The following is a 54697-nucleotide window of genomic DNA, read 5'->3' as shown; positions in this document are numbered from 1 at the left end:
TTGACACCGACCAGATGGCGCAGCGGCTGATGCGGCGTGCGGCGAAATACGACAAGTCCGGCGACGAGCATTACAACCTGATCTCGGCCCTGCACAAATCGGTGCGCGGCAGCGACCCGGACGCGGCGCTTTACTGGCTGTCGCGGATGCTCGAGGGCGGCGAGGACCCGCGCTATCTTGCCCGGCGCCTGACCCGCATGGCGATCGAGGATATCGGCCTGGCCGATCCGGCGGCGCAGCGCCATTGCCTGGACGCCTGGGCGCTTTACGAACGCCTGGGCAGCCCCGAGGGCGAACTGGCGCTGGCGCAGGCGACGATCTATCTGGCGCTGGCGCCGAAATCGAACGCGGGCTATGCCGCCTACAAGGCGGCGCGCGACCTGGCGCGGCGCTCGGGCAGCCAGATGCCGCCCAAGCATATCCTGAACGCGCCGACCGGGCTGATGTCGGAACAGGGTTACGGCGCCGGCTATGCCTATGACCACGATGCCGAGGACGCCTTCTCGGGCCAGAACTATTTCCCCGACGGCATGAAGCGCCCCGTGTTCTACCTGCCCGTCGAGCGCGGATTCGAGCGCGATCTGAAAAAGCGCGTTGAATGGTTCGCCGGGCTGCGCCAGAAGCGGCGGGCAGAGGACAAAGCATGAAACATACCTTCCTTCAGGTCGCGCTGGGTGGGGCCTTGGGTTCCGCGGCGCGCTATGGGGTCAATACCCTGGCCGGCCGGCTGACCCCCGGCTTCCCGCTGGGCACGCTGAGCGTGAACATCGCCGGCTGCCTGGCGATGGGGCTGCTGGCGGCCTTGCTCGCGCATCGGGGCGGCCAGCATCTGGCGCCCTTCCTGCTGACCGGGATGCTGGGCGGCTTCACCACCTTTTCCGCCTTCGCGCTGGACACCATGACCCTGTGGGAGCGCGGCGCCGCCGTTACCGCGCTCGGCTATGTGCTGGGCTCGGTGCTGCTGTCGCTGGCGGCGGTGACCGCCGGGCTGGCCCTTGGCCGGGGGATCTTCGCATGAGCGGCGTGCAGACCATTCGCGTCGGCGCGGACGAGGGCGCGCAGCGCATCGACCGCTGGCTCAAGAAGCGGTTTCCGCAGCTGACCCAGGGCGCGGTCGAGAAATGGTGCCGTACCGGCCAGTTGCGCGTCGATGGCGGCCGGGTCAAGGCCAATACCCGCATCGAGGCCGGGCAGGAGGTGCGCGTGCCGCCTTTGCCCGAGGGCGCCGCCCCCGCGCCGGCGGCGAAGCCGCGCGTCAAGCCGTCGGATGCCGAGATGATCCAGTCCTGCGTGTTGTGGCGGGACGAGCACGTCATCGCGCTGAACAAGCCGCCGGGCCTGCCCTCGCAGGGCGGCTCGGGGCAGGGCGACCGGCATGTGGACGGGCTGACCGAGGCGCTGATGTTCGGCTACAAGGACCGGCCGAAGCTGGTGCACCGGCTGGACAAGGACACGTCGGGGGTGCTGCTGCTGGCGCGCACCGACCGCATCGCCCGCGCGCTGTCCGAGGCGTTCCGGCACCGGCTGACCCGCAAGATCTACTGGGCCGCCGTGGCCGGCGTGCCGCATCCGCGCATGGGCTCGATCAAATACGGGCTGGTGAAGGCGCCGGGCCGCGGCCGGGGCGGCGAGGGCGAGAAGATGATGGCCGTGCATCCCTCGGATGTCGCGGCGACCGAGGGCGCCAAGCGCGCCCATACCGATTACGCGGTGCTGGACGCGCTGGGCGGCCGGGTCGCCTGGGTGGCCATGGTGCCCGTCACCGGCCGCACCCACCAGCTGCGTGCCCATATGGCCGAGATCGGCCATCCCATCGTCGGCGACGGCAAATATGGCGGCTCGGGGCAGGAGAACCTGGGCGACGGCTGGGGCGCCCAGCTGGGCGGAGAGATCAGCCGCAAGCTGCATCTGCACGCCCGCATGATCCGCTTCGAGCATCCGATCACCAAGAAGCTGATCACCGTCACCGCGCCCTTGCCCGAGCATATGGCGCGCACCTGGAAGACTTTGGGCTGGGCCGAGCAGGACGTGCCCGAAGACCCCTTCGCCGATCCCGCATAGGCCGCCATGAGACTGGTCATCTTCGACATCGACGGCACGCTGGTGGACAGCCAGCAGGAAATCACCCAGGCGATGAATCACGGCATGAGCGCCGCCGGCCTGCCCGAGATGGAGCCCGCGCGCATCCTGTCCATCGTCGGCCTGTCGCTGCCGGTCGCGGTCGAGCGGCTGCTGCCCGGCGCGGGCCCCGATCTGCACGAGCGCGTGGTGGCCGGCTATCGCGAATCCTTCATCGCCGCGCGCGCGGCCGGGGCGCTGCCGCCGCTTTATCCCGGCGCGCTGGACTGCCTTGATGCGCTGGCCTCGCTGGACCGTGTGGCGCTGGGGATCGCTACCGGCAAGCCGGCGCGGGGGCTGGCGGCGATTCTGGATGCGCATGGGCTGACCGCGCGCTTCGTCACCCGGCAATCGGCCGACGGCCATCCCTCGAAGCCGCATCCGGCGATGCTGAAAAGCGCGCTGTCGGAAACCGGCGTGGGCGCCGGGCGGGCGGTGATGGTCGGCGATTCCACCTTCGACATGGAAATGGCGCGGGCGGCCGGCATGGCCGGTTTCGGCGTCGGCTGGGGCTTCTGCCCGGCCGAGGCCCTGCAGGCGGCCGGGGCGCGGCTGGTCGCGCCGGATTATCCCGCGCTGACCCGGGCATTGCTGGAGTGGGCCGATGAGTGAATGGAAGGCGCGGCGCTTCTGGGCCTCGGTCGCGATCCACAAGGAAGAGGGCGCCTGGGCCGTGCTGCTGGACGAGCGCCCCTTGCGCACCCCGGGCAAGCAGCCGCTGCGCCTGCCGACCGAGGCGCTGGCGCTGGCTGTCGCCGGGGAATGGCAGGCGGTGCACGAGGTGATCGACCCCAACCGCATGCCGCTGACCCGCGCCGCCAATTCGGCCATCGAGAAGGTCGTGCCGCAGTTCCACGAGGTTGCGGCGATGCTGGGCGATTACGGCGGCACCGACCTTCTGTCCTATCGCGCCGAGGCGCCCGAGACGCTGGTGCGCGCCCAGGCCGCGGGCTGGGACCCGCTGATCGACTGGGCGGCGACCGAGCTCAGGGCGCCCCTGCGCATCACCCACGGCGTGATCCCGGTGCCGCAGGACCCGGCGGTGCTGCTGAAACTTCAGGCAGAAGTCGCGGCGCTGGACCCGTTCGGGCTGACGGCACTGCACGATCTCGTGACCCTGCCCGGCTCGCTGATCCTGGGGCTGGCGGTGATCCGCGGCCGGATCGATGCCGAGACGGCCCATGCCCTGTCCCGGATCGACGAGGAATTTCAGGCACAACGCTGGGGCCGCGACACCGAGGCCGACGAGGCCGCCGCCGCCCGCCTGGCCGCCATGCGCGATTCTGAGCGGTTCTGGCGTCTCAGCCGCGGCTGAAACGGTTCGTTTGGGTTCTTTCTTGACGCATCGCCCTCCATCGGCACAATGCCGCTTATGGGGGCATAAACGCTCCTTGCTCAAACGGGCTCGCCAACGGGCCTCGCATCGGCTCATTCCTGGGCGAGACCGGGAACAACAGTGGGGAAATCAATGAAGAAATCAGTATTCTTCGGCTCGGTAACGGCGGTCGCCCTGGCGGCCTCGGGTGCTCTGGCCGCAGAAGGCGACACGCTGATGGAGGTCAAGGCCCGCGACGTGCTGAACTGCGGCGTGAACACCGGCCTGATCGGCTTTGCCGCCCCGGACGCGAACGGCAACTGGTCCGGCTTCGACGTCGCCTTCTGCAAGGCCATGGCCGCCGCGGTGCTGGGCGACGCGACCAAGGTGAAATACGTGCCGACGACCGGGCAGACCCGCTTCACCGCGCTCTCCTCGGGCGAGGTGGACCTGCTGGCCCGCAACTCGACCTGGACCTTCCAGCGCGACACCGACCTCAAGCTCGACTTCATCGGCGTGAACTATTACGACGGCCAGGGCTTCATGGTCCGCAAGGACCTGGGCGTTTCCTCGGCCAAGGAGCTGAACGGCGCCACGATCTGCATCCAGACCGGCACCACGACCGAGCTGAACCTGGCCGACTATTTCAAGGCCAACAACATGGAATACCGGCCGGTCAACATTGACAGCAACGCCGAGGGCGAACAGCAATACATGGCCGGCGCCTGCGACGCCTATACCACCGACGCTTCGGGCCTGGCCGCGACCCGCGCCAGCTTCGCGGACCCGGAAAACCACATCATCCTGCCCGAGATCATCTCGAAGGAGCCGCTGGGCCCGGCGGTGCGCCACGGCGACAACAACTGGGGCGACATCGCGCGCTGGACGCTTTACGCGCTGATCGCGGCCGAGGAATACGGCGTCACCTCGGCCAATATCGACGAGCTGGCGAAATCCTCGCAGAATCCCGAGGTGCAGCGCCTGCTGGGCACCACCGACGAGCTGGGCAAGATGATCGGGCTGGACGCCGAATGGGCGAAGCGCGCCATCAAGGCCGGCGGAAACTATGGCGAGATCTTCGCCGCCACCATCGGCGAACAGACCCCCATCGGCCTGGCGCGCGGCCTGAACGCGCAATGGACCCAGGGCGGCCTGATGTATGCGATGCCGTTCCGGTAAGCGCATCCGACAAGGGCGGGCGGGGGCGCATCCCCCGCCCGCACATGACAAGCCGGCAAGCCAGAGGCCAAAGGCCCGAATTCAGCCGGATACAGGGGGTTAATACATGGTCACCTACACGGGGGCGGACACTCCGCCGTTCCGGTTGTCGATGCTGATCTATGATCGGCGCTATCGCTCGCTGACCCTGCAAGCCATCGTCTTCATCCTGGTGATGCTGGCGGCGAGCTGGCTGATCGACAACACGCTGCGCAACCTGTCCGCCATGGGCAAGACGCTCAGCTTCGATTTCCTTTTCCGCCGCGCGGGATATGACATTCCCCAGCAGCTGATCCCGTACAATTCCGACGATACCCATCTGCGCGCCACCGTGATCGGGCTGCTGAACACGCTGCTGGTCTCGATCCTGGGCTGCATCGCGGCGACGATCCTGGGCGTGATCGTGGGTGTGCTGCGCCTGTCCTCGAACTGGCTGATCGCGCGGCTGATGACGATCTATGTCGAGGTCTTCCGCAACATTCCCCTGCTTCTGTGGATCCTGGTCTGCCTTGCGATCTTTACCGAGGTCATGCCGCCGCCCAACGCCTATCGGGGCGAGAACCCGGCCGCGGACATGATCCTGTTCGACATGATCGCGCCGACCAACCGCTATACCGCCATTCCCTCGATCGGCATGACCAACCCGCCCGGCACCCTGTCGCTGGGGCGCGAGGGGATCAGCTGGGCCTTCATCGCCTTTGCTGTGGTCATCGCCGCCGCCTGGACCGGCTGGCGCGTGCTGCGGCGCTGGGCGCAGCGGGTGCAGGACCGGACCGGCAAGCGGCCGCGGACCTGGTGGATCAGCCTGGCGATGTTCGCCGTGCCGGTGCTGTTCCTGACCTGGTATTTCGGCCTGCACCTGATCCCGCCGGTGCTGCGCGGCTTCAACTTCGCCGACGGCATCAACCTCGACAACGCCTTCGTGGTGCTGTGGCTGGCGCTGACGCTCTATACCGGCGCCTTCATCGCCGAGATCGTGCGCGCCGGCATCCTGGCCGTCAGCCGCGGCCAGACCGAGGCGGCCTTTGCCCTGGGACTGCGGCCGCGCCGCACCATGTCGCTGGTGGTGCTGCCGCAGGCGCTGCGGGTGATCGTGCCGCCGCTGATCTCGCAATACCTGAACCTGACCAAGAACAGCTCGCTGGCCATCGCCGTCGGCTACATGGACCTGCGCGGCACGCTGGGCGGCACCACGCTGAACCAGACCGGGCGCGAGATGGAATGCATGGTGCTGATGATGGGCATCTATCTGGCGCTCAGCCTGATCATCTCGGCCGGGATGAACATCTTCAACGCCCGCGTCAAGCTGAAGGAGCGGTGAGATGAGCGACACGCATTCCGAAACCGTCGCCTATGTGCGCGAGACCATGCTGCCGCCCGAGCCGCCGCCGCTGGCCGAATCCGGCGCGATCAAATGGCTGCGCGAGAACCTGTTCTCGGGGCCGCTGAACATCGCGCTGACCTTTGTCGGGCTGGGCATCGTCTGGCTGGTGGTCGGCACCGTCGGCCCCTGGCTCTCGCATTCGGTCTGGAACGCCGGCAGCATGGCTGAATGCCGGCAGATCATCGCCGAGACCTGGGGGCAGGGCGCCTCGGGTGCCTGCTTCGCGCTGATCAAGCATCGCTGGAACCAGTTCCTGTTCGGCTTCTATCCGCAGGCGCTTTACTGGCGCCCGGTGCTGGCCTTCGGCCTGCTGTTCCTGGCGCTGGCGCCGGTGCTGTTTGCCGACAGCGCCCGGGCGCGGCGCGTGGTGCTGGGCCTGTCGGTGGTGCTGACCTTCGTCATCGCCGCGCTGCTGGGCGCCGGTACCGGGGCGCTGCTGGGAATGGCGGTGCTGATGCTGCTCTGGTCGGCGCTGATCGAGACCCGGCCGCAATGGTCGCTGCTGGCCAGCCTGGTCTATCCCTTCATCGCCGTCTGGCTGCTCTGGGGCGGATCGCTGTGGAGCGAGGCGATGGTGCTGGCCGGCTTCGGCATCGGCTTCGCGGTCTGGCGTCTGCTGGCCTCGCGCTTCGGCCTGCTGGCCTTTACGCTGGGGGTGGTGGCGGCCGCGGCCTGGTGGCTGCTGCTGGCCGGGCCGCTGGCTTCGGCGCTGGCGGGGATGCTGCCGCTGCGGCTGCGCCCGGTTTCCTCGGACCAGTTCGGCGGCTTCGTGCTGTCGATCACCATCGGCGTCGCCGGCATCGCGCTGTCCCTGCCGCTGGGGGTGATCCTGGCCTTGGCGCGGCGCTCGGACCTGCCGGTGATCAAGATGCTGGCGGTGATGTTCATCGAGTTCATCCGCGGCGTGCCGCTGATCACGCTCTTGTTCGTGGCCTCGCTGCTTCTGAACTATTTCCTGCCGCCGGGCACGAATTTCGACATCATCCTGCGGGTCATCATCATGGTGACGCTGTTCGCCGCCGCCTATATGGCCGAGGTGATCCGCGGCGGGCTGGCCGCCCTGCCCAAGGGCCAATACGAGGCCGCCGACGCGCTGGGGCTGGACTACTGGAAGGCGCAGCGGCTGATCATCCTGCCGCAGGCGCTGAAGATCTCGATCCCCGGCATCGTCTCGACCTTCATCGGCATGTTCAAGGACACGACGCTGGTCGTCTTCGTCGGGCTGTTCGACCCGCTGAAGGCCATGGCCGACACCATCCGCGCAAGCTTCGAATGGAAAGGCGCCTATTGGGAGCCCTACATCTTCGTCGGCGCGATCTTCTTCATCCTCTGCTTCGGCATGTCGCGCTATTCCATGTATCTGGAACGCCGGCTGAAGCGCGACCACCGCTGAGGAGACCTGCATGACCACCGGAACCGCCCCCGCCCTGAGCGACGAGACCGCGATCGAGATCGTCAAGCTCAACAAATGGTATGGCACCTTCCACGTGCTGCGCGACATCGACCTGGTGGTCAGCCGGGGCGAGCGCATCGTCATCGCCGGGCCCTCGGGCTCGGGCAAGTCCACGCTGATCCGCTGCATCAACCGGCTGGAGGAGCACCAGTCCGGCAAGATCATCGTGGACGGGACCGAGCTGACCAACGACCTGAAGAACATCGACAAGGTGCGCTCCGAGGTCGGCATGGTGTTCCAGCATTTCAACCTGTTCCCGCATCTGACCATCCTCGAGAACTGCACGCTGGCGCCGATCTGGGTGCGCAAGATCCCCAAGCGCGAGGCCGAGGAGACGGCCATGCATTTCCTGACCAAGGTCAAGATCCCCGAGCAGGCCCATAAATATCCCGGCCAGCTGTCGGGCGGCCAGCAGCAGCGCGTCGCCATCGCCCGGGCGCTGTGCATGCGGCCGCGGATCATGCTGTTCGACGAGCCGACCTCGGCGCTGGATCCCGAGATGATCAAGGAGGTGCTGGACACCATGATCGAGCTGGCCGAGGACGGCATGACCATGCTGTGCGTCACCCATGAGATGGGCTTCGCCCAGGCGGTGGCGCATCGGGTGATCTTCATGGACCAGGGCCAGATCGTCGAGCAGAACACCCCGAAGGAGTTCTTCAACAACCCCCGCTCCGAACGCACCAAGCTGTTCCTGTCCCAGATCCTGGGGCACTGAGCGGCGGCGCCGCAGGGGGACTTCGCGTCCCCCGTCCGCCGCGGGCGCGGCGGACTCCCCCTGCGGGATATTTGCCCAAGAAAGAACCCGGGCGTGTTCCGGCGGTTGCCGGGCGGGGCGGGGCCGGTCTATCTTGCCGGCAACCGCTTTGGAGACTTCGTGATGAACCAGACCATTTTCCTGATGCTGGGCTTGCTGGGCCTTGTCGGTATCGGCTCGCTGGTATCCGGCAATGACGACGACCATCCGCCGGAAGGGCCCGCCGACGATCCCCGGCTGCATGGCGATGCGCTGATCGAGGGCGACGAGGAGGACAATGTCCTGACCGGCACTGACGGCGATGACGGCATCCTGGGCTATGACGGCGACGACCTGATCGATGGCGGTTCGGGCAACGACCTGATCGGCGCGGGCTATGGCGACGATACGGTCCTGGCGGGCAGCGGCGACGACGAGATCTATCTGGGCAGCGGGGACGACCTTTACGGCGCGCTGGACCTGGGCGCCGACGAGGGCAGCGACACCATCGACGGCGGGCTGGGCAATGACACGATCATCACCAATCTGGGCCATCACTCGATCACCGGCGGCGAGGGCGACGACCGGATCGAGGATCACGGCGGTTCGGTCCATATCGACGGCGAGGAGGGCGACGACCTGATCCTGTCGCCCGATGCCTCGGACCCCGAGCGGCCGGATACGCTGCTGGGCGGCGAGGGCAACGACACGATCCATGCCGGGGCGGGCGACATCGTCGATGGCGGCGACGGCGCGGATCTGATCATGCTGCGCAGCGATGCGGGCGGCGCGGCGGATATCGCCTATGGCGGTGCGGACAACATCACCATCACCCTGGCCGAGGATTATGCCGGCGACGAGGAATACGAGCTGGTGCAGGACGGCGACGATGTGCGCGTGGTGCTGAACGGCGAAGACATCGCCATCCTGCGCGACACGCTGGCCCGCGACGTGCGCGCGATCAGCCTGGTGCGCGAGACCGCCGCGACCTGATCCTGGGGGGAGGGAACGCGAAGGGGCGCGCGGGCTGTCCCGCGCGCCCCTTGGGTTTCCGCTGGCCGCGGCTCAGACCGCCGTCTTCAGCGATTCCTCCAGATAAAGTTCGCGCAGGCGGGTCGCCACCGGGCCGGGCGTGCCCTGGCCCAGCTTCACGCCGTCGATCTCGACCACCGGCAGCACGAAGGCCGAGGCCGAGGTGAAGAAGGCCTCGTCCGCGGCCTGCGCCTCTTCGATGGTGAAGGGGCGTTCCTCGATCTGCATCTGCGCCTCGGCGGCATAGCGCAGCAGCGAGGCGCGGGTGATGCCGTGCAGGATGTCGTTCGACAGCTGGCGGGTGACGATCTTGCCGTCCTTGACGATATAGGTGTTGTTCGAGGTGCCCTCGGTCACGAAGCCGTCCTCGACCAGCCAGGCGTCGTCGGCGCCCCTGGCCTTGGCCTCCATCTTGGCCATCGAGGGATAGAGCAGCTGCACCGTCTTGATGTCGCGCCGGTGCCAGCGCAGGTCGGGGATCGAGATCACCCGGAGGCCGGTTCTCGCCTGCGGATTGGCGGCGAGGCCGGGCTTGGACTGGGTGAACATCACAACGGTCTGCGGCGTGTCCTCGGGCGGATAGGCGAAATCGCGGTCGCCGGGATTGCCGCGCGTCACCTGCAGATAGACCATGCCCTCGGTCACGTCGTTCAGCGTCACCAGCTGGCGATGCGCGTGAAGCCATTCCTCGTCCGTCAGCGGGTTGCCCATGCCCAGCTCGGCCAGCGAGCGGGTCAGGCGCTTCATGTGGCCGGCGAAATCCAGCAGCTTGCCGTCCAGCACGCTGGTCACCTCGTAGACGCCGTCGCCCATCACGAAGCCGCGGTCGAAGATCGATACCCTGGCCTCGGTTTCCGGCAGGTAGTCGCCATTCAGATAGACGGTGCGGGTCATGTCGTTTCTCCTGTCCCAGAGGCTTGCAACGCGGTCCTGCGCCGAAAGCGGCAGGGCGTCAAGATGCGGGCGTTTTCGCAGGTGCAAAATCAGCTTGATGCAGATGCAGCAACTATCTATCAGTTTTGCAGCGACGTTTGAAACATCCTTACCCGAAAGGCACGCCATGTCCTTCCGCACGCAACCCGCCCCGCCCGCCCGCCTGAACCGCTGCCAGCTTTTCGGACCCGGCTCGCGCGAGGCGCTGTTTGCCAAGATGGCCGGCTCGGCCGCCGATGTCATCAACCTGGATCTGGAGGATTCGGTGGCGCCGGACGACAAGGAGCAGGCGCGGCGCAACATCATCCAGGCCATCGGCGACATCGACTGGGGAACCAAGACGCTGTCGGTCCGCATCAACGGGCTGGACACGCCCTGGTGGTATCGCGACGTGGTGGACCTGCTGGAGCAGGCTGGCGAGCGGCTGGACCTGATCATGATTCCCAAGGTCGGCAATGCCGCCGACATCTATGCCGTGGACGCGCTGGTGACCGCCATCGAGGCCGCCAAGGGCCGGCAGAAGCGCATCGGGCTGGAGGTGATCATCGAATCCGCCGCCGGCATCGCCCATGTCGAGGAGATCGCCGCCGCGAGCCCGCGGCTGCAGGCGATGAGCCTGGGCGCGGCGGATTTCGCCGCCAGCATGGGCATGGCCACCACCGGCATCGGCGGCACCCAGGAAAACTACTACATGCTGCATGAGGGCGCGAAATACTGGTCGGACCCCTGGCATTGGGCGCAGACCGCCATCGTCGCCGCCTGCCGCACCCATGGCGTGCTGCCGGTCGACGGCCCCTTCGGCGATTTCAGCGACGACGAGGGTTTCCGGGCGCAGGCCCGCCGCTCGGCCACGCTGGGCATGGTGGGCAAATGGGCGATCCATCCCAAGCAGGTGGCGCTGGCGAACGAGGTGTTCTCGCCCAGCGAAAAGGCGGTGACAGAGGCGCGCGAGATCCTGGCGGCGATGGAAGAGGCCAAACGGACCGGCGCCGGCGCGACCGTATACAAAGGTAGACTGGTTGACATAGCGTCCATCCGTCAGGCACAAGTGATCGTGCGTCAGGCGGAATTGATCAACGCCTGATCAGAAGGATACCTGGGCGGCTACGCGGGGAGGCTGGCCGCCATGACAGGGGAGGAGCAACAGGCCCTGCGGCTGCGCGGGGCCTGTTGTCGTTACGGCCGGGCCTGCCGGACCGCTGCCATGAAGGTCATGGAAATTCAGCAAGTTGCAAGTCCTGCCGTCGGGCGTGGCTTTGGCTTTTCCCCGGATCGCGATTTTCGGCGCCGCAGGTGTCCGGGTGTGCGGGGCCTTCGGTCCGCGGATCGGGCGTGCGGTTGCGCGGCGCCCAGTCGGGAATCGGCGATTCGGGCATCGCCGGCAAGGGGCCGCCGCCCAAGCCGCCCGGGCCGGGTCTTGCCGCTGGCGGGCGGGATTTTCGGCCCATGGCCGGGCCCTGGCCGTGATCTGTGCGTGTCATCTTCGGGTCTGCGTTCAACAAGCCCGCAGCACCTATGGTTCGGGCGAGGGAAGTGCAACCCCGCTGACCTGTTCGTGAGCCTGCCATTCTGGCGGGATCCTCGGCGTCGCGGCCAGCAGGCTTTGGGTATAGGCGTGCTGCGGCGCCTGCATCACCGCGTGGGTCGGGCCGCTTTCGACGATGCGGCCTTTCTCCATGATCAGCACCCGGTCGGTGATCTGGCGCACCACCGCCAAGTCGTGGCTGATGAACAGGTAGGACAGGCCATGGCTGACCCGCAGCCGCGCCAGCAGGTCCAGCACCTGCGCCCGCACCCGCACGTCCAGGGCGCTGACCGCCTCGTCCAGCACGATCAGCCGCGGCTTGATGATCAGCGCCCGGGCGATGGCGATGCGCTGGCGCTGGCCGCCGGAAAATTCGTGGATGCGCCGGCGCAAGGCGTCGGCGCCGGTGATGCCGACCTCGAACAGCGCCTCGGCCACCTGCTCGCGCCAGTCGCGGGGCAGGCCGGTCAGGTGGAAGGGTTCGGCCACCAGCCGCTCGACCCGCCAGCGCGGATCGAAGCTGCCGAACGGGTCCTGGAACACCACCTGCATCCTGGCGCGCAGATCGGCCGGCATGGCACGGCCGGCGCGGATTTCCTGCCCGTCCAGCAGGATGCGGCCGCCCTGCAGCGGATCGAGGCCCAGGATCGCCCGGGTCAGCGTCGATTTCCCGCAGCCGGATTCGCCGACCAGCCCGACCGATTCCCCGGCCTCGATGCGAAAGCTGACCCCGTCCACCGCCCGCAGGCTGCCGCGCGGCGCGGTCAGGCCGCGGCGGGGCAGGGGGTATTCGCGCACCGCCTCCTCGACCTGCAGCAGCGGCCGGGGTTTCGTGGCGGGCAGCACCAGCCGCGGCTGATGGGTCGAGGCGGCGAACAGCGCCCGGGTATAGGGGTGGCTTTGCTGGCGGAACACCGTCTCGGTCGGCCCCTCCTCGACGATGCGGCCCTGCTGCATGACCGCCACGCGGTCGGCGATGCCCGAGACCACCGCAAGGTCGTGGGTGATGAGCAGCAGCGCCATCCCCTCGTCCCGCACCAGCCCGCGCAGCAGGTCGAGGATGCGGGCCTGCGTGGTCACGTCCAGCGCGGTTGTCGGCTCGTCGGCGATCAGCAGCTCGGGGCGCAGCGCGATGGCCAGCGCGATGGCGACGCGCTGGCGCTGGCCGCCCGAAAGCTGGTGCGGGTAAAGCGTCAGCGGAAAGCGCGGCGCGGTCAGGCCGACGCGGTCCAGCCGGTCGCGGGCGCGTTCCAGCGCCGCCTTGCGGTCCAGGCGCTGATGGATGCGCAGCACCTCGGCCACCTGGTCGCCGATGGTCATCAGCGGGTTCAACGCCGTCATCGGCTCCTGAAAGATCATGCCGATGCGTTTGCCGCGGATGCGGCACAGCTCCCGCTCGGGCAGTTCCAGCAGGTTCAGGCCGTCCAGATCCACCCGGCCCTCGGCCCGCATGCCCTCGGGCAGAAGGCCCATGATCGCCAGCGCCGCCATGGACTTGCCCGAGCCGCTTTCGCCGACCAGCCCGGTGATCCGGCCGGGCGGCAATTGCAGGCCGAGGTCGCGCAGGATCTCATGCGCGCCGATCTCGACCGAGAGATTGGCGAGTTCGATCATGGCGACCTGCGCAATCTGGGGTCCAGCGCGTCGCGCAAGCCGTCGCCCAGCAGGTTGAGGCCCAGCACGGTGACGACGATGGCCAGGCCGGGGATGATGGCGACATGCGGGGCCAGCGCCACCATGGTCTGCGCCTCGGCCAGCATCCGGCCCCAGCTGGGCGTGGGCGGCTGCGCGCCAAGGCCGACATAGGAAAGGCCCGCCTCGGCCAGGATGCCGAGGCTGAACTGGATGGTGCCCTGCACGATCAGCAGGTTGGCGATGTTCGGCAGGATGTGCTGGACGCTGATGCGTGACGCGCCCTTGCCGGCGACCTGCGCGGCGCGGATATAGTCCAAGGTCCAGATCGGCAGCGCCGCGCCCCGGGTGACGCGGGCAAAGACCGGGATGTTGAAGATGCCGATGGCGATGATCGCGTTGAGCGCCGAAGGCCCCAGCGCCGCGGTGATGAGGATGGCGATGACCAGGCTGGGGAAGGCGAAGACCAGGTCGTTGCCGCGCATCACGATCTCGTCGATCCAGCCGCCGCGCGCCGCGGCGAGCAGACCCAGCGGCACGCCGAAACCCATGCCGATGCCCACCGCGACCAGCGCCACCGCGATCGAGGTGCGCGCGCCGACCATGATCATCGACAGCATGTCGCGGCCGAAATGGTCGGTGCCCAGCCAATGCTGGCCCGAGGGTGGCAGCAGCTTCTGCGCGATGGCAAGCTGGGTGACGTCCGCCGGCGTCCACAGGAACGAGGCCAGCGCCGCGACCAGCGCCAGCCCGGAAAGCAGGGTGCCGAGGATCAGCGAGGCCCTCATCTGCGCAGCCTCGGGTCGACCAGCGCATAGGACAGGTCGACAAGGAAGGTGACCAGGATCACCGCCGCGACCAGCACCAGCACCGCGCTTTGCACCACGATCAGGTCGCGCTGGGTGATGGCCTGAAAGATCAGCCGGCCGAGGCCCGGCAGGTAGAAGACGTTCTCGATGATGATCGCCCCGGCCAGCAGGAAGGAAAACTGCATCCCCAGGATGGTCAGCACCGGGATCAGCGCATTGCGCAGCGCATGGCGCGACAATGCCTGCCCGGCGCTCAGCCCCTTGGCGCGGGCGGTGCGGATGTAGTCCTGTCCCAGCGTCTCGACCAGGGCCGAGCGCAGCACGCGCGCCAGGATCGCCGCCTGCGGCAGGGCCAGCGCGAAAGCCGGCAGGATCAGGGATTTCAGCGCCGCGCCGGGATGGTCCCAGCCCGGAAAGCCGCCGGCCGGCAGCAGCCGCAGGTTCACCGCGAAGACCAGCACCAGCAGCATGGCGAACCAGAAATTCGGCAGCGCGATGCCGATCTGCGTCGCCCCCATCACCACCGTGTCGCCCGCCCTGCCGCGGCGCGCGGCGGCGAACATGCCGATGGGCAGCGCGATCAGCGCCGCCAGCGCCAGCGCCATCAGCGCCAGCGGCAGCGAGACCTGCGTGCGGTCGAGGATCATCCCGGCCACCGGCGTCTTGTAGGTGAAGCTGTGGCCCAGATCGCCGGTCAGCACGCCGCCCAGCCAGTGCAGGTAGCGCAGCGGCAAGGGCAGGTCCAGGCCCATCTGCTGGCGCAGCGCCGCCACCGTCTCGGGCTGGGCGCCGGTGCCCAGCATGAAGGCGGCCGGGTCGCCCGGCACCAGCTCGACCACCGAAAAGATCAGCGCCGAGGCCACGAGCAGGCTCAGGCCAAGCGAGATCAGGCGGCGGATCACATAGCGCAGCATGGGGAAACGCTAGTGCGGCTTTCCGTGCCGGTAAAGCCTTTGCGGTCAGGGCACCTCGAGCTTGCCGACCAGCGGCACGTCGTCGTCCAGGCTGACGGTGTGGCGTTCGATCATGCGGTGGACGACCGGCGGCTCCTTGCCGCGGTGCAGCTTGTTGATGTCCTGATAGGTCTCGAAATCGGCCTTGGTGCGGCGCAGGTTGTGGCGGACATATTCGTCCCAGGTGGCGATGTGATAGCTTTCGGTCCAGCGTTCGGGATGTTCCAGATCGCGTAGCAGCGCCCAGTTGCGCGCCCCGTCGCGGCGGCGGATGTTGCGGCGCAAGGCCATCAGCCGCAGGAATTCCGGCACGTCCAGCTGGTCGATCTCGTAATCCACCATCACCATGATCGGGCCCGAGCGGCCGCGCAGGTCCAGCGCCAGCTCGGGCTCGCGGAAGCGGTTCACCGGGTCCAGGTCCAGCGTGCCGAATTCCGGGATGCGCAGCCAGTGCCCCAGCACCGCGCCTAGGAACAGCGGCACCGAGGCGGCGATCAGCGCCGTCTCCAGGTCGTAATTGTTGGCGACCGAGCCCCAGGCCCAGCTGCCCGCCGCCATGCCGCCGAAGACCGAGGTCTGGTAGAGCGCCAGCGCCCGCGCTACCACCCAGCGCGGCGTCGAAAGCTGCACGGTGACGTTGAACAGCGACAGCGCCAGCACCCAGCTTGCCCCCGCCGGGAGCATGGCCAGCGCGTGCAGCCAGGTGCTTTCGGTCAGCGCCAGCAGCAGGGCCGAGGCGCCGAAGGCGGCGAAGGCGACGCGGACCACGTTCTCGTTGTCCAGCCGCTCGCGCACATGCGGGTTGATCAGCGCGCCGCAGATCGCGCCCAGGCCGAAGCAGCCCAGGAGCAGGCCGAAGAGCAGCGAGCCGCCCGAGGGGTTCTGCTTGGCCACCAGCGGCAGCAGCGCCATGACGACGATGGCCGAAAAGCCGAACAGCGCCCCGCGCGTCAGCACCCGCATCAGGTTCGGCGACAGCGCCACATAGCGCAGCCCGGCGCCCACGGCGGCGACGAAGGGCTCGGGCGTGGTGACGCGCGGCGGCGTCACCGGATGCCAGCGCATCAGTGCGCCGAGCAGCGGGATGTAGCTGACCGCATTGACCGCGAAGGCCGCGGCCGCACCGAAGGCGGCGGTGATGATGCCGCCCACCGCCGGGCCGACCGAGCGCATCAGGTTGAAGCCGACCGAGTTCAGCGACACCGCCGCCGGCAGGTCGTCGCGCGGCACCAGGTCCTGCATGCTGGCCTGCCAGGGCGGGTTGTAGATCGCCTGCCCGACCCCGATCAGGAAGGTCAGCGACAAGAGCAGCAGGGGCGTCATCCAGCCCTGCCAGGTCAGCACCGCCAGCAGGACCGAGACCAGCGCCATGAACATCTGCGCCCCCAGCAGCAGGGTGCGGCGGTCGAGGATGTCGGCCAGCGCCCCGGACAGCAGCGCGAAAAGCATGATCGGCAAGGTGTTCGAGGCCTGCACCAGCGCGATCAGCGTCGCCGAATCGGTCAGCTGCGTCATCATCCAGGCCGCGCCGACCGCCTGCACCAGCCCGCCGAAATTCGAGATCAGCGTCGCCGACCAGAGCAGGCGGAAATCGCGATGGCGGAACGGGGCGAAGGGGCTCTTGCGGGCAGGGGCTGGCATGATCCGGGAAACCTGGGACATTGCGCCAAGCTTAGGCACAGCCCCGCCGGGCTGCAATCGGGCAGGCCGATTCTTGCCGCGCCTGCCTGATCTTTCGCGAATGGCAGAGATGATCGAAGAAAATTCGACATATTGTCGATATATTCGGATAAATTTGACGAGGAACCGCAATCCAGCGGCGGAATCGGGAATTCATTTCCGCAGGGGCTGCTATTCTTGCCCTCAACTTGGATTTGGGGGGTGCGCGACGATGAAGGTCATTATTCTTGGAGCGGGCGTGCTGGGTGTCACCTCGGCCTGGTATCTGGCCAAGGCCGGGCATGAGGTCACGGTGATCGACCGGCAGGACGGCCCGGCGCTGGAAACCAGCTTCGCCAATGCCGGCGAGATCTCGCCCGGCTATTCCTCGCCCTGGGCGGCGCCGGGCGTGCCGCTGAAGGCGCTGAAATGGATGTTCCAGCGCCATGCGCCGCTGGTGGTCCAGCCCCGGCTGGACTGGCAGCGCGTCTCCTGGATGGCGCGGATGCTGGCGAACTGCACCTCCTCGGCCTATGCCGTCAACAAGAGCCGCATGGTCCGTCTGGCCGAATACAGCCGCGACTGCCTGGGCGAGCTGCGCGCCGAAACCGGCATCCGCTATGACGAGCGCACGCAGGGCACCTTGCAGGTGTTCCGCAAGCAGCAGCAGCTGGACGCCGCCGGCAAGGACATCGAGGTGCTGCGGGCCGATGGCGTGCCCTTCGAGGTTCTGGACCGCGACGGCTGCGTCGCCGCCGAGCCGGGGCTGGCCGGTTCGGCCGAGCGGATCGTCGGCGGGCTGCGCCTGCCGGGCGACGAGACCGGCGATTGCTTCCTCTTTACCAACCGCCTGGCCGAGATGGCGGCGGCGGCCGGCGTGACCTTCCGCTGGGGCGTCAGCATCGAGGCGCTGGAGGCCGAGGGCGGCCGCATCAGCGCGGTGCGCACCGACAAGGGCCGGCTAACCGCCGACCGCTATGTGCTGGCCATGGGTTCCTATTCGCCGCGCATGGTGCGGCATCTGGGGCTGAAGCTGCCGGTCTATCCGCTCAAGGGCTATTCGCTGACCATCGACATCCAGGACGAAAGCCGCGCGCCGGTTTCGACGGTGATGGACGAGACCTACAAGGTCGCGATCACCCGCCTGGGCGACCGCATCCGCGTCGGCGGGCTGGCCGAGATCGCCGGCTACGACCTGAGCCTGAACCCGCGGCGCAAGGAAACGTTGGCGAAATCGGTGGGCGAGCTGTTCGGCGGGGCGGGCGATGCGGACAAGGCGCTGTTCTGGACCGGGCTGCGCCCGATGACCCCGGACGGCACGCCCATCGTCGGCGCGACGCCGATCCCGAACCTTTACCTGAACACCGGGCACGGCACGCTGGGCTGGACCATGTCGGCGGGCTCGGGGCGGCTGATCGCCGACCTGATCTCGGGCCGCAGGCCGGATATCGCCGCCGAGGACCTGGGCTATGGCCGTTACCTGCGCGGCGCGAAGACGGCCGGGCGCCCGGCGCTGCAGCCCGCCCGCGCCTGACCCGGCGGCCGGGCCATGCAAAAGGGGGCCGCTTGCGGCCCCCTTTTCGTTTCCGATCAGGCCTGCTTGATCAGGCGCAGCACCACCAGCAGGATCACCGCGCCGATGGTGGCGAAGATGATCGTGCCGAGGATCGGGGCCGATGCGCCCATGCCGAGCCCGAGCATGGGGAACAGCCAGCCGGCGATGACGGCGCCCAGGATGCCGACGACGATATTCATCAGCAGTCCCTGGCCGTGGCCTTTGACGATCAGCCCGGCCAGCCAGCCGGCGATCGCGCCGATGATAAGGGTGATGAGCAGGGCAGTCAGGGTCATGAAACGCTTCCTTTTCAAGCTTCCGGCCCGAATACCGGTCTGGCGGGGTAACGATTTCCGGCGCGGCCGGGTTCCCCGGCGCGGCCCCCGAGGGGGCGTCCGGATCCGGTTGCGGCCACGCGGACACGGAAAACCGCGCGATTCGGCAACAGTTTGGTAACGATTGCGCCGGTCTGCAGGGCGCGGCCTTGACGGCGGAGGCCCGGGAAGGCTGATAAAAGGGCAGAAACCGTGCCCGTCCTCTGCTCGGACGGTGCCTGTGATCTGACGCAATGTCACTGCTGCCACGGCCGCGTCTCCCTGGGCGCGGCACGTTACGAAGGGAAACACCGATGCGCCTTGCACCGCTCATGCTGGCGATGGGCCTTGGCCTTGCCGCCTGCGCGCCCACGCCCCAGACCCCGGCCCAGCCGCCCGCCGCCGATCAGGGCGTCTACGGCGCCCGGACCGATTCCGGTCCGAATGGCGAGCCGATCGAGATCCACGCCGTCCGCCCCGCCTATCTGACCGAGCGCAACCGCCGCCAGCGCGTCGCCTATAACGGTCCCGAGGCGCCGGGCACCATCGTGGTCGACCCCTATGCCCGCTTCCTCTACCATGTGCTGGGCAACGGCGAGGCGATGCGCTTCGGCGTGGCGGTCGGCCAGGCCGGCAAGAACTTCCAGGGCACCGCCACCATCGGCCGCAAGCATGCCTGGCCCAGCTGGACGCCGACGGCGAACATGGTCCGCACCCAGCCCGAGCTTTACGGCCCGCTGAAGGGCGGCCTGCGCGGCGGGGTGGACAACCCGCTGGGCTCGCGCGCGCTCTATCTCTACAAGGGCGGGCGCGACACCATGTATCGCATCCACGGCACCATGGACCCGTCCTCGATCGGCAAGGCGACCTCGGCCGGCTGCATCCGCCTGTTCAACCAGGACATCATGGACCTGTTCGACGAGATCCCCAGCGGCACCGCGGTCAAGGTCCGCACCCGCGCCGAAAGCCTGGCGCTGGAGGGGCCGCTGGTCGAGCTGCCGAACGGCTATCTTGCCCCGGCGCATGAGATGCAGACCGCCGAGGCCGGCCCGGCGCAGTAATTCGCGCCCGGATTTCCGCCGTCTTGCGCCCCGGTCCCGCAGGCCGGGGCGTTCTTTCTCTGGCCAGCGCCGCCGCGGCATGGCAGATTCCGCGCGCAATGCGCCCGAAAGGAGAAGCCTCCATGGCCAAGTCCGCCGATCAGACCCCCACCCCCTCGCGCGATCTGGACGCGCTTGCCGAGCAGACCCAGACCGCGGCGCTTCGCCTGCTGGATCTGGCGGCGCTGACGGCGCTGCAGCGCGACCTGCGCGCGATGAAGGAAAGCGAGCAGGACGAGGCGGTGCGCAAGACCCTGGCCCAGGCCATGCGCCGGGCCGCCGCCGAAAAGCGCCGCCGCAAGGAACAGGGCGAATCGCCGGAGCCGGCCGCTGCCGCACCCGCCGCGCCGCCGCCCGCACCGGCCCCCGCCGAGGCGGCGAAGCCCGCCCGTCCCGTCCTGCCCAAGCCCGACAAGGCCGAGAGGAAGCGCATCAAGGAGGCCGAGAAGGCCGAGAAGAAGCGCGTGAAGGAAGCCGAGAAGGCCGAGCGCAAGGCCGCGAAACAGGCGGCGAAGGCGGCCGAGAAAGAGGCCGCCAAGGCCGAGCGCCGGGCGGCCAGGGCGGCCGGCGGCCCCGCCGCCGGGACGGAAAAGCCGGCCGGCAAGGCCAAGCCCGGCAAGGGCAGGAAAGCCGATTGAACGCGGGCGCGGTTCCCAAGCCGCGCCCGGCCTGCTATCTGAAGCCTGCCCGATCCATCCGAGTCTTGCATGCGCCGTCTGGTCCTGGCCCTTGTCGCTGTTCTGGCTGCAACCGCCGCGCCCGCCTATGAGGCGGTGGACGCGCTGCTGGGCCTGCGCGCGCCGCGCCCCTCCGAGAAGCTGCGCTGCACCGAGGACGGGCTCCAGTGCATCTCGCTGGCGAGCTATGTGCCGGATGTCTGCACCGCCATCGAGCGGGCGGCGGGCAGGAACGGGCTCGACCCGCATTTCTTCGCCCGGCTCCTGTGGAAGGAAAGCCTGTTCGAGCCGGGCGCGATCAGCCCGGTCGGCGCCATGGGCATCGCGCAATTCATGCCCGGCACGGCCGAGATGGTCGGGCTGGACGATCCCTTCAACCCGGCCAAGGCCATCGAGGCCTCGGCGCGCTATCTGGCCACGCTGACCGCGAGCTTCGGCAATGTCGGCCTTGCCGCCGTCGCCTATAACGGCGGCGAGAACCGGGCCGCGCGCTTCGTCGCGCAGGGCGGCAGCCTGCCCTGGGAGACGCAGGATTATGTGCAGGCGATCACCGGCCAGACGGCCTGGATCTGGCGCGACACGCCTCCGGCGCGGCTGGACGTGCGGCTGGACAAGGAGCGGCCCTTCCGCGAGGCCTGCATCGAGCTGGCCGGCAAGCGCAAGCTGCGCGAGTTCCAGACCCCCGAACATCCTTGGCCCTGGGGCGTGATCGTTGCCACCCATCCCAGCCAGTCCGGGGTCAGCCAGCAGGTCTCGCGGCTGAACCGGCAATTGCGGCCGATCCTGGGCGGCAAGCGGGTCAGCTATGTGCACCGCAAGATCTCGGGCGGGCCGCGCAAGCTTTATACCGCGCAGATCGGCTATTCCTCGAAGACCGAGGCCCATGCCTTCTGCAACCGGCTGCGCAGCCTGGGCGGGCGCTGCCTGGTGCTGAGGAACTGAAGCGCCGCGCAGGCGGCGGCGTTTCCTGAGTATTTGGGAAACGGTGAAAGGGGGTGCCCCCTATTCCTTCCAATGCACCTTGGTCAGGTCGTTGGCCGGCATGGGGGTGTTTTCCCAGAGCCCCTCGATCTCCGCCTTGGCGACGCCGGTCTTCGCCATCTGGAACAGGAAGGCGTTGGCGTGGTCGTCGGCCAGGATCTCCTGCGCCCGTTTCAGCAGCGCCGAGCGTTCGGCCGGGTCGGTGGTGGCGTCGAGCTTCGCCATGACCTCGTCGAAGGCGGGGTTCCGGTAGTTGAAATAGTAATCCTCGCGGCCGTAGATATCGATGTCCATCGGCTCGACATGGCTGATGATGCTCAGGTCGTAATCGGCGCTCTTGAACACCTGCTCCAGCCACTGCGCCCATTCCATGTTGGTGATCTGCGTCTGGATACCCACGGCGCGCAGCTTGGCGGCGACGATCTCGCCGCCGCGGCGGGCATAGGGCGTCGGCGGCAGGGCGAGGCGCAGGGTCAGGTTCTCGGCCCCCGCCTCGGCCAGCAGCTTTTTCGACAGGTCCGGATCGTATTGCGATTTCGCGGTCAGATCGACGTAATCGGGATGATGCGGCGCGAAATGCGTGCCGATGGGCGTGCCGTAGCCGAACATCGCGCCGTCGATGATTTCCTGGCGGTCGATGGCATGGGCGATGGCCGCGCGCACCTTCACCCCGGCCAGCGCCGGGTGCTTGTGGTTCATGGCCAGGATCGTCTCGCCCTCGGTGGTGCCGACCAGCACCTTGAAGCGCGGATCGGCCTGCAGCTGGGCCAGGGTCTCCGGGGCGGGATAGATCGGGAAGGCGTCGATGTCGCCCGCCATCATCGCCGCGAAGGCGGCGCTGGGATCGCCGATGAAGCGGAAGGTGGCGGTTTTCAGCGCCGGCCTCTCGCCCCAGTAGCCGTCGAAGGCGTCGAGCCGGATATGGTCGCCCTGCCGCCATGCGCCGAACCTGAAGGGGCCGGTGCCGACGGGCCTGGTGGCGATATCGGCGATGCTGGCCTGGTCGACCATCACCGCATCGCCCCAGGCCATCTTGAAGGGGAAGCCGCCGTCCGGGGCCTTCAGCGTGACGCGGACGGTCAGCGGGTCCAGCGCCTCGACCGTCTCGATGCCCTCGAACAGCGCCTTCTGGGCGTTGGTGCTGTCGGGCGCCCGGGCCCGGTCGAGCGAGAAGACCACGTCCTGCGCGTCGAAGGCGCTGCCGTCGTGGAAGGTCACGCCGGGCCGCAGGTGGAAGACATAGGTCTTGCCGTCCGCGCTTTCCCAGCTTTCGGCCAGGCCGGGCTGCACGCTGCCGTCGGGCGCGACGCGGGTCAGCCCCTCGAAGACATTGGCATAGACCACCTCGTCGATGGCGGCGGCGGCGCCCCCGGTCGGGTCCAGGTTCGGCGGTTCGAGAACCATGGCCAGCGTGATCGAATCCGGCGCCGCCAGCGCCGGCGCTGCCAGCATGGCCGCCGCGGCGGCCGCCTGCATGAATTTCGCGAACATCCCTGTCCCCCTGGCTTATCCCAGGGGCACATTCCCGGCAAAACGCCCGGCGATCAACCCCGTCTCTCGGTCAGTTGCTGGGCGAGGCCCGCGAAGATCAGCCAGAGCGAGCTGAGCAGAAGTCCCCAGCGGGCAAAGCTTTCGGGATGGAAATCGACCAGCACCGCCCAGACCGAAAAGCCGACCCAGGCCACGGTCACCGGCAGCGAGACCGACCGCCAGCGTTCGGTCCGCATCGGGTGGATGAATTTCACATTGGTGAACATGGTGATCGCCAGCGTCACCACGATGGCGAGCGTCAGCCAGAAATCCGGCTTGATCGCGAACAGCACCAGCACCACCATGTTCCAGCAGGCGGGGAAGCCGGCAAAGGAATTGTCGCGGGTCTTCATGCGGGTGTCGGCGAAATAGATCACGCTGCCATAGGTGATGGCGATGATGGCGATCCAGCCGGTCCAGCCCGGCAGCAGCCCCGACATGAACAGCGCATAGGCGGGAATGAAGACATAGGTCAGGTAGTCGATGATCAGGTCCATCAACACGCCGTCATAGGTCGGCCAGTTGGTCTTGACGTGATAGCGCCGCGCCAGCGGCCCGTCGATGCCGTCCACGATCAGGGCGACGACCAGCCAGAAGAACATCTGCGACCATTCCGCCCGGGCGGCGGCCAGCAGGGCAAGCATGGACAGCACCGCTCCGGTCGCGGTCAGCAGATGCACGGCAAGGGCTTTGAGGCGCGGAGTCATCCCCTGCTTCTGTCACCGAACGGTCATGACCGCAAGTTCACGCCGGGTTGCACGCTGCGCTTTGCCGCGGGGTGATGCGGGGATGCCCGCATGGCTATTCTGCGAATTCCTCGGCCGCGTAGCCTTGCAGATAGAGCAGGGCGGTCAGGTCGCCGTGGTTGATTCGCAGGCTGACCTGCGCCGCGACCACGGGTTTCGCATGCAGCGCGACGCCCATGCCGGCCAGCTGCAGCATGCCCAGGTCGTTGGCGCCGTCGCCCACCGCCAGCACGTCGGCGGGCGAGAGGCCGCGCCTGGCGGCGATGTCGGTCAGCGCCTCGACCTTGGCCTCGCGGCCCAGGATCGGCAGGGCGACATGGCCGGTCAGCACGCCCTCCTCGGCCAGCAGCGTGTTGGCGCGGTGCTCGTCGAAGCCGAGCGCCGCGGCGACCGGGCCGGTGAAATCGGTGAAGCCGCCCGAGACCAGCGCCGCATAGGCGCCCTGCGCCCGCATCGTGGCGACCAGCTGCCGGCCGCCGGGGGCCAGCGTGATGCGGCTGTCCAGCACCTGTCCGATCGCGGTTTCGGGCAGGCCGGCCAGCAGGCCGACGCGGGCCAGCAGCGCCTCGTGGAAGTTCAGCTCTCCGTTCATGGCGCGGGCGGTGATGGCGGCGACGCGCTCGCCCACGCCGGCGACATCCGCGAGCTCGTCGATGCATTCCTGCTGGATCATGGTCGAATCCATGTCGGCGAGCAGCACCGCCTTGCGCCGGCCCGCGGTCGGCTGGATCGCGAGGTCGAACCCCTCGGCCTGCAGCCTGTCCCAGACCTGCCAGAAATCCTGCGGCTCGGCGGCGAGGGGAAATTCGGCGGCGATGCCCGGGGCCAGCCAGAGCGGTCGGCCACCGTTCCAGGCGCCGCGGAGTTCCTCGACCAGCGCGGCGGACAGGTCCGCGCGGCCGGGCGCGGCGAGGATGGTGACGGTGAACATGAAGGCCCCTTGGCGGTTGTTTGCGGCAGCACTAGCCAAAGCGGTGCCGCGGATCAATCGGTCGGATTCATGCCGCGAATCTGTCGCAAACGTCGCTTGCAAATTTTTCTTGCGGGAATCCCTCGCCGGCGCTAAGGCGGTCAGCGGGACACGCCGCCCCAACGCGGCGCTTATAGCTGGAAGGCTAACATCATGGGCAAGACTGCTCCGGCCGCGCGGCCGGCCAATCCGCGCTTTTCCTCGGGCCCCTGCGCCAAGATCCCCAATTTCTCGCTGGACATGCTTGCCGACGCGCCGCTGGGCCGTTCGCATCGCGCCGCCGTGGGCAAGGCCAAGCTGGCCGAGGCCATCGACCTGACCCGCGAGGTGCTGGGCGTGCCGGCGGATTACCGCATCGGCATCGTTCCCGCCTCGGATACCGGTGCCGTCGAGATGGCGCTGTGGTCGCTTCTGGGCGCGCGCAAGGTCGAGATGCTGGCCTGGGAGAGCTTCGGCGAGGGCTGGGTCACCGACGTGGTGAAGCAGCTGAAGCTGGACGCCACGGTCCGCAAGGCCGATTACGGCAAGATCGTGGATTTCGCCCAGGTCGATTTCGACAATGACGTGGTCTTCACCTGGAACGGCACCACCTCGGGCGTGCGGGTTCCGAACGGCGACGCCATTCCGGCCGACCGTGCCGGGCTGACCATCTGCGACGCCACCTCGGCCGCCTTCGCGATGGATCTGCCCTTCGACAAGCTGGATGTGGTGACGTTCAGCTGGCAGAAGGTGCTGGGCGGCGAGGGTGCGCATGGCGTGCTGATCCTGTCGCCGCGCGCCGTCGAGCGGCTGGAGGGTTACACTCCCGCCTGGCCGCTGCCGAAGATCTTCCGCATGACCAAGGGCGGCAAGCTGATCGAGGGCATCTTCAAGGGCGAGACCATCAACACGCCCTCGATGCTTTGCGTCGAGGATTACCTGGTGGCGCTGAAATGGGCGCAATCCATCGGCGGCCGCAAGGCGCTGGTCGCCCGGGCCGAGGCCAATGCCAAGGCGGTGCGCGACTTCATCGCCACCCGCGACTGGATCGCCGACCTGGCCGAGGATCCGGCAACAGCCTCGACCACCTCGGTCTGCCTGAAATTCACCGATGCGCGCATCAAGGACGGCGCCGCCTTCGCCAAGGCCGTCGCCAAGCGGCTGGAGAAGGAAGGCGTGGCGCTGGATGCCGGCGCCTATCGCGATGCGCCCCCCGGCCTGCGGATCTGGTGCGGCTCGACCGTCGAGACCGCCGATGTCGCGGCGCTGATGCCCTGGATCGAATATGCCTTCGAGGCCGAGATCGAGGCGCAGGCGGAAGTCGCCTGACGGTGAACGGGGGGCGCTGCCCCCCGCACCCCCCGGAGTATTTGTGAAACGGTGAAAGCCGGATGGGCCATGTCGCCCGCCGCCGGCCCCCGCATATCCAGAGGATAGAGAAATGCCCAAGGTTCTTGTTTCGGACAAGCTTTCGGAAACCGCCGTCCAGATCTTTCGCGACCGCGGCGTCGAGGTGGATTATTTGCCGGATGTCGGCAAGGACAAGGAAAAGCTCGCGGAGATCATCGGCCAGTATGACGGGCTGGCCATCCGCTCGGCCACCAAGGTGACGGCGAAGCTGCTGGAGGCCGCGACCAATCTGAAGGTGATCGGCCGCGCCGGGATCGGGGTGGACAATGTCGACATTCCGGCCGCCTCGAAGAAGGGCGTCATCGTGATGAACACGCCTTTCGGCAACTCGGTGACGACCGCCGAACATGCCATCGCGCTGATGTTCGCCGTGGCGCGGCAATTGCCCGAGGCCAGCGTCTCGACCCATGAGGGCAAGTGGGAGAAGAACCGCTTCATGGGCGTCGAGGTCTTCAACAAGGTGCTGGGCGTCATCGGGGCGGGGAATATCGGTTCCATCGTCATCGACCGGGCGCTGGGGCTGAAGATGAAGGTGCTGGCCTATGACCCCTTCCTGTCCGAGGATCGGGCCAAGGAGCTGGGGGTGAAGAAGGTCGAGCTGGACGAGTTGCTGGCCAAGGCCGATTTCATCACCCTGCATGTGCCGCTGACCGAGAAGACCCGCAACATCCTGTCGCGCGAGAACCTGGCCAAGACCAGGAAGGGCGTGCGCATCGTCAATGCGGCGCGCGGCGGGCTGATCGACGAGGAGGCCTTGGCCGAGCTGCTGAAATCGGGCCATGTCGCCGGGGCGGCGCTGGACGTCTTCGCCACCGAGCCGGCGACCGAAAGCCCGCTGTTCGGCCTGCCGAATGTGGTGGTGACGCCGCATCTGGGCGCCTCGACCACCGAGGCGCAGGAGAACGTGGCCCTGCAGGTCGCCGAGCAGATGTCGGACTATCTGCTGACCGGCGCGGTGCAGAACGCGCTGAACATGCCCTCGGTCACGGCCGAGGAAGCGGCGGTGATGGGGCCCTGGCTGAAGCTGGCCGGGCATCTGGGCGCCTTCATCGGCCAGATGACCGACGAGCCGATCCAGGCGATCAACGTGCTTTACGACGGCGTCGCCTCCGAGATGAACCTCAAGGCGCTGAACGCCGCGGTGATCGCGGGCGTGATGCAGGCAACCAACCCGGACGTGAACATGGTCTCGGCCCCGGTCATGGCCGCCGAGCGGGGCGTGCAGGTGGCGACCACGACGCAGGGCAAGTCGGGGGTCTTCGACGGCTATATCAAGGCCACCGTGGTCACCGACACGCGCGAGCGGTCCATCGCGGGCACGGTGTTCAGCGACGGCAAGCCGCGCTTCATCCAGATCCGCGGCATCAATGTCGATGCCGAGATCGGCGCGCATATGCTCTATACCCGCAACAGGGACGTGCCGGGCGTCATCGGCGCGCTGGGCATGACCTTGGGCGATCTGGGCGTGAACATCGCCAATTTCACCCTGGGCCGCACCAAGACCGGCGACGATGCCATCGCCATCCTCTATCTTGACGAGCCGCTGAAGCCCGAGGCGCTGGAGGCCCTGCGCGCCACCGGCAAGTTCCTGCAGGTGCGGCCGCTGCAATTCGAGGTTTGAACCTTGCGGACCCCCGGACTAGGCTCCGGGGGTCTTCATTTGCGGGGGCGGCATGCGGACCTATGCCATCGGCGACATTCACGGCCATCTGGACCTGCTCACGGCGGCGCATGAGCTGATCGCGCGCGACGATGCGGCGCGGGGCGGCGGCGGCACGCTGGTCCATGTCGGCGATCTGCTGGACCGCGGCCCGGATTCGCGCGGCGTGGTCGATTACCTGATGCGCGGCCAGGCCGAGGGCCGGCCCTGGATCGTGCTGAAGGGCAATCACGACCGTTTCCTGCCGCGGCTCGTGTTGCAGCCGGACTGGATCGATCCCGGTCTGGCCTCGGGGCGGCACTGGCTGGACCATGGCTCGCTGGGCGCGGCCGAGACGCTGGCCTCTTACGGCGTCGAGATCCGCGACCATGCCCGCACCCGCGCCGAAGTGCTGCGCGCGGTGCCCGAGGCGCATCTGCGCTGGCTGGACGCGCTGCCGCTGTGGCATCTGGCGCCGCAGGCGCTGTTCGTGCATGCCGGCATCCGGCCCGGGGTCGATCTGGCCCGGCAGACCGAGCATGACCTGGTCTGGATCCGCAAGGGCTTTCTGGACGATGCCGGCGATCACGGGGTGCTGGTGGTGCATGGCCACAGCCCGGTCGAGCGGGTGACGCATTTCGGCAACCGCCTGGCCATCGATACCGGCGCCGCATATGGCGGGCCGCTGAGCGTCGTCGTCCTGGACGAGACCGGGCCGCATCTGCTGACCGAGGCCGGGCGCGCGCCGATCCTGCCCCCGGAGCCGCGCCGGCCGCCTGCCGATGTGGCAGGGGCGCAAGGGCCTCGGCGGGAAATGCCTCAAATCCCCGCCATCCATTGACCCTTGCGGGCGAGGGGCCAATATCGGGGGAAGGCATGCGCCGTCCGCCGTTCCGGCCCGGCGCCAGGAGGTGAAGCGCCGTGCAGTCCTTGTCCGTCATGTTCCAGCTGGCCGGTGCCGTGGCGCTGCTGCTCTTCGGGCTGGCGCTGGTGCGCGACGGGATGGTGCGCGCCTTCGGGGTCAGGCTCAAGATGGTGCTGGGGCGCGGCACGCGCACCGGGCCGCGGGCCTTCGTTTCGGGTCTGGTGGCGACGCTGGGGCTGCAAAGCTCGACCGCGACGGCGCTGATGACCGCCTCTTTCGTGGATCGCGGCATGATCCGGCCCCGCATGGCGCAGATCGCGCTGCTGGGCGCCAATCTGGGCACGGCCCTGACCGCCTGGATCGTCGCCTCGGGGATCGAGGCGCTGGTGCCGGTGCTGTTGCTGGTCGGCTATGTGCTGCGCCGGCAGGACCGCCGCGGCTGGTCGGGGGGCGGGGTGGCGCTGATCGGCATTGCGCTGATGCTGCTGTCGCTGGCCCTGCTGGGCCAGGCGACCGAGCCGCTGCGGGATTCCGCGGCCATGGCGGCCTTCCTGGCCATGCTGGGCAATGCCTGGCCGGTGGCGCTGGCCTTCGCGGCCGGGCTGGCGGTGCTGTGCTCGTCCTCGCTGGCGGTGGTGATGCTGGTGCTGTCGCTGGGCATGGACCCGGCGCTGACCGTGGTGCTGGTGCTGGGCGCCAATCTGGGCGGGGCGATTCCGCCGGTCCTGGCCACCGCCGGGCAGGGGATCGCCGCCCGCCGCGTCGCCTTGGGCAACCTGATCGTGCGCGGCGTCGGCTGCCTGCTGGTGCTGCCGCTGGCCGGGCGGGCGGCGCAGCTGCTGACCGCCGTGCCGCTGCCCGAGACCGGGCTGGCGGTCGAGGCTCATCTGGCCTTCAACCTGTTGCTGGCGGCGGCGATCTGGCCCTTTTCGGGCCTGGTCACCCGTTTGACCGCCGCGATCCTGCGCGAGGAGGAGCAGCCCCCGCCGATCGAGGCGCAGCTGCTGGACGGCACGGCACTGGACACGCCCGCTGTCGCCTTGGCCCGCGCCAGCCGCGCCGCGCTGGCCATCGGCGACGTGGTCGAGCGGATGCTGCAGCAGGCCCGCACCGCCTTCGCCCGCGGCGATGACGCGCCGCTGGCCGAGGTCGAGGTGCTGGAGCAGCGCGTGGACCGCATGCAGCAGGAGGTCAAGAGCTTCCTCTCCCGCCTCGGTCGCGAGGCCGGCGAGGCCGAGCGGCGCCAGGCCATCACCATCCTGGATTATGTCATCAACCTGGAACATGTTGGCGACATCATCGACAAGGGCCTCGGCCCCGAGATCCGCAAGAAGGCGGCGCTGTCGCTGCGCTTTTCGGAAGAGGGCTATCGCGAACTCGACGGGCTGTTCCTGATGACCATCGAGAACCTGCGCATCGCCCAGACCGTCTTCATGACCCGCGACCGCGAACTGGCGCGCCAGCTGATGGAGGAGAAGGTCGAGATCCGGCGCCTGGAACGCCTGTCCTCGCAGCGCCATCTGATGCGGCTGCGCGAGGGGCGGCCCGACAGCCAGCAGACCTCTTCGCTGCATCTGGACATCCTGCGCGACCTGAAGCGGGTGAACGCGCATATCGTCTCGGTCGCGCATCCGATCCTGGACGAGGCCGACCTGCTGATCGAAAGCCGGCTGAAGACCGGCTAGGCCGTCGTCTTGCTCGGGTTCGGACAGGAGCCGCGCTGTGGTCTGGGCGCTGGTCGGTTCCTTTTCGCGGAATGCGGGAAGGCTGGGCCGAGCCCTCAGAGATGAGTCGGCAGGCGGGATCGGGCGCGGGTGCATGCAAGGGACGCGGAATGCGGTCCGGTCCTGTCGCGCTTTCCCGGCAGACAAGCGGCGGTCGGCCTTGGCGAAGCTTTCGCCCGACCGTCGAGCAGGCGCGTGGCCGTGGATAGGACGGGGCCGCGCGTGCCACTGGCCGACCGTGGCCTTCGCCGCTTGCCTATTCCGCCCGCGTGCGCTTGGCCGGCGATCCGCAAGAGCCGGCAGCCCGGGCGGCCGGACAACCGCTTCCCGGTGGCGCGGGCAGCTCGCCTTCTTCGCCAAGGTGCGGCAATCCCCAAGAGCCGGCTCTCCAGCCGGCGCCGCGACCATCCCCGCCCGTCAGCTGCATGGCGATGATCTTTTCCGGGCACCCACCTGCCGCCATGCGCGTCGCGGATGCCGGACGGGCGGCGGAATCTGCGGCACGCAACCCGCACAGTCCCGCCGGTCTGCGCCCGGACGGTGGACAGCGGCGCCCGGGAGTTGTATGAGCCGCGCCAAACAGGAACGGTGAGATGCGGATTCCGTCCAAGACCGCGAAATACAATCTGGGCCAGGTGGTCCGCCATCGCGAACATCCGTTCCGCGGTGTGGTCTTCGACGTGGACCCGGAATTCGCCAATACCGAGGAATGGTACGAATCCATCCCCGAGGAATCGCGCCCGGCCCGCAACCAGCCCTTCTATCACCTCTATGCCGAAACCGAGGCGACCTTTTACGTCGCCTATGTCTCGGAACAGAACCTGGTGCCGGACCATTCGGGCGAGCCGCTGGAACATCCCGAGGTGATGGAGATGTTCGGCGAATTCCAGGACGGCCATTATCCCCTGCAGATCGGGCTGAACTGAACGGCTTCAGGCCTCAGGCGTCGCCGGGGCCGGATTCGGCTTGCCGGGCAGCAGCGGCTCGGTCACCGGGACGATGAAGGCCAGGAAGTTCCGCCGCCCCTCGCGGAAATAGCTGAGCGAGGCGGTCAGTTCCTGGATCAGGAACCAGCCGAACCCGCCTTCGGGCAGCATCACGACGGCCTCGGCGTCGCGGGGCCCGGGGCCGCTATAGGGCAGGCCGCGCGGATCGAGGCAAGAGGGCGGCAGCGGCCGGCCGTCATCGGTCACCGCGCAGGCGATCCCGCCGACATGGCGCGCCACGCAAAGATGGATCAGCGGCGCATGGGGTCGGCCGCCAAGGCGCATCGCCTCGTTGCGGGTGCCGTGTTCGCAGATGTTGTTCAGCACCTCGGCCAGCGCGAGTTCGAGCTTGGCGATCACCTCCTCCCCGGCGGTGCCGTCGAACCGCTCGCGCAGGAACAGCAGCGCGGCGCGCACGGTGGCGGGATCGGCGCGGAAGATGCGGTGGAACATGGGCCGCCGCCCCGGCGGGGGCTGGCGCAGCCGCTTTTCGGCCCGGTCCGGCAAGGCGCTCATCTTTCGGGTCTCTCCTCTCGGGCGGCGGGCATGTCGGAAGCCTTGCGGATGGTCAGCACCGTGTCCATCCTGGTCAGGCGAAACACCCGCTCGACGCTGGGCGTCAGCCCGGTCAGCGTCAGCTGCCGTCCCGCGGGCATGGCCTTGAAGATCGCGATGACCGCGCCCAGGCCGGAGCTGTCCATGAATTCGACCCCGCCCAGATCCAGCGTCACCTGCGGCCCGCCGACCGAGATCATGCTGCGCACGCGGTCCTTGAATGCGGTGGCAATGGCGGCGTCGAGGCGGCGTTCATCGACGCGGATCGTCAGCCCGTCCGGCTGGGGCAGCAATGTCAGTTGCATGTTCGTTTCCGGTATTCCCATCTGTTCTGCCCCCTTTCTAGGACGCAATCCTTACCGGGCGGTAAGCATCGCGCGGATTTCCGCCCGCCCGGCGGCGAAAGTGCGCGGGATTTTCAGGAAATTTCCGCCGCATTCCCGCCAGACGGCCGAAAGCCCGCCTCGGAGCACGTTGATGCGCTTTGCGGCGCGGGCTAGGGTCGGGGGATTGCCGACGGCTTCCGGATGAAGAATGACCCCATGCGCCTTGCCCTGCTGCCCGCGGCCTTGCTTGCGGCCTGCGCCATGACCGGCGCCCCCCTGGCCGGGCCGGTGGCGCTGACCTGTCCTGCGGGGGAGGATGCCGAGGCGGCGCGGCTTTGCGCGGCGCTCGACCAGGCGCTGCGCCAGTCCGGGCACCGGATCTCTGCGGCCGGGGCTTCGCTGCGCCTGGTCCTGGACGCGCAAAGCCCGCGCCCCGGTCTTCTGCGGGCAAGGCTGACGGTCGAGGACGGCGCCGGCCGGCACGAGGGCGAAGAGGTCGAGCTGTCGGTGACGGACCGCGCCTCGATCCCCGACAGCTCGATCCGCGCGCTGGCCCGGTCGCTGCTGGAAACGGCGCTGCCGCACCCCTTCCGCAACTGATTCTGCACAAGGAATTCCCATGACGCCTGCCTTCTGGAACCCCGCCGCAACCGGCCTTGCAGGCCCGTCGCTGCGCGGCGGAGAGCCGCAGCGCGCCCTTCGGGTCGAAGGCAGCGATGCCCCGGCCTCGACCGCCACCGGCTATGCGATGAGCGTGGGCGACACGTTCAACGGCGTGCTGGGCGCGGGCGACCGGGACTGGGTGCGGGTGCAGCTGCAGCCGGGCAGCTATGTCATCACCCTGGATTCGCGAGGCGCGGCCGGGGTTCACGACCCCTATCTGCGGGTGATGAACGGCAACGGTGCGCTGATCGCCCAGAACGACGACGGCAACGGGCTGAACTCGCGGCTGGTGCTGAACGTGGCCGCCCCGGCCACCTATTACCTCGAGGCGGGCAGCTATGCCGGCGCCTATAGCGGCGCCTACAGCCTGGGGGTCGCCGCGGTCGCGCCGCTGCGCAACTTCACCATGGCCGAGATCGCCCAGCAGCTGACCGACGGCTATTGGCAGGCCAGCGGCGGTGCACGCCGGGCGTTCGAGCCGGGCCCGGGCGGGGTCCTGAACGTCGACCTGTCCGGCCTGACCCCGGCGGGGCGGCAGCTGGCCAGCATGGCGCTGTCGGCATGGGAGCAGGCGACCGGCCTGACCTTCAACCGCAACCCCGGCCCGAACGCCGCCATCCACATCACCTTCGACGACAACCAGCCGGGGGCCTGGTCCTCGTCGATCATCAGCGGCGGCAGGATCATCAGCTCGGAGGTGAATGTGGGGCTGGACTGGCTGAGCAGCTACGGCCCCGGCTACAACACCTATAGCTACCAGACCTATATCCACGAGATCGGCCACGCCCTGGGACTGGGCCATGCCGGCAATTACAACGGCGGTGCCACCTATGGCGTGGACAACCACTATCTGAACGACAGCTGGCAGGCCTCGGTCATGTCCTATTTCGACCAGCGCCAGAACAGCTCGGTGAATGCCAGCTATGCCTATGCCGTCTCGGCGATGATGGCCGACATCCTGGCGATGCAGCGGCTTTACGGCGTCTCGGGCATCCGCACCGGCAACAACACCTATGGCGAAACCACCAATGCCGGTCCCAGCTATGCCACCATCGCGGGCCTGCTGCGCAATGCCAGCACGCGCGACGACATCACCTTCGCCATCTTCGACCAGGGCGGCGTGGACATGCTGGACCTGGCCACCGATACGCATAATCAGCGCATCTCGCTGGCACCGGGAACGGTCTCGAACGCCTATGGGCTGGTCGGCAACATCTCGATCGCGCCGGGCACGCTGATCGAGAACGTGCAGGCCGGGCGCGGCAACGACGTGGTGATCGGCAACTGGACCAACAACCTGCTGCGCGGCGGGCCGGGCAATGACACGCTGCGCGGCAATGACGGAAACGACACGCTGAACGGCCAGGGCGGCGCCGATCTGCTGGAAGGCGGCCGAGGCAACGACACCTATGTCGTGGATGCGGCCGACCGCATCGTCGAGGCGACGGATGCCGGCATCGACACGGTGCGGTCGCATGCGAGCATCCAGCTGGGCGCCAATCTGGAAAACCTGGTGCTGATTTCGGACGCGGCGCAGAACGGCACCGGCAACGGGCTGGCGAACCGGATCACCGGCAATGCCCATGCCAACCGGCTGAGCGGGCTGCAGGGGTTCGACACGCTGCTGGGGCTGGGCGGCAACGACACGCTGGTGGGCGGCAACGGCAATGACTGGCTGGACGGCGGCGCCGGGGCCGACCTGCTGGAGGGCGGGCCGGGCAACGACACCTATGTCACCGACGGCCTGGACCGGATCGTCGAGGCGGCGGGGGCGGGCATCGACGTGGTGCGCTCGACCGCGAGCCTGCAGCTGGGCGCCAATCTGGAAAACCTGGTGCTGATTTCGGGCGCGGCGCAGAACGGCGGCGGCAATGCGCTGGCGAACCGGATCACCGGCAATGCCCATGCCAACCGGCTGAGCGGCTTTCAGGGCAACGACACGCTGCTGGGCCTGGGCGGCAATGACACGCTGGACGGCGGCAACGGCCATGACTGGCTGGAAGGCGGCGCCGGGGCCGACCTGCTGATCGGCGGCTATGGCAACGACACGCTGCTGGGCGGTGCGGGGGCCGATCACTTCGCCTTTCACGGCGGGCGGGACGTGGTGCGCGATTTTCAGGACAATATCGACACGCTGCGCATCGACGACGCGCTTTGGGGCGGCGGGACGCGCAGCGTGGCGCAGGTGCTGCAATATGCCCGGGCCGTGGACGGCAATACCGTCTTCGACTTCGGCAATGGCAATGTGCTGACGCTGAACGGCTTCGCCAATATCGCCGCGCTGCAGGACGACCTGATCATCGTCTGAACCGCTGCCCGCGCAGCGGGCAAGGGCATCGCGGCCCTTTTGCCGGGCTTTTCCCGCGATTCGCCGTTGTCGCGGAGGGTGCGGCCGGTCCTTTGCCTATTCTGCGGGCAGAAAGCGCCCCGGCCTCGTCAAACCCGGATTTCCTTTTGCCCGCAGGGCGCGGCGCTGTGGACAGCGCCGGCCCAGATGCGAAGATCGGGGCCAGAGGTGAGGGTTGCAGTGATGACGATCTATTACAATGAAATGGTCGATGGCGGCCGGGTGCGCGAGCCCTATGCCATGCTCTCGGACTGGATCGAGACCATGCCCGCCGAGATCCGCCAGATGAAGCAGGCCGAGGCCGAGGCGCTGTTTCGCCGCATCGGCATCACCTTCGCGGTCTATGGCGAGGGCGGCGACCCGGACCGGCTGATCCCCTTCGACATGATGCCGCGGGTGTTCCTGCAAAGCGAATGGCGGCGGCTGGAACGCGGCATCAAGCAGCGGGCGCGGGCGCTGAACGCCTTCCTGCGCGACGTCTACGGTCGGGGCGAGATCGTGCGCGCCGGCCGCATCCCGGCGCGGCTGGTCTATCAGAACGATGCCTATGAAAAGGCGGTGGTCGGCTTCGTGCCGCCGCGCGGGGTGTTCTCGCATATCGTCGGCATCGACATCGTGCGCACCGGCCGGGACGAGTTCTACGTGCTCGAGGACAATTGCCGCACCCCCTCGGGCGTCAGCTACATGCTGGAAAACCGCGAGATCATGATGCGCATGTTCCCGGCGCTGTTCCGCAACAACCGCATCGAGCCGGTGGACCAGTATCCCGAGCTGCTGCGCCGCACGCTCGCCTCGGTGGCGCCGGCGAAATGCGAGGGCACGCCGACCGTGGTGATCCTGACGCCGGGCCATTACAACAGCGCCTATTACGAGCACAGTTTCCTTGCCAACCTGATGGGGGTGGAACTGGTCGAGGGCAGCGACCTGTTCGTCGATGGCGGTTTCGTCTACATGCGCACCACGCAGGGGCCGAAGCGGGTGGACGTGATCTATCGCCGCATCGACGACCCCTTCCTTGACCCGCTGTGCTTCCGGCGCGATTCCATGCTGGGCGTGCCGGGGCTGATGGATGTCTATCGCTCGGGCGGGGTTTCCATCGCCTCGGCGCCGGGGGCAGGGGTGGCCGACGACAAGGCGGTCTATACATTCGTGCCCGAGATGGTCCGCTTCTATCTGGGCGAAGAGCCGATCCTGCGCAACGTCCAGACCTGGACGCTGTGGAAGGACGAGGATTACCGCTACGTCATGGCCAACCTGAAGGACCTGGTGGTCAAGGAGGTGCATGGCTCGGGCGGCTACGGCATGCTGATCGGCCCCTGCGCCAGCCAGGCCGAGATCGCCTCCTTCGCCGAGCGCATCAAGGCCGATCCCGGCAATTACATCGCCCAGCCGACGCTGGCGCTGTCCACCAGCCCGACCTTCGTGGAGGAGGGGGTGGCGCCGCGCCATGTCGACCTGCGCCCCTTCTGCCTTTGCGGCGACCGGGTCGAGCTGGTGCCGGGCGGGCTGACCCGCGTGGCGCTGCGCGAGGGCTCGCTGGTGGTGAACTCGTCGCAGGGCGGGGGCGTCAAGGACACCTGGGTCCTGTCGGAATAGGAAAGGTCAGCCATGCTCAGCCGCACCGCCGCCAACCTGTTCTGGATGGGCCGTCACCTGGAACGCGCCGAAACCGCCGCCCGCCTGCTGGACGTGGGCGCGCGCATCACCTTGCTGCCGAACACCGCCGAGGGCTATCGCAACGAATGGGAATCGCTTCTGCGCGCCTCGGGGGCGCAGGCTGCCTTTGCCGGGCATTACGGCGACGAGATCACGCAGGAGAATATCGAAAGCTGGCTGTTCTTCGACCACGCCAATCCGTCCTCGGTCGCCTCCTGCATCGAAAGGGCGCGCGAGGGCGGGCGGATCGTGCGCACGGCGCTGACCAGCCAGGTCTGGGACGCGCTGAACACCGCCTATCAGGAACTGCGGGCGCTGCAGCGCCGGCCGCGCGGCCAGCTCGACACCGCGCTGCTGACCGATTTCACCACCCGGCACGGCTCGACCGTGCGCGGCGCCATGAACGCCACGCAATTGCGCAACGACGGCTGGCATTTCATCAATCTGGGCTATTCGCTGGAGCGCGCCGACGCCACCGCCCGGCTGCTGGACGTGAAGTATTTCGTGCTGCTGCCGCGGGTCGAGTTCGTCGGCTCGGGCCTCGACAATTACCAGTGGCAGGTGATCCTGCGCGCGCTTTCGGCGCATCGGGCCTTCCACTGGGCCTATGGCGGCGAGGTGACGGCCAGCAAGGTCGCGGATTTCCTGATCCTGAACGGCGAAAGCCCGCGTTCGCTGCTGACCTCGCTTTACGAGGCGGTCTGGCATCTGGACGGGCTGGTGCGCCGCTATGGCGCCGATGTGCCGGCCAGCGCCTCGGCCCGGGCGCATCAGACGCTGGAGCAGCTGATGGCCCGCGACATCGAGGCGATCTTCGACGAGGGGCTGCACGAATTCCTGTCCTGGTTCATCAACGAGCTGGCCAGCATCTCGAACGCCGTGCATGACGATTACCTGAGCGGACGGATGTAGGGGGCGGACGATGCGGCTGAAGATCACCCACGAGACCAGCTATTTCTACGACCCGCCGGCGCAGGGACTGGTGCAGAGCCTGCGGCTGACGCCCTCGGTCCACGAGGGGCAGCGGGTGGCGGATTGGACGATTTCGGTCAGCGGCGGCCAGCGCGGCGTCGCCTTCCGCGACGGCGCCGGCGACTGGATCGAGGGCTGGACCGTGCGCGGGCCGGTGCAGGAGGTCGTGGTCTCGATCGCCGGCCAGGTCGAGACCCGCGACACCGCCGGCGTGCTGCGCGGCCATCGCGAGACGGTGAATCCGCTGGTCTATCTGCGCCCGACGCCGGCGACCCGGCTTGATGCGGCGCTGCGCGAGCTGGCCGGTTGCGAACAGGGCGAGGACGGGCTGGACCTTGCGCACCGGCTGGCCGCGGCGGTGTCGCGCGCCATCGCCTACGAGCCGGGCGTGACCGAGGCGCATACCACCGCCGCCGAGGCGCTGGCGCTGGGGCAGGGGGTCTGCCAGGACCATGCCCATGCGCTGATCGCCTGCGCCCGCGAACGCGGCCTGCCGGCGCGCTATGTCTCGGGCTATCTGCATTCCAATGCCGGGGGCGAGCCGCATGACGCCGCCCATGCCTGGGCCGAGATCCATGTCGGCACCCTGGGCTGGGTCGGCTTCGACGCCGCCAATGCCTGCTGCCCGGACGACCGCTATGTCCGGCTGGGCTCGGGGCTGGACGCGCAGGACGCGGCGCCGGTGCGCGGCACCACCTTCGGCTCGGGCCGGGAAAGCCTGGACGTGCGGGTGCAGGTCGAGGAAATGGAACAGTAACCCCCTGTTGCGCCGGGCGCGGGGCGGTCGTATCCCTCGGGGGAATGCGTGCCATGGAACGGACATGACCTATTGCGTCGGCTTGAAGCTTAACGAGGGGCTGGTTCTGCTCTCGGACACCCGGACCAATGCCGGGCTGGACAATATCTCGACCTATCGCAAGATGTTCTTCTTCGAGCAGCCGGGCGAGCGGGTCGTCGCCGTCCTGACCGCCGGCAGCCTGTCCCTGACCCAGACCACCATCGCGCGGCTGCAAGAGGCCGTCGACCTGCCCGATGCCGATGAGGAGACCTCGATCCTGCGCGCGCCCAGCATGCTGCAGGTGGCGACGATCATCGGCCGGACGCTGAGCCGCACCCGGCGCGAGATCGTCGAGCAGTGCCGCGACCTGAACCAGCAGGCCAGCGCCAGCATGATCGTCGGCGGCCAGCGCGCGGGCGGCGAGATGCGGCTGTTCCTGATCTATCCCGAGGGCAATTTCATCGAGGCGACCGAGGACACCCCCTTCCTGCAGATCGGCGAGCACAAATACGGCAAGCCGATCCTCGACCGGGTGGTGCGGCCCGACACCTCGCTGGCCGATGCGCAGAAGGCGGTGCTCTTGTCGATGGATTCGACGCTGCGCTCGAACCTGTCGGTGGGTATGCCGCTGGACCTGGCGGTGATTCGCAGGGACGACTGCCGGGTCAGCCACCAGCGCCGCATCGACGAGGGCGACCCGGCCTTCATGGCCATGTCCGCCGCCTGGTCCGCCGCGCTGCGCGACAGCTTCGTCAAGGTCACGATCTAGCGCCGCATATCCGTCCCCGAGGGTTTTCCATGTCCGTCGAACTCCAGCGCCCGCCCATGGCGGTGTTCCATTTCCCCGGCATCCACCCCGGCATGTCCTATCTGGCGCCGCGCCCCGGCTGGGTGCTGCGCCAAGTGGAGGGCGCCGCCGTGCGCCTGTTCGCGGAAAGCGACGAGCCGACGGTCCGCGACATGCAGCGCTCCGCCATCGAAAGGCAGGAGCGCCGGCTGCTGACCACGGTCATGGAAATCAACGCCTCGCCCGTGGTGCTGGAGAATGCGCAGTTCCGCAACGCCTTCGGGATGATCGACGGGCGCATCTGGCTGAACGGGGCCGCCGGCAACCGGATGCGCAACAAGTTCGACCAGCAGAACACCGAGGAGTGGCGGCAGGGCCGGCTGGTCAGCGCATTCCGCCGCGGCCGGAAAGAGGCGGCGCTGCCCCTGCCGGTCTGGAAGGACCGCGCCGCCGACCTGCCGGTCGCCATCGAGCTGAAGAACGGTTTCAACTATTATCACTTCACCACCGAGACCCTGGGTTGCCTGGCGTCCTTCGTCCAGGACGACGGCGATCAGCCGATCAATCTGCACCTGCCGCAGGACAATCTGCGCGGCTTCCTGACGGGCTTCATCGAGGCGGTCTTTCCCCGCTTGGCGCCGCGCGTGCGGTTCGTCAGTTCGGCTTGCCGCTATGACCGGGTGCGGGCGCTCTACAGCCACCAGCATTATCTTTACCAGGTCGAGGATCCCCGCGTGCAAGCGGCCGTCAACCAGCCCGGCGTCGATCCGCGCTGGAACACCCTTCGCTCCGAGGCGCCCTATCGCAAGGCCGTCGCCATGGCCTCCTATGACAGCAGCCTGCGGCTGTTGCGCGAACATGCGCTGCGGCGGGTGCCGCGCAAGCTGGTCGAGAAGATGCCCCGGCTGGTCTGGATGGGCCGCGACGAAGGGGGCGCCGCGCGTCTGCGCGGCATGACCGGGCAGGCCAGGCTGATGGCCGGGCTGGCCGAGCGCGGCTTTCACTGCGTGGCCTTCGAGCATCTGTCCCCGATCGAACAGATCGCCCAGATGCAGGCCGCCGATATCCTGGTTGCCCCGCATGGCGCCGGGCTGGCGAACATGGTCTATGCCAAGACCGGGGCGCTGGTCATCGAGATCGCTACGCGCCAGACCCAGATGCATCGCTGGGGCGATTTCCTGCCCTGCGCCCATGTCTCGCGCTGCCGCTATGATACGGTTTTCGCCGATGTCGCAGGGGTGTCGCGCCTGGACGCCATTCCGCCGGTGTCCGAGGGGCTGGTCGGCATCCATGTCGGCCGCCGGGCCACCCGGCGCATCCTGGCGCTGGTGGATGATGCGCTGGCTGGCCTGCCGGCCCAGGCTTCAGCCGTCTGACTCCAGCAGGCCGCGCAGCTCGTAGACCAGGTCCAGCGCCTCGCGGGCGCTGATCGTGTCGGGGTTCAGGCCGCGCAGCCGCTCCTCGACCGCCGAGGGTTTCGCCATGGTCGCCGGTGCGGGCGCCGGTGCGGCGCGGAACAGCGGCAGGTCGTCCAGCATCGCGGCGGGTTTGCCGGTGCCCTGCCGCTCGCCGCTTTCCAGCTGGTGCAGGATGTCGCGGGCGCGATCCACCACCGAGGGCGGCAGCCCCGCCAGCCGCGCCACCTGCACGCCATAGGAACGGTCGGCGGCGCCTTTGCGAACCTCGTGCAGGAAGATCACCTCGCCTTCCCATTCGCGCACGGCGACGGTGGCGTTCTCGACGCCGGGCAGGCGGGCCGACAGGCTGGTCATCTCGTGGTAATGGGTGGCGAACAGCGCCCGGCAGCGGTTCTTGCCGTGCAGATGCTCCATCACCGCCCAGGCGATGGAAAGCCCGTCCCAGGTCGCGGTGCCGCGGCCGATCTCGTCCAGGATCACCAGCGCGTGGTCGTCGGCCTGGTTCAGGATCGCCGCCGTCTCGACCATCTCGACCATGAAGGTGGACCGGCCGCGCGCCAGGTCGTCCGCCGCGCCGACGCGGCTGAAAAGCTGGCTGACAATGCCGACATGGGCGCGGCGGGCAGGCACGAAACCCCCGGCCTGGGCCAGCACGGCGATCAGCGCGTTCTGGCGCAGAAAGGTCGATTTGCCGGCCATGTTCGGGCCGGTCAGCAGCCAGATCGCGGGGGTCTCGCCCTCGGTCAGGGCGCAGTCGTTGGCGACGAAGGCCTCGCCCTTGCGCTTGAGCGCGCGTTCCACCACCGGATGCCGGCCGCCCTCGATCACGAAGGCGCGGCTGGCATCGACCTCGGGGCGCACCCAGCCCTCGCCCGAGGCGAGGTCGGCAAAAGCGGCGGTCAGGTCGATCTCGGCCAGCGCGCGGGCCGCCTGGCCGACGGGACCGGCGCGGTCCAGCACCGCGCGGGTCAGGCGGGCAAAGATCTCGCGCTCGATCTCCAGCGCCCGGTCGCGGGCGTTGAGGATGCGGGTTTCCAGTTCCGACAGTTCCACGGTGGTGAAGCGGATCTGGTTCGCGGTGGTCTGGCGGTGGATGAAACGCTCGTTCAGCGGCGGGGCCAGCATCTTCTCGGCATGGGTCGAGGTGGTCTCAATAAAGTAGCCCAAGACATTGTTGTGCTTGATCTTCAGGCTCTGCACCCTGGTCTCGGCGATGTAATCGGCCTGCATCCGGGCGATGACGCCGCGGCCCTCGTCGCGCAACCGGCGGGTTTCGTCCAGGTCCTCGTCATAGCCGGCCGCGACGAAGCCGCCGTCGCGGGCCAGCAAGGGCGGCTCGGCCACCAGCGCCTCGTCCAAGAGGTCGATCAGCGCATCATGGCCGGTCAGGTCGCGCGCCGCCTCGGCCAGCACGGCGATTTCGTCATCGCCCAGCATGGCGGCGATGGCCGCGCCCTGCGTCAGCCCGGCGCGGATCGCGGCCAGGTCGCGCGGCCCGCCCCGCTCCAGCGCCAGCCGCGACAGCGCCCGGTCCATGTCGGGCGCGCGCGCCAGCGCCTCGCGCAGGTCGGCGGTCAGGCGCGGGTCGTCCACCAGATGCGCGACGGCGGCCTGCCGGGCATGGATCTCGGCCAGGTCGCGCGAGGGGGCGCTGATGCGGCGCTCCAGCAGGCGCGCGCCGCCCGCCGTCACCGTGCGGTCGATGGCGGAGAGCAGCGAGCCCTCGCGCCCGCCCGACAGCGCCTGCGTCAATTCCAGGTTGCGGCGGGTGGCGGCGTCGATCTGCATGGCGCCGCCAAGCGCCTCGCGCACCGGCGGGCGGATCAGCGGCATCCGGCCCTTCTGCGTCAGCTCCAGGTAATCGGCGATGGCGCCCATGGCGGCGAGTTCGGCGCGGGAAAACTGGCCGAAACCGTCCAGCGTCTCGACCGAGAACAGCGCGCAAAGCCGGCGCGTGGCGGCGCTGCTGTCGAAGCTGCCGGCGGGCAGTTCGGTCAGGGCCGCGCCGGCCTCGGCGGCGATCTCGTCCAGTTGCGCGCCCTCGGCGGCCAGCAATTCGCGCGGGGCGTGGCGGGCGAGTTCGGGGGCCAGCCGTGCCGGCGGGCAGGGCATGACGCGGAAGGCGCCGGTCGAGATGTCGACCCAGGCCAGCGCCGAATCCTCGCGCACGCTGGCGAAGCTGGCCAAGAAATTGTGCCGCCGCGCCTCCAAGAGCGATTCCTCGGTCAGCGTGCCGGGCGTCACCAGCCGCACCACGTCGCGGGCCACGACCGATTTCGAGCCGCGCTTCCTGGCCTCGGCCGGATCCTCCATCTGCTCGGCGATGGCGACACGAAAACCCTTGCGGATCAGCGTCAGCAGGTAGCTTTCAGCCGCATGGACCGGCACGCCGCACATCGGGATCGGTTCGCCCAGATGCGTGCCGCGCTTGGTCAGCGCGATGTCCAGCGCCGCGGCTGCGGCGACCGCGTCCTCGAAGAACATCTCGTAGAAATCGCCCATGCGATAGAACAGCAGCGCGCCGGGATTGGCCTCGCGGATCGCAAGATACTGCGCCATCATCGGGGTGGGTTGATCGCTCATGTCCAGCCTTGTCGCCTGCGGTCCCGTTCTTCTAGGGGATGCGCGGGCCGATGCAAACAGCATGCGGCCAAGTTGCCGCAGGGGCGCAAGAATCCCGGTGACAGCGGTCCCGTGTTGCGGCATCGTCGGCCGGGAATGCATTCGTGAGGCCGGGCGATGAAATCGTTGATTCTGGGGGCAATCCTGCTGCCGTTCGCGGGCGTGGCCGTGGCGGCCTGCCCGGACGTCTCATTGATGCAGAATGCCGCGCGCGGCTGGATCGCCGGCCAGCGCCTGCCCGACCCGCTGGTGCGCACGGTCGAGGACGGAGCCTGCGCCTATGCCAGTTTCCGCAGCGTGCTGGAGGCCGAGCTGGGCGCGCCGGTGGGGGTGAAGGTCGGCTTCACCTCGAAACCAGCGCAGGAACGGTTCGGCGTGACCGAGCCGGTGGCCGGCGCGCTGTTTGCGCCGATGCTGGTGCCGGACGGCAGCCGGCTCAGCCTCAAGGGCAGCCGCGAGCCGTTTTTCGAGGCCGATCTGGTGGTGACGGTGGGCAGTTCCGCGATCATGCAGGCCCGGACCCGCGAAGAGGTGGCGGCGGCGCTGAAGGACGTGCGCCCCTTTATCGAACTGCCCGACCTGGCGCTGCAAAAGGACGTGGTGCCGACCGGGCCGCTGATGGTCGCCTATGGCGTGATGCCCTGGCGCGGCGTGCTGGGGCGGGGCATCCCGATCTCTGACCTGCGCGATCCGGTCGCCGATCTGGCGGCGCTGACGGTGAACCTGAAGATGGACGGCAAGAGCGTCGGCACCGGCTCGGGCGAGATGCTGCTGGGGCATCCGCTGGACGTGGTGCTGTGGCTGGTCGAGCAGGGCCGCTACGAGTTGAAGCCGGGCTCGGTCATCTCGCTGGGCTCGCTGGGCAAGCTGCATCCGGCGCTGCCGGGCCACCGGGTCGAGGCCGATTACCGCATCGGCGGCAAGTCCATGAAGGTCGGGCTGGTGCTGGTGCCCTGAGCCCGCGCCGGGACCGCAGGCTTTCCCCGGGTCAGCGCGGGAAAAAACCTTTGCCAACAGGGGTCTTGTGTCGCAAGACTGTCACGGGGGGCCGCTAGGTGGCAGCCAGCCGCCTATGGGGCGCGTTCTGGAACGGAGTTGACCAATGACCATTCAATCGACCGCGGCGGGGCTGGCCGCCGTGACGCTGCTGGCGACCGCGGGCGCCGCCTCGGCGCAGGATCTGGCGGCGCTCGAGGAGGCGGCCAAGGCCGAGGGCATGCTGACCACCATCGCGCTGCCGCATGACTGGTGCGGCTATGGCGAGGTGATCGCCGGCTTCAAGGCCAAATACCCGGAAATCAGGGTCAACGAGCTGAACCCCGATGCCGGTTCGGCCGACGAGCTGGAGGCGATCCGCGCCAACAGGGACAACAAGGGCCCGCAGGCGCCCGATGTGATCGACGTGGGCCTGTCCTTCGGGCCGCAGGCCAAGGCCGAAGGGCTGATCCAGCCCTACAAGGTCGCCACCTGGGACACGATCCCCGACGACGCCAAGGATGCCGAGGGCTATTGGTATGGCGATTATTACGGCGTGATGGCCTTTGGCGTGAACACCGACCTGATCGACGAGGCGCCGAAAAGCTGGAAGGACCTGACCAAGCCGGAATATGCCAATGCCTTCGCGCTGGCGGGCGATCCGCGCGCCTCGGCCCAGGCGATCATCTCGGTCATGGCGGCAGGCATCGCCAATGGCGGCGAGCCGGGCGAGGCATCCGGCCAGAAGGGCATGGAGCTGATGGCCGAGGTGCACAAGGCCGGCAATTTCGTCCCGGTCATCGGCAAGTCGGCGACCATCGCCCAGGGCGCGACGCCGATCGTCACCGCCTGGGACTACAACCTGCTCAGCTGGCGCGACAGCCTGAACGGCAATCCGCCGGTCGAGGTCATCATCCCCGAGGACGGCGTGGTCGCGGGCGTCTATGTGCAGGCGATCTCGGCCTATGCGCCGCATCCGAACGCGGCCAAGCTGTGGATGGAATATCTTTACTCGGACGAGGGCCAGCTTGGCTGGCTGAAAGGCTATTGCCACCCGATCCGCTTCAACGACCTCGTCCAGAACGGCAAGGTCCCGCAGGAGCTGCTGGACGCGCTGCCCGAGGCCTCGGCCTATGAAAAGGCGATCTTCCCGACGCTGGAGCAGCAGGAGGCCAACAAGAAGGTCGTGACCGAGGGCTGGGACAGCGTCGTCGGCGCGGCGGTTCAGGAATAAGGCGCGGCGGCCCCGCCCGGCTGGCGGGGCCCCCCGGAACGGGCGAGGCGGAATGAGACAGATCGGCTGGAACTGGCTGGGCGTCGTGCCCTTTTTCGCCTTTGCCCTGCTGTTTCTGGTGCTGCCGACGATGAACATCGTCATCGGCGCCTTCCAGAACCCGCAGGGAGAGTTCACGCTGGCCAATCTGGCCGGGCTCGCCTCGCCGCGGATCGTGTCGAGCTTTGCCATCTCGATCAAGATCTCGCTGGCCTCGGCGCTTTTGGGCTGCTTGATCGGCTTTGCCATGGCGGCGGCGGTGGTCATGGGCGGCGTGCCGCGCTGGATCAAGGGGCCGCTGATGACCTTTTCCGGCGTCGCCTCGAACTTCGCCGGGGTGCCGCTGGCCTTCGCCTTCATCGCCACGCTGGGGCGGGTGGGGCTGGTCACGATGCTGCTGCGGCAATGGTTCGGCATCAACATCTATGCCATGGGCTTCAACCTGCTGTCGTTCTGGGGCCTGACGCTGACCTATTTGTTCTTCCAGATCCCGCTGATGATCCTGATCATCACCCCGGCGCTGGAGGGGTTGAAGCGCGAATGGCGCGAGGCGGCAGAGGTGCTGGGCGCCAGCACGGGGCAATACTGGCGCATGGTGGCGCTGCCGATCCTGTTCCCGTCGCTTCTGGGCACCTTCGCGCTGCTGTTCGCCAACAGTTTCGGGGCGGTGGCGACGGCCTATGCGCTGACCGGCTCGTCGCTGTCCATCGTGCCGATCATGCTGTTCGCGCAGATCCGCGGCGACGTGCTGCAGGACCCGCATCTGGGCTATGCCATGGCCTTCGGCATGATCGTCGTCACCGGCCTGGCGAACCTCGCCTATGTCGTCATGCGCACCCGCGCTGAAAGGTGGATGCGATGAAACGGGTCTGGTCCTGGGCGGCGCTGATCGTCGGCGGGCTGTATTTCCTGCTGCCGCTGATCGGCACCATCGAGTTCTCGCTGCGGATGCGGCGCGGGGAATATTCGCTGGACGCTTATCGCTCGGTGCTGTCGGACGCGGCCTTCCGGCAGACCTTCAGCTATTCGGTGGTCATGGCGCTGCTGACCATCGTGCTGGGGGTGCTGATCGTGGTGCCGACCGCCTATTGGGTGCGGCTGCGCCTGCCGCGGCTGCGCCCGGTGATCGAGTTCATCACCCTGCTGCCGCTGGTGATCCCGGCCATTGTCGTGGTCTTCGGCTATATCCGGCTTTACAACACCAGCTCGATCCTGCCGCTGACCGGCACCGCATCCGGCACCAACCTGCTGCTCTTGTGCGGCTATGCCACGCTTGCGCTGCCCTATATGTATCGCGCCGTCGACACCGGGCTTTCCACGCTGGACGTGCGCAGCCTGACCGAGGCCGCGCAATCGCTGGGCGCCGGCTGGGTGCGGATCATCGGCCGGCTGATCCTGCCCAACGTGCTGGGCGCGGTGATGTCGGGCGCCTTCCTGTCCTTCGCCATCGTCATCGGCGAATTCACCATGGCGGCGCTGCTGAACCGCCCGGCCTTCGGGCCCTACATGCAGCTGCTGGGCGCCAACCGCGCCTATGAGCCGGCGGCGCTGGCGGTGATCGCCTTCGCCGTCACCTGGGGCTGCATGGGGGTGATGCAGCTGATCTCCCGCCTGTTCGGCACACGGATTCAACCGACATGAGCTTCCTGACCCTCGACCATCTGCAGAAATCCTTCGGCCCGACCCGCGTCGTCCACGACTTCGACCTGTCGGTGGAAAAGGGCGAGTTCGTGTCTTTCCTTGGGCCGTCCGGCTGTGGCAAGACCACGGTGCTGCGCATGGTCGCGGGGTTCGAGACGCCGACGGCGGGCCGCATCACCATCGACGGCCAGGACGTGACCCGGTCGCGGCCGAATCAGCGCCGCATCGGCATGGTGTTCCAGTCCTATGCGCTGTTCCCGAACCTGACCGTGGCCGAGAATGTCGGCTTCGGCCTGAAGGTCGCCGGCATCGCGCGGGCCGAGCGTGCCGGCCGCGTGGCCGAGATGCTGGCGCTGATCGGCCTGCCGGACCTGGGCGGGCGCTATCCCTGGCAGCTGTCGGGCGGCCAGCAGCAGCGGGTGGCGCTGGCCCGGGCGCTGGCGCCGCGGCCGCGCGTGCTGCTGCTGGACGAGCCGCTGTCGGCGCTGGACGCCAAGATCCGCGTCTCTTTGCGCAACCAGATCCGCGAGATCCAGCAGCAGCTGGGCATCACCACCATCTTCGTCACCCATGACCAGGAGGAGGCGCTGTCGATTTCCGACCGCATCGTGGTCATGCACAAGGGCGTCGCCGACCAGACCGGCACGCCCGCGCAGATCTACAACCAGCCCGCCACCGATTTCGTCGCCGGCTTCGTCGGCACGCTGAACCGGTTCGAGGCCGAGGTGCTGGACGCCGCCCGCGGCCTTGTCCGCGTCGAGGGGGCCGAGATCGCGCTGGACCGCCCGCTGCCCGCCGGGCGCATCACGCTCGCGGCGCGGCCGGAAAGCCTGCGCATCGCGCCCGAGGGCATCCCGGCCGAGATCGCCGGCGTCGAATTCCTTGGCTCCGTCCAGCGGCTGCGGGCGCGGGTGGCGGGTCGCGAGGTGGTGCTGGACCGCTTCAACGAGCCCGGCGCCGGCCTGCCGCAACCGGGCGAGCAGGTGCGGCTGGCCGCCGCCCCGGCTGGCTGGCTGGTGCTTGCCGCCATGTCCGATGCCAGCAACTTTTGACTTACGGGGCACGGCATTGTGGTGCCTGACGGCAGGCGTCCGCTTTGGGACGAAAGCGGACGTCCGGTCTCACGTGACCGAAAATCTCCAGCGTGCGAAAAGCGTGAATTCGCTAAACCCGCGCAAACAACGGCTTTACAGTAAAGAAAAACGGTCGTTTTAATCCTACCAATGACGACGCGCGAGCGAAGCAAATTGGTGTCCCAGAGTTATGGCGATACCGTCAAAGATGTTTATCTCATCTAAGCATACCGCAGGCGTCACCCCTGACAGATAGCCAACCCGGTGGTATAAGCACGTATCTTCGAGTTACTGCCGCTAGTCGTACGCAGCACACTCCAGTATGCCGCCCCGCCGCGCCAGCGCCTGTTCACTTGGGTGCCTATAGTGCTGTCCCTAGAAACAAGTCTATTCATGATTCTCACCCCACAGGTTAGGTTTGTGCGCGGGTCATGGAGGCGCTCAGCGTCCTCGATCCCGCAGCGGTAGCCATTGGCACTCTCATGTGACAACTGGAGCAACCCTCGGCTAATGACGGGGTTGCCGTTACTGTCGTTGAAGCTTTCCTCATAGGAAGTGGCAGGACGGAAGCCGCTCTCGAAACGAGCCATGGCAGAAAGAAGGCCTAGCCAGAACGCCTCTCGCTCTTCTCCGCTGAGCTTGGCGTAGGCGGGGCAGTAGGCATCAACGTCGGTGGGCTCGATCGCAAGCAAGGCTTTGCCCTCTGTGGCAAGGGCTTGACGAGTAAAGGCGGTCCACTGCGCACCTTCTGTCCGCCCGTCCCAATCTGCAGCAAACGTAATGGGCGGCGAAGCGGAAGCCGCAGGTGGTTGGGACACATCGTTGACTAGCTCGCAGGCCGATAAGGCCAATATCAAAACCAGTGCGGTGAGCGGTCTCATTTCGTGCCCTCCAAGACCTGTCCAAGCGTTTTGTCCCAATCCGACAGGCTGAAACCCTGCGGGTCATCATGGGCGCCGCTGATTCCGTTATCCATCACAGAGTGATAGGTCGGTATCATCCATCGCCCGGCGCGAGCGCTCGCCACTATATAGGCTTGGGACAGCCGCAGATACTGCGCCTGTGTGAAGCCTGGCGAAGGCGCGATCGCGTCATTCTTGGCTCCACCCGCCGGGTCACGACGACGCGGCTGTATAAGCTCGATATGAATGAACCGCCCGCGCGAACGTAGGCCTACCACGTCAACCTCGAGTCTCGTTGCTCGCCACGGCACACTAAAGTCGTGGTATAGGCGGACGTCCCCCCTTCGGTTGATGAAGAGGTGTGCGGCCTTTCGGTTCTCGTAATAACGGAAGGTGTTTACCCGCTCGCTCCTATCGATATCAGCGGGAAAGGGCTCGTCTAGGAAATAGGGCGTGCTCGTATCGTGAATGACGAAGTAGCGCGCAGGCAATCCCTCTTGGGTGCGCGCCACTGGACCGCTGAGCAGCCCGCCCACGGCGTCAGGCGTTACTCCCTCAGCCCGCAGATAGGCTTCTACTGCGGCAACGCTTGGTACACCCTCAACACCCGTCATCATCGCGGCCAATGTCGGTGGAAGCTCTGTGAGCTGTTCTCCGAGCTGCGCGTAGCGCCGCACAGGCGTCAGAAGGCACAGAGTCTGCTGCAGGGGTGTTCCAGCGAAGCTCAGCGCTTCTTTGGAGAAGCTGCAAAAGCCAAAGCCATTCTGCGAGGCAGGAACCGTGGAGACTTGCGAGGCGAGTGTGGGTTGGGAGGAGCTAGCAGTAGGAGGTGGAGCATCAGAGCAGGCGCAAACCAATGAAAGCAAGATGCATAAGGGAAAAGGCCTCACGATATCACTCCAAACAATTGAAGCTGTCGAACTCGGGAAAGCAACCATTGTCATTCGAAATGGTGCTCAGTTTAGGACGGGCGTGCTTCGCGCAACACTCCAAGAGTGTCGCTGGAGCCCCACATTAAGTCCAGTTTGCGTTCTTAAGCAACAATTTTCTACAATCGGCATGCCTCTCAATTCAAAGAATGAACGTTATTGCAGAAGACAGTTTTCACGCTGGAATTTAGGTCGTGTTGACAAAAGGGATTCCTCTGGCAGTCGTCCTATGATTCAAGCTCATCTCTACGTGGGAGATGAACTTGGCACGCAACCTGATATCCGACGATGAGTGGACCTTCTTCGAGGGCTTCATTCGTGCCGTCCGGCACCCTAACGGGCGGAAACCTGCGGACCATCGTCTTGTTCTGAATGGTATATTCTGGATCGCAAGGACTGGTGCGCCATGGCGCGATCTGCCCGAAGAGTTTGGCAAGTGGTCCTCGGTCTACCGTCAGTTCCGCCGCTGGACTTTGGCGGGACTGTGGGAGGATATCCTGGATGCGCTGAACCACGCTGGGATCGCGCCAGACAAGCTCCAGATGGTTGATAGCACTGTGATCCGCGCCCATCATCATGCGGCGGGCGCAAAAGGGGGACTCCGAAAGAGGCTCTTGGCCGTTCGAGAGGTGGCTTCTCGACCAAGATCCATCTCCGCGTCAACGGCGCAGGCCTCCCGATGAGGACCGAGATCACGCCGGGGCAGGATTCCGACTACACCGGCTATGATATGGTGATGGCCGACAACCTGCCGCAACCAGCAGTTCTGGTCGCCGACAGGGGCTATGACTCTGATAAAATTCGGGAAGACATCGAGAGCCGCAACGCCCTGCCCATGATACCGATGCGAAGGAACCGAAGGGTGCGCAAGGCTGTCGACATGACCATCTACACCCTGCGCAACATGGTCGAGCGCTGCTTCAACAAGCTGAAAAATAGCCGCCGCCTTGCAACCCGCTACGACAAAACCGCCGAAAGCTTCCTTGGCTTCGTCGACGTCGCCTGCATCAGGCTCTGGCTCCGCCATTTGTCAACATGACCTAGAGATTTCCTTGGAACAAACTGCTCGCAAAGCTCTGCTCGATTCTGCCGCATTCTTGGCCGAGCCCGCAGGAACTGAGGTTCGCGTGTCGCGCAGCATGGGTTCGATGCAGACTGCATCGGGCACGAGAGTCCGCAAAGGGCTCAAAGCGCCGATGGCATGCCCCCGGCTGAAACGCCGTTTGGATCACTAATCTGACGGAAAGCCAGCAGTAATCTGACACACGGTAGGAAGATACATGGCGGACCCGGAGCGATTCGAACGCCCGACCCCCAGATTCGTAGTCTGGTGCTCTATCCAGCTGAGCTACGGGTCCGCTGTGAGGCGGTGATTTAGTGTGCGGGCCGGGGGGGCGCAAGGCCAAAAATGACCTTCGGCAAAATCTTTTCCTGAAATCGCCGTGAGCAGCCTATCCCGCCGCGGCTTCCGCCCGCTGCGCAAGCCCGGCCAGCTCGCGCGGCAGGTGCAGGATGAACTGCGTGCCCTCCGCATCGCTGCGCAGCAGCTCCAGCCGGCCGCCATGGCTGCGCACCAGATCCGCCGCAATGGCCAGGCCAAGCCCCGTGCCGCCCTTGCGCGAGCCGCCCGAAAAGGGCTGGAACAGGAAGTCCCGCGCCTTCTGCGGCAGGCCGGGGCCGGTGTCGCCGATGCGGATCCACCATTCCTGCTCGTCCTCGCCGGCGCCGATCTCGATGGTGCCCGGCTGGCGCGTCGCCTCGATCGCCTGGCGCGCATTGCGCACCAGGTTCGACAGCACCCGGAACAGCTGGTCGCGGTCGGCACGAATCGTCAGGCTGGGCGGGATGTCGGTCAGGAACTCGATGGGCTCGGCCCCGTCCAGCCGGTCCGCCGCCATCGCCTCGCCCTCGGTCACCTCGGTCACCAGCGTCGAGAGGTTGAAGCGCGACAGCGCCGGGGCCGGCTCCTCGGCCTTGCCGAAGGCCAGCGTGGTCTCGCACAGGTTCACCGCCCGGCTGATCGAGTTCACCAGCTTCGGCGCGGCGCGGCGCACGGCGGGATCGGCGCTGGTTTCCAGCCGGTCGGCGAAGATCTGCGCCGTGGTCAGGATGTTGCGCAGGTCGTGGCTGATGCGGGCCACCGCCTGGCCCAGCTGCGCCAGCCGCGCCTGCTGCTTCAGCGCCGAGGTCACGGTGCGCTGCATGGCGGCGAGCGCCGTCTCGGCCTCGTTCAACTCGGCCAGCCGCGCGTTCGGGGTGATGATCGAGCGCGCGTCCTCCGGCGCGCCGGCATAGGCGGTCATGTGGCTGATGACCCGCCGGATCGGCACCAGCAGCAGCCTCTGCGCCGCCACGTTCAGCAGGATGGCGGTCAGGATCGAGAAGGCGGCCGAGATCAGCAGCAGCCGCAGCCCGTAATCGATCATCTCGGTGCGCAGCCGCTGGGTGTCGGTGGTGATCTCGATCAGCTGGCCGGCCTGGTTCACCGGCGCGCCGATCACCCGGATCACCTGGTTTCGCGGATCGAGAAGCTGCGCCATGGCATCGCGGATCGAGGTCCAGAACGGCTGCTCGCGCAGGTCGTAGGTGGCCGAGATCGGCCCCGGAATCGGCGAGGACAGCACCAGTTGCCGCACGTCGTTGCGCCGCAGCACGACGTTGAAGACGCCGGCATTCTCCAGAAGCTCGGATTCCAGGTCCGAGGCCAGCGATTCGTCGGTCGCCAGCAGCGCAAGGCTGGCGATCTGCGCGCGCTCCAGCCGCGATTCCAGGAAATCCAGTCGGTAGTTCGCGATCGAGGGCAGCAGGATCAGCAACTCGGCCAGAAGCACGAACATGCCCGTGAGCAGGGCGAATCGGCCGGATAAGGTATTCAGGGACATGGTAGGCTTTGCAATTCCCTCGGGTCTCGGCGCCGCTGCTTCACATAGTGGCTGTCCTTACGCAGTTCAAACCTGCGTGACATGGTCCCGGTTCCCCGGAACCTGCGGCGCCGGCGAAATCCGTGCAATGTGGTTGACTTGGGCGGCGGGCCCGACTATCCAGCGGGCCTCGAATGACCGGCGCGTCTTGCGTGGGCCGATGGCCCATACCCTGGCACGCCCTGACCCGGAGTTGAAAGATGTCGAAACGCACCTACCAGCCGTCGAACCTGGTTCGCGCCCGCCGCCACGGCTTCCGCGCGCGCATGGCGACCAAGGGCGGCCGCCGCGTGCTCAACGCCCGCCGCGCCAAGGGCCGCAAGACCCTCAGCGCCTAAGCCCTGCGCCGCAGGGCGTGGGCTTGCCGTGATGGACAGCACCCCCGAAGCTGCCGCCTCTGACCGTTCCGTCGCTGACCCGACGCCGGACAGGGCGGCTTCTGCCGTTTCGGAGGCGGGTGCGGGGGGCGGGCTGGAAACCCTGCGCAAGCGGGCGGATTTCCTGCGTGCGGCTTCGGCCCGGCGGCAGGGCATGCCCGGATTTCTGCTGCAGGCCCGCCGGCGTCCCGAGGGCGAGGCGGGGCAGGCGATCCGGGTCGGCTTCACCTGTTCCAGGAAGATCGGCAATGCCGTGGTCCGCAACCGCGCCAAGCGCCGGCTGCGCGCCTTGGCGCGCGAGGTCATGCCGGCCGCCGCTCGGCCCGGCTGGGATTACGTGCTGGTCGGGCGGCCGGGCACCACGGTCAGCCGCGATTTCGCCGAGCTGCGCGCCGATCTTGCTGCCGCGCTGGCGCGGGTGCACGGGAAATGAGCCCGCTGGCGCATCTTCTGGCGCTGCCGGTGCGCGGCTATCGGCTGGTCGCCAGCCCTTGGGTCGGGCATGGCTGCCGCTTCCAGCCCACCTGCTCGGCCTATGCGCTCGAGGCGCTGGAGCGGCATGGCGCGGTCCGGGGCGGCTGGCTGGCGGCGCGGCGCATCTGCCGCTGCCATCCCTGGGGCGGGCATGGCCATGATCCGGTGCCGGGCTCGGAACAGCCGCGGGACTGACGTCGCGGTGCCTTTCATGCTAATCAGGGCGCGCAAGCGCCACGGGGACGAATGATGCGGGACGATATCGCCAGCGAGACCGGGACCTTCGACGCGGCAGAGGAGATCCACGCGCTGTTCCGCGGCGCGCCGGCCTCGACCGAGTTCCGCAAGCTGCGCAAGCGGCTGGTCCGCGAGACCCGCGCCGCCATCGAGACCTATGACATGATCCGCCCCGGCGACCGCTGGCTGGTCTGCCTGTCGGGCGGCAAGGACAGCTACACGCTGCTTGCCGTGCTGCACGAGCTGAAATGGCGCGGCCTGCTGCCGGTCGAACTGCTGGCCTGCAATCTCGACCAGGGCCAGCCGGGTTTCCCGGCGACCGTGCTGCCGGAATTCCTGACCGAGCGTCAGGTGCCGCATCGCATCGAATATCAGGACACCTATTCGATCGTGAAGGAGAAGGTGCCCGAGGGCCGGACCTATTGCGCCCTCTGCTCGCGCCTGCGTCGCGGCAACCTCTATCGCATCGCCCGCGAAGAGGGTTGCCAGGCGGTGGTCCTGGGCCATCACCGCGACGACATTCTGGAA

52 protein-coding genes and 1 tRNA gene (2 of these 53 running past the window's edge) are annotated in these 54697 nt (G+C 67.8%); 37 read left to right on the top strand and 16 right to left on the bottom strand.

The features are described from left to right. From LOS78_RS16825 to LOS78_RS16780, 10 genes are all read left to right on the top strand, one after another. On the top strand, positions 1-647 hold the final stretch of the coding sequence (locus LOS78_RS16825; protein WP_230377558.1) for a replication-associated recombination protein A. The gene continues 682 nt to the left of window position 1, outside the view; 647 of the gene's 1329 nt are visible here — the last part of the coding sequence; its start codon lies beyond the left edge, outside the window; the stop codon is at positions 645-647. Beyond that, positions 644-1018, top strand: coding sequence for a fluoride efflux transporter CrcB (gene crcB / locus LOS78_RS16820; RefSeq protein ID WP_230377557.1), 375 nt, complete (start codon positions 644-646; stop codon positions 1016-1018). The genes LOS78_RS16825 and crcB overlap by 4 nt, the downstream gene beginning before the upstream one ends. Then, positions 1015-2061 (top strand): RluA family pseudouridine synthase, encoded by a 1047-nt coding sequence (locus LOS78_RS16815; RefSeq protein WP_230377556.1) that lies wholly within the window; start codon positions 1015-1017, stop codon positions 2059-2061. The genes crcB and LOS78_RS16815 overlap by 4 nt, the downstream gene beginning before the upstream one ends. 6 nt (positions 2062-2067) lie before the next feature. Next, the gene (locus tag LOS78_RS16810) at positions 2068-2730 is read left to right on the top strand and encodes an HAD family hydrolase (RefSeq protein ID WP_230377555.1); all 663 of its coding nucleotides are present in this window, start codon (positions 2068-2070) and stop codon (positions 2728-2730) included. Then, on the top strand, positions 2723-3433 hold the full coding sequence (locus tag LOS78_RS16805; protein WP_230377554.1) for an ATP12 family chaperone protein: 711 nt from the start codon (positions 2723-2725) through the stop codon (positions 3431-3433). Before LOS78_RS16810 ends, LOS78_RS16805 begins: the two co-directional genes overlap by 8 nt. A gap of 153 nt (positions 3434-3586) precedes the next feature. Beyond that, on the top strand, positions 3587-4612 hold the full coding sequence (locus LOS78_RS16800) for an amino acid ABC transporter substrate-binding protein (protein WP_230377553.1): 1026 nt from the start codon (positions 3587-3589) through the stop codon (positions 4610-4612). Between the two features lie 106 nt (positions 4613-4718). Next, a complete protein-coding gene (locus LOS78_RS16795) occupies positions 4719-5972 on the top strand; it encodes an amino acid ABC transporter permease (RefSeq protein ID WP_028713542.1) in 1254 nt (417 codons plus the stop codon). A gap of 1 nt (position 5973) precedes the next feature. Continuing rightward, entirely contained in the window at positions 5974-7428 is a 1455-nt protein-coding gene (locus tag LOS78_RS16790) for an amino acid ABC transporter permease (protein WP_230377552.1), read from the top strand. Positions 7429-7438: 10 nt separating this feature from the next. Then, positions 7439-8206 carry an amino acid ABC transporter ATP-binding protein gene (locus tag LOS78_RS16785; protein WP_230377551.1) on the top strand — a complete coding sequence of 256 codons (768 nt, stop codon included), beginning with the start codon at positions 7439-7441 and terminating at the stop codon, positions 8204-8206. A 162-nt stretch (positions 8207-8368) separates the two neighbouring features. Then, positions 8369-9217: a calcium-binding protein gene (locus tag LOS78_RS16780; protein ID WP_230377550.1), complete on the top strand. Its 849-nt coding sequence runs from the start codon at positions 8369-8371 to the stop codon at positions 9215-9217. Between the two features lie 72 nt (positions 9218-9289). On the opposite strand, the gene LOS78_RS16775 is transcribed toward LOS78_RS16780, so the two are convergent. Beyond that, the gene (locus LOS78_RS16775) at positions 9290-10150 is read right to left on the bottom strand and encodes a D-amino-acid transaminase (protein ID WP_230377549.1); all 861 of its coding nucleotides are present in this window, start codon (positions 10148-10150) and stop codon (positions 9290-9292) included. A 166-nt stretch (positions 10151-10316) separates the two neighbouring features. Between LOS78_RS16775 and LOS78_RS16770 the strand changes: the two genes are divergently transcribed. Further along, positions 10317-11273: an L-malyl-CoA/beta-methylmalyl-CoA lyase gene (locus LOS78_RS16770; protein WP_028713537.1), complete on the top strand. Its 957-nt coding sequence runs from the start codon at positions 10317-10319 to the stop codon at positions 11271-11273. Positions 11274-11702: 429 nt separating this feature from the next. Here LOS78_RS16770 and LOS78_RS16765 read toward each other — a convergent pair whose 3' ends face one another. From LOS78_RS16765 to LOS78_RS16750, 4 genes are read right to left on the bottom strand one after another with little or no spacing between them, the layout of a single operon-like run. Next, complete coding sequence (locus LOS78_RS16765) at positions 11703-13328, bottom strand: ABC transporter ATP-binding protein (RefSeq protein ID WP_230377548.1); 1626 nt, start codon at positions 13326-13328, stop codon at positions 11703-11705. Beyond that, on the bottom strand, positions 13325-14134 hold the full coding sequence (locus tag LOS78_RS16760; RefSeq protein ID WP_230377547.1) for an ABC transporter permease: 810 nt from the start codon (positions 14132-14134) through the stop codon (positions 13325-13327). The genes LOS78_RS16765 and LOS78_RS16760 overlap by 4 nt, the downstream gene beginning before the upstream one ends. After that, complete coding sequence (locus LOS78_RS16755) at positions 14131-15069, bottom strand: ABC transporter permease (protein ID WP_230377546.1); 939 nt, start codon at positions 15067-15069, stop codon at positions 14131-14133. Before LOS78_RS16755 ends, LOS78_RS16760 begins: the two co-directional genes overlap by 4 nt. 45 nt (positions 15070-15114) lie before the next feature. Continuing rightward, entirely contained in the window at positions 15115-16749 is a 1635-nt protein-coding gene (locus LOS78_RS16750) for an MFS transporter (RefSeq protein ID WP_028713533.1), read from the bottom strand. 250 nt (positions 16750-16999) lie between these two features. On the opposite strand from LOS78_RS16750, the gene LOS78_RS16745 reads away from it, so the two are divergent. Next, positions 17000-18301 (top strand): D-amino acid dehydrogenase, encoded by a 1302-nt coding sequence (locus LOS78_RS16745; protein ID WP_230377545.1) that lies wholly within the window; start codon positions 17000-17002, stop codon positions 18299-18301. A gap of 56 nt (positions 18302-18357) precedes the next feature. Here the strand turns inward: LOS78_RS16745 and LOS78_RS16740 are convergent, their stop codons facing one another. Then, on the bottom strand, positions 18358-18618 hold the full coding sequence (locus LOS78_RS16740; protein ID WP_028713531.1) for a GlsB/YeaQ/YmgE family stress response membrane protein: 261 nt from the start codon (positions 18616-18618) through the stop codon (positions 18358-18360). Between the two features lie 332 nt (positions 18619-18950). On the opposite strand from LOS78_RS16740, the gene LOS78_RS16735 reads away from it, so the two are divergent. The 3 genes from LOS78_RS16735 (at position 18951) to LOS78_RS16725 (ending at position 21355) form a co-directional block, all read left to right on the top strand. Beyond that, positions 18951-19697 (top strand): L,D-transpeptidase, encoded by a 747-nt coding sequence (locus LOS78_RS16735; RefSeq protein WP_028713530.1) that lies wholly within the window; start codon positions 18951-18953, stop codon positions 19695-19697. A 122-nt stretch (positions 19698-19819) separates the two neighbouring features. Next, positions 19820-20374: a hypothetical protein gene (locus LOS78_RS16730; RefSeq protein WP_028713529.1), complete on the top strand. Its 555-nt coding sequence runs from the start codon at positions 19820-19822 to the stop codon at positions 20372-20374. 69 nt (positions 20375-20443) lie between these two features. Then, complete coding sequence (locus LOS78_RS16725; RefSeq protein ID WP_028717090.1) at positions 20444-21355, top strand: lytic transglycosylase domain-containing protein; 912 nt, start codon at positions 20444-20446, stop codon at positions 21353-21355. Positions 21356-21415: 60 nt separating this feature from the next. On the opposite strand, the gene LOS78_RS16720 is transcribed toward LOS78_RS16725, so the two are convergent. From LOS78_RS16720 to serB, 3 genes are all read right to left on the bottom strand, one after another. Further along, positions 21416-22885, bottom strand: coding sequence for an ABC transporter substrate-binding protein (locus LOS78_RS16720; RefSeq protein ID WP_230377544.1), 1470 nt, complete (start codon positions 22883-22885; stop codon positions 21416-21418). 53 nt (positions 22886-22938) lie between these two features. After that, positions 22939-23631: a phosphatidylcholine/phosphatidylserine synthase gene (locus LOS78_RS16715; protein ID WP_230377543.1), complete on the bottom strand. Its 693-nt coding sequence runs from the start codon at positions 23629-23631 to the stop codon at positions 22939-22941. A gap of 94 nt (positions 23632-23725) precedes the next feature. Next, on the bottom strand, positions 23726-24601 hold the full coding sequence (serB, locus tag LOS78_RS16710) for a phosphoserine phosphatase SerB (protein ID WP_028713525.1): 876 nt from the start codon (positions 24599-24601) through the stop codon (positions 23726-23728). Positions 24602-24793: 192 nt separating this feature from the next. Between serB and LOS78_RS16705 the strand changes: the two genes are divergently transcribed. From LOS78_RS16705 to hspQ, 5 genes are all read left to right on the top strand, one after another. Continuing rightward, the gene (locus LOS78_RS16705; RefSeq protein WP_230377542.1) at positions 24794-25948 is read left to right on the top strand and encodes a phosphoserine transaminase; all 1155 of its coding nucleotides are present in this window, start codon (positions 24794-24796) and stop codon (positions 25946-25948) included. 112 nt (positions 25949-26060) lie between these two features. Continuing rightward, a complete protein-coding gene (gene serA / locus LOS78_RS16700; protein WP_028713523.1) occupies positions 26061-27650 on the top strand; it encodes a phosphoglycerate dehydrogenase in 1590 nt (529 codons plus the stop codon). Positions 27651-27702: 52 nt separating this feature from the next. Then, a complete protein-coding gene (locus tag LOS78_RS16695; RefSeq protein ID WP_230377541.1) occupies positions 27703-28509 on the top strand; it encodes a metallophosphoesterase in 807 nt (268 codons plus the stop codon). Positions 28510-28589: 80 nt separating this feature from the next. Continuing rightward, positions 28590-30218: a Na/Pi cotransporter family protein gene (locus LOS78_RS16690; protein ID WP_230377540.1), complete on the top strand. Its 1629-nt coding sequence runs from the start codon at positions 28590-28592 to the stop codon at positions 30216-30218. A 632-nt stretch (positions 30219-30850) separates the two neighbouring features. After that, positions 30851-31183 (top strand): heat shock protein HspQ, encoded by a 333-nt coding sequence (hspQ, locus tag LOS78_RS16685; protein WP_028713521.1) that lies wholly within the window; start codon positions 30851-30853, stop codon positions 31181-31183. Positions 31184-31189: 6 nt separating this feature from the next. Here the strand turns inward: hspQ and LOS78_RS16680 are convergent, their stop codons facing one another. Together LOS78_RS16680 and LOS78_RS16675 are read right to left on the bottom strand one after the other, a co-directional pair. After that, positions 31190-31759: an ATP-binding protein gene (locus tag LOS78_RS16680; RefSeq protein WP_230377539.1), complete on the bottom strand. Its 570-nt coding sequence runs from the start codon at positions 31757-31759 to the stop codon at positions 31190-31192. Then, a complete protein-coding gene (locus LOS78_RS16675) occupies positions 31756-32103 on the bottom strand; it encodes an STAS domain-containing protein (protein WP_028713519.1) in 348 nt (115 codons plus the stop codon). Before LOS78_RS16675 ends, LOS78_RS16680 begins: the two co-directional genes overlap by 4 nt. Before the next feature lie 237 nt (positions 32104-32340). Between LOS78_RS16675 and LOS78_RS16670 the strand changes: the two genes are divergently transcribed. The 7 genes from LOS78_RS16670 (at position 32341) to LOS78_RS16630 (ending at position 40703) form a co-directional block, all read left to right on the top strand. Continuing rightward, positions 32341-32724, top strand: a complete 384-nt coding sequence (locus tag LOS78_RS16670; RefSeq protein ID WP_230377538.1) for a hypothetical protein — start codon at positions 32341-32343, stop codon at positions 32722-32724. 19 nt (positions 32725-32743) lie between these two features. Then, positions 32744-35095, top strand: a complete 2352-nt coding sequence (locus LOS78_RS22045) for a M10 family metallopeptidase (protein ID WP_305802568.1) — start codon at positions 32744-32746, stop codon at positions 35093-35095. Between the two features lie 222 nt (positions 35096-35317). Continuing rightward, a complete protein-coding gene (locus tag LOS78_RS16650; protein ID WP_028717087.1) occupies positions 35318-36730 on the top strand; it encodes a circularly permuted type 2 ATP-grasp protein in 1413 nt (470 codons plus the stop codon). A gap of 12 nt (positions 36731-36742) precedes the next feature. Further along, on the top strand, positions 36743-37702 hold the full coding sequence (locus tag LOS78_RS16645; RefSeq protein WP_028713516.1) for an alpha-E domain-containing protein: 960 nt from the start codon (positions 36743-36745) through the stop codon (positions 37700-37702). Between the two features lie 10 nt (positions 37703-37712). After that, positions 37713-38519, top strand: a complete 807-nt coding sequence (locus LOS78_RS16640; protein ID WP_028713515.1) for a transglutaminase family protein — start codon at positions 37713-37715, stop codon at positions 38517-38519. Between the two features lie 64 nt (positions 38520-38583). Then, positions 38584-39309: a proteasome-type protease gene (locus LOS78_RS16635; RefSeq protein ID WP_230377537.1), complete on the top strand. Its 726-nt coding sequence runs from the start codon at positions 38584-38586 to the stop codon at positions 39307-39309. A gap of 29 nt (positions 39310-39338) precedes the next feature. Continuing rightward, positions 39339-40703 carry a glycosyltransferase 61 family protein gene (locus tag LOS78_RS16630; RefSeq protein WP_230377536.1) on the top strand — a complete coding sequence of 455 codons (1365 nt, stop codon included), beginning with the start codon at positions 39339-39341 and terminating at the stop codon, positions 40701-40703. Here LOS78_RS16630 and mutS read toward each other — a convergent pair. After that, positions 40692-43328: a DNA mismatch repair protein MutS gene (gene mutS / locus LOS78_RS16625; protein ID WP_230377535.1), complete on the bottom strand. Its 2637-nt coding sequence runs from the start codon at positions 43326-43328 to the stop codon at positions 40692-40694. The two genes, LOS78_RS16630 and mutS, sit on opposite strands and share 12 nt — an antisense overlap. Before the next feature lie 156 nt (positions 43329-43484). Between mutS and LOS78_RS16620 the strand changes: the two genes are divergently transcribed. From LOS78_RS16620 to LOS78_RS16600, 5 genes are all read left to right on the top strand, one after another. Continuing rightward, entirely contained in the window at positions 43485-44324 is an 840-nt protein-coding gene (locus LOS78_RS16620; protein ID WP_230377534.1) for a 2-keto-4-pentenoate hydratase, read from the top strand. A gap of 145 nt (positions 44325-44469) precedes the next feature. Beyond that, complete coding sequence (locus LOS78_RS16615; RefSeq protein WP_028713510.1) at positions 44470-45576, top strand: ABC transporter substrate-binding protein; 1107 nt, start codon at positions 44470-44472, stop codon at positions 45574-45576. A gap of 52 nt (positions 45577-45628) precedes the next feature. Further along, positions 45629-46477, top strand: a complete 849-nt coding sequence (locus LOS78_RS16610) for an ABC transporter permease subunit (protein ID WP_028713509.1) — start codon at positions 45629-45631, stop codon at positions 46475-46477. Further along, entirely contained in the window at positions 46474-47256 is a 783-nt protein-coding gene (locus LOS78_RS16605; protein ID WP_028713508.1) for an ABC transporter permease, read from the top strand. Before LOS78_RS16610 ends, LOS78_RS16605 begins: the two co-directional genes overlap by 4 nt. Further along, on the top strand, positions 47253-48308 hold the full coding sequence (locus tag LOS78_RS16600; protein WP_230377533.1) for an ABC transporter ATP-binding protein: 1056 nt from the start codon (positions 47253-47255) through the stop codon (positions 48306-48308). Before LOS78_RS16605 ends, LOS78_RS16600 begins: the two co-directional genes overlap by 4 nt. A 260-nt stretch (positions 48309-48568) precedes the next feature. Here LOS78_RS16600 and LOS78_RS16595 read toward each other — a convergent pair whose 3' ends face one another. Both LOS78_RS16595 and LOS78_RS16590 read right to left on the bottom strand, forming a co-directional pair. Beyond that, positions 48569-49210 (bottom strand): transglycosylase SLT domain-containing protein, encoded by a 642-nt coding sequence (locus LOS78_RS16595; RefSeq protein WP_230377532.1) that lies wholly within the window; start codon positions 49208-49210, stop codon positions 48569-48571. After that, positions 49207-50175: a hypothetical protein gene (locus LOS78_RS16590; protein WP_230377531.1), complete on the bottom strand. Its 969-nt coding sequence runs from the start codon at positions 50173-50175 to the stop codon at positions 49207-49209. Before LOS78_RS16590 ends, LOS78_RS16595 begins: the two co-directional genes overlap by 4 nt. 242 nt (positions 50176-50417) lie before the next feature. Between LOS78_RS16590 and LOS78_RS16585 the strand changes: the two genes are divergently transcribed. Continuing rightward, a protein-coding gene (locus LOS78_RS16585; RefSeq protein ID WP_085999836.1) for an IS5 family transposase occupies positions 50418-51199 on the top strand; the annotation gives its coding sequence in 2 pieces (ribosomal slippage) (positions 50418-50760 and positions 50760-51199; 783 coding nt in all). 242 nt (positions 51200-51441) lie between these two features. On the opposite strand, the gene LOS78_RS16580 is transcribed toward LOS78_RS16585, so the two are convergent. Together LOS78_RS16580 and LOS78_RS16575 are read right to left on the bottom strand one after the other, a co-directional pair. Beyond that, positions 51442-51518 (bottom strand) — tRNA-Arg (locus tag LOS78_RS16580). Between the two features lie 93 nt (positions 51519-51611). Beyond that, entirely contained in the window at positions 51612-53042 is a 1431-nt protein-coding gene (locus LOS78_RS16575) for a HAMP domain-containing sensor histidine kinase (RefSeq protein ID WP_028714354.1), read from the bottom strand. A gap of 239 nt (positions 53043-53281) precedes the next feature. On the opposite strand from LOS78_RS16575, the gene rpmH reads away from it, so the two are divergent. The 4 genes in view from rpmH to ttcA are tightly spaced (at most 54 nt apart) and all read left to right on the top strand, a layout consistent with a single transcriptional unit that may run on beyond the window. Next, entirely contained in the window at positions 53282-53419 is a 138-nt protein-coding gene (rpmH, locus tag LOS78_RS16570; protein ID WP_028714353.1) for a 50S ribosomal protein L34, read from the top strand. Between the two features lie 31 nt (positions 53420-53450). Then, positions 53451-53891 (top strand): ribonuclease P protein component, encoded by a 441-nt coding sequence (rnpA, locus tag LOS78_RS16565; protein WP_036698437.1) that lies wholly within the window; start codon positions 53451-53453, stop codon positions 53889-53891. Beyond that, complete coding sequence (gene yidD, locus LOS78_RS16560) at positions 53888-54127, top strand: membrane protein insertion efficiency factor YidD (protein WP_230377530.1); 240 nt, start codon at positions 53888-53890, stop codon at positions 54125-54127. Before rnpA ends, yidD begins: the two co-directional genes overlap by 4 nt. Before the next feature lie 54 nt (positions 54128-54181). Next, a protein-coding gene (ttcA, locus tag LOS78_RS16555) for a tRNA 2-thiocytidine(32) synthetase TtcA (protein ID WP_230378537.1) crosses the window boundary here: on the top strand, positions 54182-54697 show its 5' portion. The gene runs 384 nt beyond the window's last position; 516 of the gene's 900 nt are visible here — the first part of the coding sequence; the start codon lies at positions 54182-54184; its stop codon lies off the right edge, out of view.

The organism is Paracoccus sp. MA, from assembly GCF_020990385.1.
Classification (GTDB): Bacteria; Pseudomonadota; Alphaproteobacteria; order Rhodobacterales; family Rhodobacteraceae; genus Paracoccus.
Note: the sequence above shows the minus strand (reverse complement) of the source record. Positions and strands in the feature narration are given on the sequence as shown.

What these genes read in the sequence shown, in the direction of transcription:
- LOS78_RS16615 (WP_028713510.1), top strand. Translation starts at nt 44,470, where the DNA reads ATGACCATTCAATCGACCGCGGCGGGGCTGGCCGCCGTGACGCTGCTG.
- LOS78_RS16575 (WP_028714354.1), bottom strand. Translation starts at nt 53,042, where the DNA reads ATGTCCCTGAATACCTTATCCGGCCGATTCGCCCTGCTCACGGGCATG.
- LOS78_RS16745 (WP_230377545.1), top strand. Translation starts at nt 17,000, where the DNA reads ATGAAGGTCATTATTCTTGGAGCGGGCGTGCTGGGTGTCACCTCGGCC.
- LOS78_RS16810 (WP_230377555.1), top strand. Translation starts at nt 2,068, where the DNA reads ATGAGACTGGTCATCTTCGACATCGACGGCACGCTGGTGGACAGCCAG.
- mutS (WP_230377535.1), bottom strand. Translation starts at nt 43,328, where the DNA reads ATGAGCGATCAACCCACCCCGATGATGGCGCAGTATCTTGCGATCCGC.
- LOS78_RS16640 (WP_028713515.1), top strand. Translation starts at nt 37,713, where the DNA reads ATGCGGCTGAAGATCACCCACGAGACCAGCTATTTCTACGACCCGCCG.
- LOS78_RS16590 (WP_230377531.1), bottom strand. Translation starts at nt 50,175, where the DNA reads ATGACAATGGTTGCTTTCCCGAGTTCGACAGCTTCAATTGTTTGGAGT.
- crcB (WP_230377557.1), top strand. Translation starts at nt 644, where the DNA reads ATGAAACATACCTTCCTTCAGGTCGCGCTGGGTGGGGCCTTGGGTTCC.
- LOS78_RS16595 (WP_230377532.1), bottom strand. Translation starts at nt 49,210, where the DNA reads ATGAGACCGCTCACCGCACTGGTTTTGATATTGGCCTTATCGGCCTGC.
- LOS78_RS16760 (WP_230377547.1), bottom strand. Translation starts at nt 14,134, where the DNA reads ATGAGGGCCTCGCTGATCCTCGGCACCCTGCTTTCCGGGCTGGCGCTG.
- LOS78_RS16735 (WP_028713530.1), top strand. Translation starts at nt 18,951, where the DNA reads ATGCGCCTTGCACCGCTCATGCTGGCGATGGGCCTTGGCCTTGCCGCC.
- LOS78_RS16755 (WP_230377546.1), bottom strand. Translation starts at nt 15,069, where the DNA reads ATGCTGCGCTATGTGATCCGCCGCCTGATCTCGCTTGGCCTGAGCCTG.
- LOS78_RS22045 (WP_305802568.1), top strand. Translation starts at nt 32,744, where the DNA reads ATGACGCCTGCCTTCTGGAACCCCGCCGCAACCGGCCTTGCAGGCCCG.
- LOS78_RS16790 (WP_230377552.1), top strand. Translation starts at nt 5,974, where the DNA reads ATGAGCGACACGCATTCCGAAACCGTCGCCTATGTGCGCGAGACCATG.
- LOS78_RS16775 (WP_230377549.1), bottom strand. Translation starts at nt 10,150, where the DNA reads ATGACCCGCACCGTCTATCTGAATGGCGACTACCTGCCGGAAACCGAG.
- LOS78_RS16730 (WP_028713529.1), top strand. Translation starts at nt 19,820, where the DNA reads ATGGCCAAGTCCGCCGATCAGACCCCCACCCCCTCGCGCGATCTGGAC.
- LOS78_RS16815 (WP_230377556.1), top strand. Translation starts at nt 1,015, where the DNA reads ATGAGCGGCGTGCAGACCATTCGCGTCGGCGCGGACGAGGGCGCGCAG.
- LOS78_RS16695 (WP_230377541.1), top strand. Translation starts at nt 27,703, where the DNA reads ATGCGGACCTATGCCATCGGCGACATTCACGGCCATCTGGACCTGCTC.
- rnpA (WP_036698437.1), top strand. Translation starts at nt 53,451, where the DNA reads ATGGACAGCACCCCCGAAGCTGCCGCCTCTGACCGTTCCGTCGCTGAC.
- LOS78_RS16600 (WP_230377533.1), top strand. Translation starts at nt 47,253, where the DNA reads ATGAGCTTCCTGACCCTCGACCATCTGCAGAAATCCTTCGGCCCGACC.
- LOS78_RS16670 (WP_230377538.1), top strand. Translation starts at nt 32,341, where the DNA reads ATGCGCCTTGCCCTGCTGCCCGCGGCCTTGCTTGCGGCCTGCGCCATG.
- LOS78_RS16705 (WP_230377542.1), top strand. Translation starts at nt 24,794, where the DNA reads ATGGGCAAGACTGCTCCGGCCGCGCGGCCGGCCAATCCGCGCTTTTCC.
- LOS78_RS16750 (WP_028713533.1), bottom strand. Translation starts at nt 16,749, where the DNA reads ATGCCAGCCCCTGCCCGCAAGAGCCCCTTCGCCCCGTTCCGCCATCGC.
- yidD (WP_230377530.1), top strand. Translation starts at nt 53,888, where the DNA reads ATGAGCCCGCTGGCGCATCTTCTGGCGCTGCCGGTGCGCGGCTATCGG.
- LOS78_RS16635 (WP_230377537.1), top strand. Translation starts at nt 38,584, where the DNA reads ATGACCTATTGCGTCGGCTTGAAGCTTAACGAGGGGCTGGTTCTGCTC.
- LOS78_RS16780 (WP_230377550.1), top strand. Translation starts at nt 8,369, where the DNA reads ATGAACCAGACCATTTTCCTGATGCTGGGCTTGCTGGGCCTTGTCGGT.
- LOS78_RS16795 (WP_028713542.1), top strand. Translation starts at nt 4,719, where the DNA reads ATGGTCACCTACACGGGGGCGGACACTCCGCCGTTCCGGTTGTCGATG.
- serB (WP_028713525.1), bottom strand. Translation starts at nt 24,601, where the DNA reads ATGTTCACCGTCACCATCCTCGCCGCGCCCGGCCGCGCGGACCTGTCC.
- LOS78_RS16805 (WP_230377554.1), top strand. Translation starts at nt 2,723, where the DNA reads ATGAGTGAATGGAAGGCGCGGCGCTTCTGGGCCTCGGTCGCGATCCAC.
- LOS78_RS16645 (WP_028713516.1), top strand. Translation starts at nt 36,743, where the DNA reads ATGCTCAGCCGCACCGCCGCCAACCTGTTCTGGATGGGCCGTCACCTG.
- LOS78_RS16720 (WP_230377544.1), bottom strand. Translation starts at nt 22,885, where the DNA reads ATGTTCGCGAAATTCATGCAGGCGGCCGCCGCGGCGGCCATGCTGGCA.
- LOS78_RS16725 (WP_028717090.1), top strand. Translation starts at nt 20,444, where the DNA reads ATGCGCCGTCTGGTCCTGGCCCTTGTCGCTGTTCTGGCTGCAACCGCC.
- serA (WP_028713523.1), top strand. Translation starts at nt 26,061, where the DNA reads ATGCCCAAGGTTCTTGTTTCGGACAAGCTTTCGGAAACCGCCGTCCAG.
- LOS78_RS16715 (WP_230377543.1), bottom strand. Translation starts at nt 23,631, where the DNA reads ATGACTCCGCGCCTCAAAGCCCTTGCCGTGCATCTGCTGACCGCGACC.
- LOS78_RS16630 (WP_230377536.1), top strand. Translation starts at nt 39,339, where the DNA reads ATGTCCGTCGAACTCCAGCGCCCGCCCATGGCGGTGTTCCATTTCCCC.
- LOS78_RS16785 (WP_230377551.1), top strand. Translation starts at nt 7,439, where the DNA reads ATGACCACCGGAACCGCCCCCGCCCTGAGCGACGAGACCGCGATCGAG.
- rpmH (WP_028714353.1), top strand. Translation starts at nt 53,282, where the DNA reads ATGTCGAAACGCACCTACCAGCCGTCGAACCTGGTTCGCGCCCGCCGC.
- LOS78_RS16765 (WP_230377548.1), bottom strand. Translation starts at nt 13,328, where the DNA reads ATGATCGAACTCGCCAATCTCTCGGTCGAGATCGGCGCGCATGAGATC.
- hspQ (WP_028713521.1), top strand. Translation starts at nt 30,851, where the DNA reads ATGCGGATTCCGTCCAAGACCGCGAAATACAATCTGGGCCAGGTGGTC.
- LOS78_RS16650 (WP_028717087.1), top strand. Translation starts at nt 35,318, where the DNA reads ATGACGATCTATTACAATGAAATGGTCGATGGCGGCCGGGTGCGCGAG.
- LOS78_RS16770 (WP_028713537.1), top strand. Translation starts at nt 10,317, where the DNA reads ATGTCCTTCCGCACGCAACCCGCCCCGCCCGCCCGCCTGAACCGCTGC.
- LOS78_RS16610 (WP_028713509.1), top strand. Translation starts at nt 45,629, where the DNA reads ATGAGACAGATCGGCTGGAACTGGCTGGGCGTCGTGCCCTTTTTCGCC.
- LOS78_RS16740 (WP_028713531.1), bottom strand. Translation starts at nt 18,618, where the DNA reads ATGACCCTGACTGCCCTGCTCATCACCCTTATCATCGGCGCGATCGCC.
- LOS78_RS16680 (WP_230377539.1), bottom strand. Translation starts at nt 31,759, where the DNA reads ATGAGCGCCTTGCCGGACCGGGCCGAAAAGCGGCTGCGCCAGCCCCCG.
- LOS78_RS16620 (WP_230377534.1), top strand. Translation starts at nt 43,485, where the DNA reads ATGAAATCGTTGATTCTGGGGGCAATCCTGCTGCCGTTCGCGGGCGTG.
- LOS78_RS16675 (WP_028713519.1), bottom strand. Translation starts at nt 32,103, where the DNA reads ATGCAACTGACATTGCTGCCCCAGCCGGACGGGCTGACGATCCGCGTC.
- LOS78_RS16800 (WP_230377553.1), top strand. Translation starts at nt 3,587, where the DNA reads ATGAAGAAATCAGTATTCTTCGGCTCGGTAACGGCGGTCGCCCTGGCG.
- LOS78_RS16605 (WP_028713508.1), top strand. Translation starts at nt 46,474, where the DNA reads ATGAAACGGGTCTGGTCCTGGGCGGCGCTGATCGTCGGCGGGCTGTAT.